The 57,449-nt window shown below is 69.6% G+C and carries 48 protein-coding genes and 1 pseudogene (2 of these 49 running past the window's edge); 27 read left to right on the forward strand and 22 right to left on the reverse strand.

Going from position 1 to position 57,449, the window contains the following annotated elements:
* Window positions 1-420: the start of a hypothetical protein gene (locus tag ACWDAG_RS06895; RefSeq protein WP_450694538.1), read on the reverse strand. 444 nt of this gene lie to the left of the window's left edge; only the first 420 of its 864 coding nucleotides appear in the window; the start codon lies at window positions 418-420; its stop codon lies off the left edge, out of view.
* A 216-nt stretch (window positions 421-636) separates the two neighbouring features.
* On the opposite strand from ACWDAG_RS06895, the gene ACWDAG_RS06900 reads away from it, so the two are divergent.
* Window positions 637-1,788 (forward strand): serine hydrolase domain-containing protein, encoded by a 1,152-nt coding sequence (locus tag ACWDAG_RS06900; protein WP_450694539.1) that lies wholly within the window; start codon window positions 637-639, stop codon window positions 1,786-1,788.
* 89 nt (window positions 1,789-1,877) lie between these two features.
* Here the strand turns inward: ACWDAG_RS06900 and ACWDAG_RS06905 are convergent, their stop codons facing one another.
* Together ACWDAG_RS06905 and ACWDAG_RS06910 are read right to left on the reverse strand one after the other, a co-directional pair.
* Window positions 1,878-2,297: an organic hydroperoxide resistance protein gene (locus ACWDAG_RS06905; protein WP_450694540.1), complete on the reverse strand. Its 420-nt coding sequence runs from the start codon at window positions 2,295-2,297 to the stop codon at window positions 1,878-1,880.
* Window positions 2,298-2,404: 107 nt separating this feature from the next.
* The gene (locus tag ACWDAG_RS06910) at window positions 2,405-3,403 is read right to left on the reverse strand and encodes an NADP-dependent oxidoreductase (protein WP_450694541.1); all 999 of its coding nucleotides are present in this window, start codon (window positions 3,401-3,403) and stop codon (window positions 2,405-2,407) included.
* Window positions 3,404-3,527: 124 nt separating this feature from the next.
* Between ACWDAG_RS06910 and ACWDAG_RS06915 the strand changes: the two genes are divergently transcribed.
* A complete protein-coding gene (locus ACWDAG_RS06915) occupies window positions 3,528-3,974 on the forward strand; it encodes a MarR family winged helix-turn-helix transcriptional regulator (RefSeq protein ID WP_450694542.1) in 447 nt (148 codons plus the stop codon).
* 104 nt (window positions 3,975-4,078) lie between these two features.
* Here the strand turns inward: ACWDAG_RS06915 and yjfF are convergent, their stop codons facing one another.
* From yjfF to ACWDAG_RS06945, 6 genes are all read right to left on the reverse strand, one after another.
* The gene (yjfF, locus tag ACWDAG_RS06920) at window positions 4,079-5,101 is read right to left on the reverse strand and encodes a galactofuranose ABC transporter, permease protein YjfF (protein WP_450694543.1); all 1,023 of its coding nucleotides are present in this window, start codon (window positions 5,099-5,101) and stop codon (window positions 4,079-4,081) included.
* The gene (locus tag ACWDAG_RS06925; RefSeq protein ID WP_450694544.1) at window positions 5,101-6,210 is read right to left on the reverse strand and encodes an ABC transporter permease; all 1,110 of its coding nucleotides are present in this window, start codon (window positions 6,208-6,210) and stop codon (window positions 5,101-5,103) included. Before ACWDAG_RS06925 ends, yjfF begins: the two co-directional genes overlap by 1 nt.
* A complete protein-coding gene (locus tag ACWDAG_RS06930; RefSeq protein WP_450694545.1) occupies window positions 6,207-7,745 on the reverse strand; it encodes a sugar ABC transporter ATP-binding protein in 1,539 nt (512 codons plus the stop codon). The genes ACWDAG_RS06925 and ACWDAG_RS06930 overlap by 4 nt, the downstream gene beginning before the upstream one ends.
* Before the next feature lie 97 nt (window positions 7,746-7,842).
* Entirely contained in the window at window positions 7,843-8,847 is a 1,005-nt protein-coding gene (locus tag ACWDAG_RS06935) for an ABC transporter substrate-binding protein (RefSeq protein WP_450694546.1), read from the reverse strand.
* Window positions 8,848-8,982: 135 nt separating this feature from the next.
* Entirely contained in the window at window positions 8,983-10,029 is a 1,047-nt protein-coding gene (locus ACWDAG_RS06940) for a LacI family DNA-binding transcriptional regulator (protein ID WP_450694547.1), read from the reverse strand.
* 701 nt (window positions 10,030-10,730) lie between these two features.
* Window positions 10,731-11,528, reverse strand: coding sequence for an SCO2400 family protein (locus ACWDAG_RS06945; RefSeq protein ID WP_450694548.1), 798 nt, complete (start codon window positions 11,526-11,528; stop codon window positions 10,731-10,733).
* 255 nt (window positions 11,529-11,783) lie between these two features.
* On the opposite strand from ACWDAG_RS06945, the gene ACWDAG_RS06950 reads away from it, so the two are divergent.
* The 8 genes and pseudogenes from ACWDAG_RS06950 to ACWDAG_RS06985 all read left to right on the forward strand — a co-directional run bounded on the left by ACWDAG_RS06950 (window position 11,784) and on the right by ACWDAG_RS06985 (window position 22,107).
* Window positions 11,784-12,947 (forward strand): mandelate racemase/muconate lactonizing enzyme family protein, encoded by a 1,164-nt coding sequence (locus ACWDAG_RS06950; protein WP_365843262.1) that lies wholly within the window; start codon window positions 11,784-11,786, stop codon window positions 12,945-12,947.
* Window positions 12,944-13,951: a zinc-dependent alcohol dehydrogenase gene (locus tag ACWDAG_RS06955; protein ID WP_450694549.1), complete on the forward strand. Its 1,008-nt coding sequence runs from the start codon at window positions 12,944-12,946 to the stop codon at window positions 13,949-13,951. Before ACWDAG_RS06950 ends, ACWDAG_RS06955 begins: the two co-directional genes overlap by 4 nt.
* A gap of 110 nt (window positions 13,952-14,061) precedes the next feature.
* Complete coding sequence (locus ACWDAG_RS06960; RefSeq protein ID WP_450694550.1) at window positions 14,062-15,030, forward strand: hypothetical protein; 969 nt, start codon at window positions 14,062-14,064, stop codon at window positions 15,028-15,030.
* A 137-nt stretch (window positions 15,031-15,167) separates the two neighbouring features.
* Window positions 15,168-16,277, forward strand: a complete 1,110-nt coding sequence (gene chvE / locus ACWDAG_RS06965) for a multiple monosaccharide ABC transporter substrate-binding protein (RefSeq protein ID WP_450694551.1) — start codon at window positions 15,168-15,170, stop codon at window positions 16,275-16,277.
* Between the two features lie 85 nt (window positions 16,278-16,362).
* The gene (mmsA, locus tag ACWDAG_RS06970; RefSeq protein ID WP_450694552.1) at window positions 16,363-17,913 is read left to right on the forward strand and encodes a multiple monosaccharide ABC transporter ATP-binding protein; all 1,551 of its coding nucleotides are present in this window, start codon (window positions 16,363-16,365) and stop codon (window positions 17,911-17,913) included.
* Complete coding sequence (mmsB, locus tag ACWDAG_RS06975; protein WP_450694553.1) at window positions 17,910-19,157, forward strand: multiple monosaccharide ABC transporter permease; 1,248 nt, start codon at window positions 17,910-17,912, stop codon at window positions 19,155-19,157. Before mmsA ends, mmsB begins: the two co-directional genes overlap by 4 nt.
* 53 nt (window positions 19,158-19,210) lie before the next feature.
* Window positions 19,211-20,272 (forward strand): annotated as a pseudogene (locus tag ACWDAG_RS06980) (aldose epimerase family protein); the annotation flags it as partial.
* 209 nt (window positions 20,273-20,481) lie between these two features.
* Complete coding sequence (locus ACWDAG_RS06985; protein ID WP_450694554.1) at window positions 20,482-22,107, forward strand: pyridoxal phosphate-dependent aminotransferase; 1,626 nt, start codon at window positions 20,482-20,484, stop codon at window positions 22,105-22,107.
* Between the two features lie 36 nt (window positions 22,108-22,143).
* Here ACWDAG_RS06985 and dnaK read toward each other — a convergent pair whose 3' ends face one another.
* Together dnaK and ACWDAG_RS06995 are read right to left on the reverse strand one after the other, a co-directional pair.
* Window positions 22,144-23,916, reverse strand: a complete 1,773-nt coding sequence (gene dnaK / locus ACWDAG_RS06990) for a molecular chaperone DnaK (RefSeq protein ID WP_450694555.1) — start codon at window positions 23,914-23,916, stop codon at window positions 22,144-22,146.
* Between the two features lie 100 nt (window positions 23,917-24,016).
* On the reverse strand, window positions 24,017-24,487 hold the full coding sequence (locus tag ACWDAG_RS06995; protein ID WP_450694556.1) for an ATP-binding protein: 471 nt from the start codon (window positions 24,485-24,487) through the stop codon (window positions 24,017-24,019).
* 107 nt (window positions 24,488-24,594) lie between these two features.
* Here ACWDAG_RS06995 and ACWDAG_RS07000 point away from each other — a divergent pair, with 107 nt between their 5' ends.
* Together ACWDAG_RS07000 and ACWDAG_RS07005 are read left to right on the forward strand one after the other, a co-directional pair.
* Window positions 24,595-25,431 carry a helix-turn-helix domain-containing protein gene (locus ACWDAG_RS07000; protein ID WP_450694798.1) on the forward strand — a complete coding sequence of 279 codons (837 nt, stop codon included), beginning with the start codon at window positions 24,595-24,597 and terminating at the stop codon, window positions 25,429-25,431.
* Window positions 25,428-25,712 (forward strand): DUF397 domain-containing protein, encoded by a 285-nt coding sequence (locus ACWDAG_RS07005; RefSeq protein ID WP_450694557.1) that lies wholly within the window; start codon window positions 25,428-25,430, stop codon window positions 25,710-25,712. Before ACWDAG_RS07000 ends, ACWDAG_RS07005 begins: the two co-directional genes overlap by 4 nt.
* Here ACWDAG_RS07005 and ACWDAG_RS07010 read toward each other — a convergent pair.
* The gene (locus ACWDAG_RS07010) at window positions 25,675-26,643 is read right to left on the reverse strand and encodes an ArsR/SmtB family transcription factor (RefSeq protein WP_450694558.1); all 969 of its coding nucleotides are present in this window, start codon (window positions 26,641-26,643) and stop codon (window positions 25,675-25,677) included. The two genes, ACWDAG_RS07005 and ACWDAG_RS07010, sit on opposite strands and share 38 nt — an antisense overlap.
* A gap of 166 nt (window positions 26,644-26,809) precedes the next feature.
* Here ACWDAG_RS07010 and ACWDAG_RS07015 point away from each other — a divergent pair, with 166 nt between their 5' ends.
* Window positions 26,810-27,436 carry a hypothetical protein gene (locus ACWDAG_RS07015; protein ID WP_450694559.1) on the forward strand — a complete coding sequence of 209 codons (627 nt, stop codon included), beginning with the start codon at window positions 26,810-26,812 and terminating at the stop codon, window positions 27,434-27,436.
* A gap of 160 nt (window positions 27,437-27,596) precedes the next feature.
* On the opposite strand, the gene ACWDAG_RS07020 is transcribed toward ACWDAG_RS07015, so the two are convergent.
* The gene (locus ACWDAG_RS07020) at window positions 27,597-29,417 is read right to left on the reverse strand and encodes a trypsin-like serine peptidase (RefSeq protein WP_450694560.1); all 1,821 of its coding nucleotides are present in this window, start codon (window positions 29,415-29,417) and stop codon (window positions 27,597-27,599) included.
* A 160-nt stretch (window positions 29,418-29,577) separates the two neighbouring features.
* Here ACWDAG_RS07020 and ACWDAG_RS07025 point away from each other — a divergent pair, with 160 nt between their 5' ends.
* A complete protein-coding gene (locus ACWDAG_RS07025; protein WP_450694561.1) occupies window positions 29,578-30,480 on the forward strand; it encodes a hypothetical protein in 903 nt (300 codons plus the stop codon).
* Window positions 30,481-30,541: 61 nt separating this feature from the next.
* On the opposite strand, the gene ACWDAG_RS07030 is transcribed toward ACWDAG_RS07025, so the two are convergent.
* From ACWDAG_RS07030 to ACWDAG_RS07040, 3 genes are all read right to left on the reverse strand, one after another.
* A complete protein-coding gene (locus tag ACWDAG_RS07030) occupies window positions 30,542-31,192 on the reverse strand; it encodes a DUF4360 domain-containing protein (protein ID WP_450694562.1) in 651 nt (216 codons plus the stop codon).
* Between the two features lie 187 nt (window positions 31,193-31,379).
* Window positions 31,380-31,937, reverse strand: coding sequence for a TlpA family protein disulfide reductase (locus ACWDAG_RS07035; protein ID WP_450694563.1), 558 nt, complete (start codon window positions 31,935-31,937; stop codon window positions 31,380-31,382).
* Window positions 31,934-32,407, reverse strand: coding sequence for a hypothetical protein (locus tag ACWDAG_RS07040; RefSeq protein WP_450694564.1), 474 nt, complete (start codon window positions 32,405-32,407; stop codon window positions 31,934-31,936). Before ACWDAG_RS07040 ends, ACWDAG_RS07035 begins: the two co-directional genes overlap by 4 nt.
* A gap of 117 nt (window positions 32,408-32,524) precedes the next feature.
* Here ACWDAG_RS07040 and ACWDAG_RS07045 point away from each other — a divergent pair, with 117 nt between their 5' ends.
* Complete coding sequence (locus ACWDAG_RS07045) at window positions 32,525-33,019, forward strand: DUF3515 family protein (protein WP_450694565.1); 495 nt, start codon at window positions 32,525-32,527, stop codon at window positions 33,017-33,019.
* Window positions 33,020-33,024: 5 nt separating this feature from the next.
* Here the strand turns inward: ACWDAG_RS07045 and ACWDAG_RS07050 are convergent, their stop codons facing one another.
* The gene (locus tag ACWDAG_RS07050) at window positions 33,025-33,483 is read right to left on the reverse strand and encodes an RrF2 family transcriptional regulator (RefSeq protein WP_450694566.1); all 459 of its coding nucleotides are present in this window, start codon (window positions 33,481-33,483) and stop codon (window positions 33,025-33,027) included.
* 91 nt (window positions 33,484-33,574) lie between these two features.
* Between ACWDAG_RS07050 and ACWDAG_RS07055 the strand changes: the two genes are divergently transcribed.
* Entirely contained in the window at window positions 33,575-36,556 is a 2,982-nt protein-coding gene (locus ACWDAG_RS07055) for a beta-galactosidase (protein ID WP_450694799.1), read from the forward strand.
* Between the two features lie 4 nt (window positions 36,557-36,560).
* On the opposite strand, the gene arfA is transcribed toward ACWDAG_RS07055, so the two are convergent.
* Window positions 36,561-38,072: an arabinosylfuranosidase ArfA gene (arfA, locus tag ACWDAG_RS07060; protein WP_450694567.1), complete on the reverse strand. Its 1,512-nt coding sequence runs from the start codon at window positions 38,070-38,072 to the stop codon at window positions 36,561-36,563.
* A gap of 342 nt (window positions 38,073-38,414) precedes the next feature.
* Between arfA and ACWDAG_RS07065 the strand changes: the two genes are divergently transcribed.
* Genes ACWDAG_RS07065 through ACWDAG_RS07075 form a run of 3 tightly spaced genes read left to right on the forward strand, consistent with a single transcriptional unit; the run spans window position 38,415 to window position 41,597 of the window.
* Window positions 38,415-38,975, forward strand: coding sequence for a toxin-antitoxin system, toxin component family protein (locus ACWDAG_RS07065; RefSeq protein ID WP_450694568.1), 561 nt, complete (start codon window positions 38,415-38,417; stop codon window positions 38,973-38,975).
* Window positions 38,972-40,201 (forward strand): MAB_1171c family putative transporter, encoded by a 1,230-nt coding sequence (locus ACWDAG_RS07070; protein WP_450694569.1) that lies wholly within the window; start codon window positions 38,972-38,974, stop codon window positions 40,199-40,201. Before ACWDAG_RS07065 ends, ACWDAG_RS07070 begins: the two co-directional genes overlap by 4 nt.
* A complete protein-coding gene (locus ACWDAG_RS07075; RefSeq protein ID WP_450694570.1) occupies window positions 40,194-41,597 on the forward strand; it encodes an FAD-dependent oxidoreductase in 1,404 nt (467 codons plus the stop codon). Before ACWDAG_RS07070 ends, ACWDAG_RS07075 begins: the two co-directional genes overlap by 8 nt.
* Here the strand turns inward: ACWDAG_RS07075 and ACWDAG_RS07080 are convergent.
* Both ACWDAG_RS07080 and ACWDAG_RS07085 read right to left on the reverse strand, forming a co-directional pair.
* Complete coding sequence (locus ACWDAG_RS07080; protein ID WP_450694571.1) at window positions 41,587-42,432, reverse strand: SMP-30/gluconolactonase/LRE family protein; 846 nt, start codon at window positions 42,430-42,432, stop codon at window positions 41,587-41,589. The genes ACWDAG_RS07075 and ACWDAG_RS07080 overlap by 11 nt on opposite strands.
* Complete coding sequence (locus ACWDAG_RS07085; protein ID WP_450694572.1) at window positions 42,429-43,202, reverse strand: IclR family transcriptional regulator; 774 nt, start codon at window positions 43,200-43,202, stop codon at window positions 42,429-42,431. Before ACWDAG_RS07085 ends, ACWDAG_RS07080 begins: the two co-directional genes overlap by 4 nt.
* Before the next feature lie 275 nt (window positions 43,203-43,477).
* Here ACWDAG_RS07085 and ACWDAG_RS07090 point away from each other — a divergent pair, with 275 nt between their 5' ends.
* Together ACWDAG_RS07090 and ACWDAG_RS07095 are read left to right on the forward strand one after the other, a co-directional pair.
* Window positions 43,478-45,514 carry a TerD family protein gene (locus ACWDAG_RS07090; protein ID WP_450694573.1) on the forward strand — a complete coding sequence of 679 codons (2,037 nt, stop codon included), beginning with the start codon at window positions 43,478-43,480 and terminating at the stop codon, window positions 45,512-45,514.
* A 37-nt stretch (window positions 45,515-45,551) separates the two neighbouring features.
* Entirely contained in the window at window positions 45,552-46,589 is a 1,038-nt protein-coding gene (locus ACWDAG_RS07095; protein ID WP_450694574.1) for an NAD-dependent epimerase/dehydratase family protein, read from the forward strand.
* Window positions 46,590-46,614: 25 nt separating this feature from the next.
* Here ACWDAG_RS07095 and ACWDAG_RS07100 read toward each other — a convergent pair whose 3' ends face one another.
* Together ACWDAG_RS07100 and ACWDAG_RS07105 are read right to left on the reverse strand one after the other, a co-directional pair.
* Window positions 46,615-47,856: a PucR family transcriptional regulator gene (locus ACWDAG_RS07100; protein ID WP_450694575.1), complete on the reverse strand. Its 1,242-nt coding sequence runs from the start codon at window positions 47,854-47,856 to the stop codon at window positions 46,615-46,617.
* Between the two features lie 3 nt (window positions 47,857-47,859).
* Window positions 47,860-48,012 carry a hypothetical protein gene (locus ACWDAG_RS07105; protein ID WP_390663468.1) on the reverse strand — a complete coding sequence of 51 codons (153 nt, stop codon included), beginning with the start codon at window positions 48,010-48,012 and terminating at the stop codon, window positions 47,860-47,862.
* A gap of 198 nt (window positions 48,013-48,210) precedes the next feature.
* Between ACWDAG_RS07105 and ACWDAG_RS07110 the strand changes: the two genes are divergently transcribed.
* From ACWDAG_RS07110 to ACWDAG_RS07135, 6 genes are all read left to right on the forward strand, one after another.
* A complete protein-coding gene (locus ACWDAG_RS07110) occupies window positions 48,211-49,185 on the forward strand; it encodes a DUF3068 domain-containing protein (protein ID WP_450694576.1) in 975 nt (324 codons plus the stop codon).
* 206 nt (window positions 49,186-49,391) lie between these two features.
* On the forward strand, window positions 49,392-50,573 hold the full coding sequence (locus tag ACWDAG_RS07115) for a glycosyltransferase family 4 protein (protein ID WP_450694577.1): 1,182 nt from the start codon (window positions 49,392-49,394) through the stop codon (window positions 50,571-50,573).
* On the forward strand, window positions 50,557-51,381 hold the full coding sequence (locus tag ACWDAG_RS07120) for a class I SAM-dependent methyltransferase (protein ID WP_450694578.1): 825 nt from the start codon (window positions 50,557-50,559) through the stop codon (window positions 51,379-51,381). The genes ACWDAG_RS07115 and ACWDAG_RS07120 overlap by 17 nt, the downstream gene beginning before the upstream one ends.
* The gene (locus ACWDAG_RS07125) at window positions 51,378-55,766 is read left to right on the forward strand and encodes an alpha-(1->3)-arabinofuranosyltransferase domain-containing protein (RefSeq protein ID WP_450694579.1); all 4,389 of its coding nucleotides are present in this window, start codon (window positions 51,378-51,380) and stop codon (window positions 55,764-55,766) included. Before ACWDAG_RS07120 ends, ACWDAG_RS07125 begins: the two co-directional genes overlap by 4 nt.
* Window positions 55,763-57,265 (forward strand): condensation protein, encoded by a 1,503-nt coding sequence (locus ACWDAG_RS07130; protein ID WP_450694580.1) that lies wholly within the window; start codon window positions 55,763-55,765, stop codon window positions 57,263-57,265. Before ACWDAG_RS07125 ends, ACWDAG_RS07130 begins: the two co-directional genes overlap by 4 nt.
* Window positions 57,262-57,449: the beginning of a methyltransferase domain-containing protein gene (locus tag ACWDAG_RS07135; protein ID WP_450694581.1), read on the forward strand. It continues 562 nt past the right edge of the window; only the first 188 of its 750 coding nucleotides appear in the window; the start codon lies at window positions 57,262-57,264; its stop codon lies beyond the right edge, outside the window. Before ACWDAG_RS07130 ends, ACWDAG_RS07135 begins: the two co-directional genes overlap by 4 nt.

The raw sequence follows: 57,449 nt of genomic DNA on the forward strand, positions 1-57,449 counted from the left end.
CGGGGACGTAGCCTCGACCAGGTCGCCGAGGGCGTCCGCGAACTCCTCCACGGCCGGCTCGACCGCGTCCAGCACCGGCAGGAGGCTGTCGCCGATCGCCGTCAGCAGGGCCTGCGCCGGTTCGCTCACCGGGTGCACGGCGAGCGGCGCCCCGCTCGTGCCCAGCCGGGTCAGGGTGTCGACGATCCGGTAGAACGCCTCCTGCGCCTGCGGGGACGCGCTCGCCTCGGCCAGTTCCGCGGTGGTCTCGCGCAGCACGCGCAGCACCTCCGCGCCCGAACCGTCCCGCGGGTCGAAGGTGTTCATCGCGATCCGGGTGATGTTCCCTGCGGTGTCCAGGAGCTGGCCGGTGATGTCGGTGGTGTTGCGTGCCATACGCAGCACGTCGTCCCTGCTGGGGAGCGAAGGGATCGTTGCCATGGGCTCTCCTCGAATGGAGCCTGGGTGCCGACGGTCGCCCCTCAGCATGCCCCCATCCGACGGACCGCGTCGCCCCCTCCGGCCCACCCGCGGTACGCCATACGGGGCATCCGCGACATGAACCACCTCTTGTTGGTGTTGAGTCGAACAGGTACATCTCGCCGTATCGATCTCAGGAAGCCCCCCTCGCCCAGCGGCCGAGCTTGAGGAGAACGGATGACGCAGCAGATCCACGGCACCGTCGCGGACGGCTTCGAGGCGGTGCGTGAGGAGTTCGCCGCGTTCGTGGCGGGGGAACCACCCGACTACGAGGGCCAGTTGTGCGCGTATGTGCACGGCCGGAAGGTCGTCGACCTGTGGGCCGGGGACGGCAACGACGCCGAGTCCCTGTACGGGGTGTTCTCGTCGACCAAGGGCGCCGCCCATCTGGTCGTCGCGCTCCTCGTGCAGGACGGCACGCTGGAGCTGGACCGCAAGGTGACGTACTACTGGCCGGAGTTCGGGACCGAGGGCAAGGCGGCGCTGACGCTGCGGGACCTGGTCACGCATCGTGCCGGGCTGGTCGGGCTCGACGCCGGGTTCAGCGAGGACGAACTGGCCGACGACCGCGCCATCGCCGAACGGCTCGCCGACCAGCGGCCCTTCTGGCGCCCGGGCACCGCGTTCGGCTACCACGCGCTCGTCATCGGCGCGCTCACCGGAGAGGTGGTGCGGCGGGCCACGGGCCACACCCTCCAGGAGATCTACGAGGAGCGGGTGCGGGCGCCGTACGGGCTGGACTTCTTCCTGGGGCTGCCCGAGGCGCTGGAGCCCCGCTTCCGGTCCGTGCAGCCGATGACCCCCACGGCGAAGGAGCAGGCCTTCCTGGACGCGGCGCCGAGAGGGCCGCACACGCTCGCCTCGATCGCCTTCAACACCCATGTGCCCGAGCCGGGTGACCTGGCCGGTTACGCCAACTCCCGTACCGTGCGGGCCAAGGGCCCGGCGTCGGCGGGCGGAGTGGCCGCCGCACGCGGGCTGGCCGGGATGTACGCGGCGGCGATCAGCGAGGTGGCGGGGCGGCCGCCGCTGCTGAAGCCGGACACCGTCGCCGAGGTCGGGCAGGTCCACTCGGTCGGGTACGACCTGGTGGCCCGCGCCCACCGCGCCTTCGGCCTCGGCTTCCAGGCGACGGCCGAGGCCTGGTACCTGTTCCTGGGCGCGGGGACCTTCGGGCACAGCGGAGCGGGCGGCTCCCAGGCGTTCGCCGACCCGCGCAGCGGGCTGGCGTACGGCTACACCCGGCGGCGCATGGCCTTCCCGGGCGGGGCGGCGCCGGAGAACGAGCGGTTGGTGAAGGCGGTACATACGGCGGCGCTGGCTTCCTGATTCCCCGTACAACCTGCTGTTCGCCGGGTACAACAGAGGCCGCATCCCACGTCCAGGGATGCGGCCTCCGACGTACGCAACGAGCGACGTCAGACCAGCGTCACGGTGATGTTGCCGCGAGTCGCCTTCGAATACGGGCAGACCTGGTGGGCCTTCTCCAGAAGGGCCTTGGCGGTCTCCGCGTCGACGGCCGGGATCTCGGCCGAGATCTCGACGATGATCCCGAAGCCGTCGTCGTTCTTTCCGATGCCGACCTTCGCGGTCACCGTCGAGCCGGAGATGTCGGCCTTCTCCTGGCGGGCCACGACGCCCAGCGCGCCCTGGAAGCAGGCGCTGTACCCGGCCGCGAACAGTTGCTCCGGGTTGGTTCCGGCGCCGCTGCCGCCCAACTCCTCGGGCGGGTTCACGACGACGTCGAGCTTGCCGTCGTCGGTGGCGACCCGGCCGTCGCGACCGTTCTCGGCGGTGGCGACGGCGGTGTAGAGGACGTCGGTCTGCTGGATGGACATGCGGTTGTCTTCCTCCTCGGTCCGCCGCGACTCGCGCCCACGATCGACGACGGTTTCGGAAAGAAGTTATCGCATTCCGGAAACAGCGGGGAAGGCCAGAGGTCGACCTACAGCTTGACGATCATCTTTCCGGTGTTGTCGCCGCGCAGGACCCCGAGGAAGGCCTCCAGGTTGTTCTCGATGCCCTCGACGACCGTCTCGCGGTACTTCAGCTGTCCCGAGGCGACCCAGGGGCCGACCTCCTGGACGAACTGCTGCTGCAGGTCGTAGTGGTCGCCGACCAGAACACCCTCGACGCGGAGCCGGTTCTGCAGGATCTTGACCATGTTGCGCGGGCCGGGGGTCGGCTCGGTCGAGTTGTACTGCGAGATCATGCCGCAGATCACGGCACGGCCCTTCAGGTTGAGCGCGCCGATCGCGGCTTCGAGGTGCTCGCCGCCGACGTTGTCGAAGTAGACGTCGATGCCGTCGGGGGCGGCTTCCTTGAGCTGCTCCCAGACAGGGCCGTTCTTGTAGTTGAAGGCGGCGTCGAAGCCGTACTCCTCGACCAGGAGCTTGACCTTCTCGTCGGAGCCGGCGGAGCCGATGACCCGCGAGGCGCCCTTGAGCTTGGCGATCTGGCCCACCTGGCTGCCGACGGCACCCGCGGCGCCGGACACGAAGACCGCGTCGCCCTCCTTGAAGGCGCCGACCCGCAGCAGGCCCGCGTACGCCGTCAGACCCGTCATGCCGAGCACACCGAGGTACGTGCTCAGCGGCGCGGCCTCCGGGTCGACCTTGACGGCGGTCTTCGCGTCCACGACCGCGTACTCGCGCCAGCCGAGGAAGTGCAGGAGGTGGTCGCCGACGGCGATGCCCTCGGCGTTGGACTCGACGACCTCGCCGACCGCGCCGCCCTGCATGACCTTGCCGAGCTCGAAGGGCGCGACGTACGACTTGGCGTCGCTCATGCGACCACGCATGTACGGGTCGACCGAGAGGTACTTGTTGCGGACCAGCACCTGACCCTCACCCGGTGCCGCGACCTCCGTCTCGACCAGGGCGAAGTCCTCGGGCTTCGGCCAGCCGACGGGGCGGCTGAGCAGGTGCCATTCGCGGTTGATCATGACGAGTGCCTTTCGAGTGTGCGGGAAGTGCTTCAGATGCTCCGGGTACCGAATACTTCAGCACCTGAAACAACCATGCTCCTGAATATTTCATGTTGTCAAGTAACGGGGGTACGCTGAACCCATGGCCACCGCACCGAACACCCGTCGTCCCGATGAACTGACCCTGGAGGTCGTCGAGCTCATCGGCGACATCGTGGCCCGCTATCACGAGGACTACGAGAATGCCGCCGCCGAGCATTCGCTGACCGGCGCCCAGGCCCGTCTGCTGAGTCTGCTCTCCCTGGAACCGCTGCCCATGCGCAAGCTGGCCCAGAAGCTGAAGTGCGAGCCGTCCAACGTGACCGGCATCGTCGACCGCCTGGAGTCCCGTGGCCTGGTGGAACGCCGCCCCGACCCGGCCGACCGGCGCGTGAAGCTGGCCGCGGCCACGCAGGAGGGCCGGCAGGTGGCCAAGAACCTGCGCGAGTCCCTGCGCTTCGCGCGCGAACCGCTGGCGGGGCTCGGCAGGGAGGAACGGCTGGCGCTGAGGGGCCTGCTGCGGCGGATGCTGGGGCAGACCGAGGGCTGAGGCCGGCAGGACCCGGCATACGAGAGGTCCGGCGCACGGGATGCGTACGCCGGACCTCTTCGAACCGGGAGCGGGCCGGGCGGCTCAGCTCCTGCCACGCGGTGTCATGTCTTCTTGCGGGTTGTCATGACGCGCTGGACCAGGATGAACGCGCACAGCAGCACGCCGGTGGCGATCTTCGTCCACCAGGAGCTGAGCGTGCCCTCGAACTGGATGATGCTCTTGATCAGGCCCAGCACCAGCACCCCGAACAGGGTGCCCACCACATAGCCGGAACCGCCCGTCAGCAGCGTGCCGCCGATGACGACCGCGGCGATCGCGTCGAGTTCCATGCCGGTCGCGTGCAGCGGGTCACCGGACTGGATGTAGAGGGTGAACAGCAGGCCGGCGAGGGCCGAGCAGAAGCCGCTCACGGTGTACACGGCGATCTTGGTGCCGCCCTGCGGGAGACCCATCAGCAGGGCCGACTGCTCGTTGCCGCCGATGGCGTACACGCGCCGCCCGAAGCGGGTGTAGTGCAGGACGTAGAACGCCACGGCGAGGACGACCAGCGAGACGACCGCGCCGATCGACAGGAACCCCACCCCCAGCGACACCTGCGTCTGGGCCATGTCACTGACCCCGGAGTCACTGATGGAGATCGACTCCTTGCTGATGACCAGGCACAGACCGCGGAAGAGGAAGAGGCCGGCGAGGGTCACGATGAAGGGCTGGATCTCGAAGTTGTGGATCACATAGCCCATCAGGAAGCCGCCGAAGGCCCCGACCGCCAGCGCGATGGGGATCACCACCAGGAGGGGCAGCCCCTCGCGCTCCACCAGCCAGGCCGTCAGCATGGTGGTGAAGCCGATCACCGAGCCGACGGACAGGTCGATGCCGCCGGACAGGATGACGAAGGTGACACCGACCGCGGCCACCAGCAGATAGCTGTTGTCGATGAACAGGTTCAGGAAGACCTGTGGTTCGGCGAAACCGTAGTACTGGTACCGGGCGAGGCCCCCTCCGTACATCACGAGGAAGAGCAGGGCCGTCGCCGCGACGGGCAGACGCCGGTCGCCCAGCAGACGCTGGGCCTTGGACGGGGTACGGCTGTCCACGGCCGTGGGGCTCTGGGTGGTCGCGCTCATCACGACACCTCCATCTTCGGAGTGGCGTCGGTCGACGCGGCGGTGTCCGCCCCGGTCGCGGCAGGCTTGGCGCCGCCCTTCCCGCCGAACCGGGCGCCGAACCTGGCACCGAAGACCTTGGCGCGGAACTTCGGGGACTGGAGCAGGCAGACGACGATGACGACGGCGGCCTTGAAGACCAGGTTGGTCTGGGTCGGCACACCGATGGTGTAGATCGTGGTCGTCAGGGTCTGGATGACGAGGGCGCCGACCACCGTGCCACCGATGGAGAACCGGCCGCCGAGCAGCGAGGTGCCGCCGATCACCACCGCGAGGATCGCGTCGAGCTCGATCCACAGACCGGCGTTGTTGCCGTCCGCCGCCGAGGTGTTGGAACTGATCATCAGGCCCGCGATGGCGGCGCACAGCGCGCAGAACACGTACACCATGATCTTGATGCGCCGGGACCTGATGCCCACGAGGCGGCTGGCCTCGGCGTTGCCGCCGACCGACTCGATCAGCAGCCCGAGCGCCGTGCGACGCGTCAGCACCACGGTGACGGCGACGACCGAGGCCACCACGAAGATGGAGAACGGCAGTGTCAGCCAGTAGCCGCCGCCGATGAGCTTGTACGGGTCGCTGTCGATGGTGATGATCTGGCCGTCGGTGATCAGCTGGGCGACACCGCGTCCGGCGACCATGATGATCAGCGTGGCGATGATCGGCTGGATGCCCATCCTGGCGACCAGGAAGCCGTTCCACAGGCCGCAGACGACCGCGGCCAGCAGACCCAGGCCCATGGCGAGCAGCACCCCGGACAGGGCGTTCTGGTCGGCCTGGTGGCTGATGTACGAGCAGGCGAGTGCCCCGGTGATGGCGACCACGGCGCCGACGGAGAGGTCGATGCCGCCGGTGGCGATGACCACGGTCATGCCGACCGCCACCAGGATGAGGGGCGATCCGAACAGCACGATCGAGACGAGGCTGCCGTAGAGGTGGCCGCCCGTCATCTTGACCGAGAAGAAGTCAGGGGTGAAGGGCACGTTGACGAGCAGCAGGAAGACAAGGACCGCGACCGGCCAGAACAGGTGGTGGTGTGTCAGTGCTCGCCATCGGGAGTTGGTGCTCACTGGTGTTCTCCGCTCGCGATGGTCTCCATGATGCGGCTGCTGGTGATCTCCGGCCCGTTGGCGAGCTGCGCCACCAGCCGGCGGTCGCGCAGCACTCCGATGGTGTGACTGAGCCGGAGCACCTCCTCCAGCTCGGCCGCGATGTACAGCACGGACATGCCCTCCTCGGAGAGCGAGACCACGAGTTTCTGGATCTCCGCCTTGGCGCCGACGTCGATGCCGCGCGTCGGCTCGTCCAGGATCAGCAGCTTGGGCTGGGTGATCAGCCAGCGGGCCAGCAGCACCTTCTGCTGGTTGCCGCCGCTGAGCTGGCCGACCCTGGCCTCGGGGTTGGCGGGCCGGATGTCCAGCGCCTTGATGTACTTGGCGACGAGTTCGTCGCGCTGGGCGACCGGGATGGGCCGCGTCCAGCCGCGCGAGGCCTGCAGGGCCAGGATGATGTTCTCCCGAACCGTCAGATCGGGCACCAGGCCCTCGGTCTTGCGGTTCTCGGAGCAGAAGGCGACACCGGCTCCGATCGCGGCGTTCGGCGCGCTCATCGAGACCTGCTTGCCGCCGATGGTCACCTTGCCGCTGTCCGGCTGGTCGGCGCCGAAGAGCAGCCGGGCGAGTTCGGTCCGGCCCGATCCGAGCAGGCCGGCGAGGCCGAGCACCTCGCCCTTCTTGATCTCCAGGTCGAAGGGGGCGATGCCGCCGGTCCTGCCGAGGCCCTCCGCCTTCAGCAGTGTCTCGCCGACGTCGGAGTGCAGCTGCTGGTCGTGCAGCTCCTCCAGCTGGTCCAGGGCCTTGCCGATCATCAGCTGGATCAGCCCGACCTGGTCGAGGTCGGCGACCATGTGCTCGCCGACGAGCGTGCCGTTGCGCAGGACCGTCATCCGGTCGCAGATCTCGTAGATCTGGTCGAGGAAGTGCGAGACGAACAGGATAGCCACGCCCTCGTCCTTGAGCCGCCGCATCAGGCGGAACAGCTCCTGGACCTCGTCACGGTCGAGGCTGGACGTCGGCTCGTCCAGGACCAGCACCTTGGTGCCCGATCCCTGGCCGTCGCTGTCGCCGGTGCCCACCGACCGTACGATCGCGACCAGTTGCTGCACGGCCAGCGGGTACGAGGACAGGGGCGCGGTCACGTCGATGTCGAGGCCGAGCCGGTCCACCAGCTCCGCCGCCTCCTTGCGCATCCGCTTCCACTGGATACGGCCCATGCGGGTCGGCTCGCGTCCGATGAAGATGTTCTCCGCCACCGACAGGTTGGGGCAGAGGTTCACCTCCTGGTACACCGTGCTGATGCCGGCCTGCTGCGCCTGCAGCGGGCTGCCGAACCGCACGGACCTGCCGTCCAGGGTGACGGTGCCGCCGTCCAGGGAGTAGACCCCCGTCAGCACCTTGATCAGGGTGGACTTGCCCGCGCCGTTCTCGCCCATCAGGGCGTGGATCTCGCCGGGGAAGAGCCGGAAGTCGACGTCCGACAGAGCCCGTACCCCCGGGAACTCTTTGACTATGCCCGTCATTTCCAGCACGGGCCGCGGCTCTGCCATGGCAGCGCTCCTTGTGGGATTGGTTCACTCCCGCAGGGAGCCCCCTCGGACCGATGGCTCGGTCGGCCGGAGGCTCCCTGCCGGTGGGTGCGGTGGGTCAGTACTTCCGGGTCGGGAGCGCGGCCTTGGCCTGGTCCTGCGTGTAGTCGCCCTCCTTGGTCTTGATCCAGCGCTCGACCTTCTGGCCTTCGTGGACCTTCTTCACGACCTCCATCAGCTGGGGGCCGAGCAGCGGGTTGCACTCGACGATGCCGTTGATCTTGCCCTGGGACATGGCGACGAAGCCGTCGTGGACGCCGTCGACCGAGACGATCAGGATGTCCTTGCCGGGCTTCTTGCCGGCCGCCTCGATCGACTGGATGGCGCCGATGGCCATGTCGTCGTTGTGCGCGAAGAGCACGTTGATGTCCTTGTGGGACTGCAGGAAGGCCGCCATGACCTGCTTGCCGCCGGCGCGGGTGAAGTCACCGCTCTGGCTGACGACGATCTTCCAGTCCTTATGCTCGGCGTCCATGACCTCCTTGAAGCCCTTGCCGCGCTCGATCGCGGGGGCCGCGCCGGTGGTGCCCTCCAGCTGGGCGATCTTCACCGGGCCCTTGAGGCCGGCCTTGGCGATGACCTTCTCCAGCATGCGGGCCGCGCGCCGGCCCTCGTCGGTGAAGTCGGAGCCGACCAGCGTGACGTACAGGGAGTCGTCGGAGGTCTCCACCGAGCGGTCGGTGAGGACCACCGGGATCTTCGCGGCCTTGGCCTCCTTGAGCACCGCGTCCCAGCCGGTGACGACCACCGGCGAGAAGGCGATGACGTCCACCTTCTGCGCGATGTAGCTGCGGATCGCGGAGATCTGGTTCTCCTGCTTCTGCTGGGCGTCGGAGAACTTGAGGTTGATGCCCGCCTCCTTGGCCGCGGACTTCACCGAGGTGGTGTTGGCGGCGCGCCAGCCGCTCTCCGCGCCGACCTGGGAGAAGCCGAGCGAGATCGCCTTGCCGCCACCTCCGGAGCCGGAACCGGAGCCGGAGTCGTCCTTCTTGGCGCAGGCGGCCAGTCCACCCGCGGCTGCCACGCCGACCGCCGCGGTGAGGAAGTTCCTTCTGTTGAGCATGTTCTTCTCCTTTGAAGAGCCGGCCCGGGGACGGACCCGCTGGTACTCGAGGGGACCGGCCGCACTACGTCCAGCCTGTCGATCATTGTTCGGTATTTCGGCCACACGGACCCGCGTGTGTGGTGGGTCGGTACGTCAGAGAGGTACGCCCTCCGGTTGGACGGCGTGCGGGAAAGTACTGGCCCTGACGACCAGTTGGGGTTCGATGGCGATCCTGCGCGCGGTGGCGGGTGGCCGCCCCTCGATCAGCTCCAGGAGCGTCGCGATGCCGCGCTTTCCCACCGTCGAGAAGTCCTGCCGGACGGTGGTGAGGGGAGGTGCGAAGTACTCCGACTCCGGGATGTCGTCGAAGCCCACGACCGCCACGTCCTGGGGGGTCCGGACCCCGGCCTCGCGCAGCGCCCGCAACACCCCCAGCGCCATCTGGTCGTTGGCGACGAAGACGGCGGTCAGCCCCCGGCCCACCCAGCCGGCCAGTTCCTGGCCGGCGCGGTAACCCGACAGCGGACTCCAGTCCCCGCGCAGCAGCATGGGCGGCTCCGCCCCCGCCGCTTCGAGGGTCGCCCGCCAGCCGGCCGCCCGGTCGGCCGCCTCCTGCCAGTCCTCGGGCCCGGCGAGGTGCCAGACGTTACGGTGACCGGCGGCCAGCAGGTGGCCGGTGGCCAGCTCGGCTCCGAGGTGCTGGTCCACGCCGACGCCGGGAATCTCCACGCCCGAACCGCCACCCACGACCACCACCGGGAAGGGACAGCGCAGTTCGGCCAGTGCGACCACCGCGGACCGCTGCGGGGCGATCGCGACCACGCCTTCCACCCCGCCCTCACTGAGGTGGTCCAGGGCCTCGGACAGCGTCTCCACGGTCAGCTTGCGCAATGTGACCGTCGAGACGAGGTATCCCTCGGCCCGCGCCGCCTCCTCCAGCGCGAACAGGGTGCTGGCCGGTCCGTAGAGGGTGGTGTCGGAGGCCACCACCCCCAGCGTCCGGGTGCGCCGGGTCACCAGGGCCCGTGCGGAGGAGTTGCGGCGGTAGCCCGTCTCCTCGATCACACGCAGCACCCTGGCTCGTGTCTCGTCCCGCACGTTGGGGTGGTTTCCCAGCACGCGGGACACGGTCTGATGGGACACGCCTGCCAGGCGTGCCACGTCGGCCATGGTGGGCGGCCGAAGCTGCGCGTTGGTCACGGCCGCACCTCCTTGGCGCTCGTCTGCCGGTAAAGCACGCGTTGTGGGCGGACGGTCCCGCCCGCCGGCTTCACACAAGTCTCCGGAAAGGCCCAACAGCACTGGCGGGATCGACTGGTCGGGACACTGCGGGCACGACGCTCATATCTCCCACGCTGACGTTGGACGTTGACCGGTGAATGCGGAGGTCATTGTGAGCGCTAACAAATCACGCCGGTCAAGAGGGCTGCAGGCAGAAGGCTGTCACGGTTGAATAACGCGGCCGTAAAAGGTAGTGCCACAACCGCCACCACATCACGCGAAGTTGACGCCGACCAGCAGCGCTGTCCACACCACCGCAGGAGGCCGCGCCCGCCCCCCGACAGCGACGGAGACGGGCCCGAGACGGACCGAGGACCCAGCCCGAGTCAGGCGGACACACGAGCCGCACGAGGCCCGGAAAGACCCGGCCAGGCAGCCGCTCAGGCCATGCCACAACCGCCACCACACCAGACCCAGTTGACCCCGACCAGCAGCCCCGCCCACGCCACCACACGAACCCGCACACACCCGCGACAGCGACCGAGACGGATCGGAGGTCGTCGAGGCCGAGACGGGCGAGGGCGTCGAGCCGGTGGAGCCGGGAAGGCCCGGTCGAGCGGTCGCTCCGGCAGTGCCTCAACCGCGATCGCATCAGGCGGAGTCGACACCGACCGGCGGTGTTACGTACACCACCACAGGAAGCGTTTGCACGTCTCCGACGGCGACGGCCGCGGGGAAGGGTTGGCGGTCGTCGGATCCGAGGTCGGGGTCGAGCCCGAGGCGGGCGGGGGTGTCGAGCCGGAGGAACCGGGGACGGCTGCCGACCGGGTCGGCTTGCCGGGGGTCGGGGACGCGTCGCCCTTGCCGTCGCCGGACTTGGACGCCGACGGCGAGGCGGAGGTGTCCGGGGAGGCCGAGGGCTTGCCGTCGGAGGCACCCCTCCCGCCGGCGCGGGGCCCTGCGGACTCGCTCGGCTTCGCCGTCGAGTTGTCGACCTCGGACGCCTCGTCCCCGGCCGCGGACGGGTCGGGGGACGAGGAGAACACCGGTGCGTCCATGCCGAGTTCGGCCAGACTCAGACCACCCGCCGCCAGGACGAAACCCGCGGCGACGAGCAGCGTGCGCTTGCGGCGCCGACGGTGGAGCGCGGCCTTGCGGTCGCGACGGCTCGCGTCCGTGGCACCGTCGGCAGTGGCAGGACCCCGACGGCCACCGCGGCCCCGCTCGCGGCGGCGCGCGGCGCGCCCGTGGGGCTCGTCGCTCTCGCCTTCGTCACCGCCGTGGTCCTCGGCGTCCAGGTGGGCGGCTTGGTCGTCGGGAGCCACCGGTGCATCATGATCGACGGGAGCGACGGCGTGATCGTAGGGCTCCGGCTCGTAGGCATCCCGGTACGCGCGCATCTGCTCGACGCGTGTCCCGCACCCCGGACAGGCGAGGGCGCCGTTGAGGTGCCGTTGGCACGGGTAGCAGTAGTCCATGACGCGGGAAGAGTAAGTTCCCGGAGGGTCACGTTCCTAGGCACAGCAGTGAAGGTTGTGTGGGAACCGGCCAAATCGGCGCGACCTCCGGAGTGAACTGGCACACACCGGGGAGGGGCCACCTGGGCAAGAGGCGCCGAAACTGGCGAAACCGTAAGCCGTCCTACCCATTGACACCCCGCTCACACCGTCCTTACTGTCTGCCCAGCATTTCGAACATGAGCCGAAATCTCGAACAGCCGAAGGGTAGCTTCCGTGCGCATCACCGGAATCAGCACGCACGTGGTCGGGACACCGTGGCGCAACCTGACCTACGTCCTGGTGCACACCGACGAAGGCATCACGGGTGTGGGCGAGACCCGCATGCTGGGTCACACCGACGCGCTGATCGGATACCTGAGAGAGGCCGAACAGAACCATATTCTCGGCTCGGACCCGTTCGCCGTCGAGGACCTGACCCGCCGTATGAAGTACGGCGACTACGGCCGCGCCGGCGAGATCGTGATGTCCGGCATCGCGGTCGTCGAGATGGCCTGCTGGGACATCAAGGGCAAGGCCCTCGGCGTGCCGGTGTGGCAGCTGCTCGGCGGCAAGGTCACCGACAAGGTCAAGGCCTACGCCAACGGGTGGTACACCACCGAGCGGACGCCCGAGGCGTACCACAAGGCCGCCCAGGGCGTCATGGAGCGCGGTTACCGGGCGCTGAAGATCGACCCCTTCGGCACCGGGCACTTCGAGCTCGACCACGAGCAGACCATGTACGCGGTCTCGCTGATCGAGGCCGTCCGGGACGCCATCGGCCCCGAGTCCGAGCTGATGCTGGAGATGCACGGCCGCTTCTCCCCCGCCACCGCCGTCCGGCTGGCCAAGGAGCTCGCGCCCTTCAAGCCCGCCTGGCTGGAGGAGCCGGTGCCGCCGGAGAACCTGAAGGCGCTGGAGAAGGTCGCCGCGAAGGTGGACATGCCGGTGGCCACGGGTGAGCGCATCCACGACCGGATCGAGTTCCGGGAGCTCTTCGAGAGCCAGGCCGTCGACATCATCCAGCCGGACGTGGGCCACATCGGCGGCATCTGGGAGACGCGCAAGCTGGCCGCGACCGCCGAGACCCACTACATGCTGGTCGCCCCGCACAACGTGGGCGGGCCGGTGCTCACCTCCGCCTCGCTCCAGGTCGGCTTCACCTCCCCGAACTTCAAGATCCTCGAGCACTTCAACGACTTCGCGGACGCCGAGATCAAGAAGGTGGTCAAGGGCGCGCCGCAGGTGAACCCGGAGGACGGCTGCTTCCACCTCTCCGACGCGCCCGGCCTGGGCGTGGAGCTGGACGTGGACGCCGCCGCTGAGTTCCCCCAGCAGCGGGCGCACTTCGACCTGTGGGCCGAGGGCTGGGAGAAGCGGAACCCGAAGGGCGACCAGTGAGTTCCGCCGCCGTCGTCGTCGACGCCCCGGGCACGTTCCACCTGGCCGAGCACACGCCCCGCGACCCCGGTCCGGGCGAGGCGCTGGTGCGGGTGCACGCGAGCGGGATCTGCGGCAGCGACCGGGAGGTGTTCCAGGGCAACCGGCCCGAGGGGTACGTGCGCTACCCGCTCACGCCCGGCCACGAGTGGTCCGGAACGGTCGAGCGGGTCGGCGCCGGGATCACCGGGACGCTGGTCGGCCGCAAGGTCGTCGGCGAGGGCTTCCGGAACTGCCAGGTGTGCGACCGCTGCCACGCGGGTGAGACCACGCTGTGCAGCGCCGGGTACGAGGAGACCGGGTTCACCCAGCCGGGCGCGATGGCGCCCACGCTGACCCTCCCGGCGAGACTGCTGCACGTGCTGCCCGACGACGCGGACCTGACGGCGGCGGCCCTGCTGGAGCCGGCCGCCTGCATCGCGGCCGCCGCTCTCAAGGCGAACGCGCAGCCGGGCGAGAAGGTCGCCGTGGTCGGCACCGGCACCCTCGGGATGTTCGCGGTGCAGTTCCTCAAGGCCGTCTCGCCGGTGGAGCTGCTGGTCGTCGGCACCCGCCGGGACCGCGAGGCGCTGTCGCGGCAGTACGGCGCGACCGACTTCCGTACGAAGGACGAGGCGCTCCCGGACGACTTCGACGTCGTCATCGAGACCGCCGGGTCCGCCGACGCCGCGCGGACCTCCGCCGCCCTGCTGCGGCGTGGCGGGCGCCTGGTCCTCACCGGGATCCCGGCGCCGGGTGCGAACGGGCTCGACCCGACGGATCTCGTCGTACGGCAGCTGGAGGTGCACTCCGTCTTCGGGGCGCCGCCGGACGCGTGGGCGCACACCGTGCGGGTGTTCGGGGCCGGGTTGCTCGACCCGCTGCCGCTGGTCACGCACGAGCTGCCGCTCGCCGAGTTCCCGCAGGCCATCGAGCTCGTCGGGTCCGGTGATCCGAAGGTCGGCAAGGTCCTCCTTCGCCCCTAGCAGTACGCCGGTGCGGGTGACCTGACGGCCTCGCACCGGCGTACACCCAAGCCCCGCACGGTTTGAGCCGCGAACTTCGTCCGAAATACCGAACACTCTAAGGACACCTTGTGACCGACGCTTCCGCCCCGGCAGCCCGTCGACCCGGCGAGCAGGCGCTCGCCGCCCTCGGTCTGGGCGCGCCCGACCTCTCCCCTGCCGACGCCTCGCCCCACGCCTTCCCGGGTGGTGGCCGCTGGCGCACCGAGATCCCCTCGTGCGAGGGTCCCGAAGCGCTGGCCGTCGTCCTCAAGGAGTCCTCGCGCCTCGATGTGCCGATCCACCGGATCAGCCAGGGCAGCGGCGTGTGGATGCTGACCGACGCCGAGATCACCGAAATGGTCGAGGCGACCGGCGAACGCGACATCGAGCTCTGCCTGTTCACCGGCCCGCGCGGCACCTGGGACATCGGCGGTTCCACGCGCACCGACTCACGGGGGGCCGGTCTGCGCGCCCGCGGGCACGACGCCGTCGCAGGGTGCGTCGAAGATGCCGTCCGCGCCACCGAGTTGGGCGTCAAGTGCCTCCTCGTCGCCGACGAGGGCGTGCTGTGGACGCTGCACCGCGCACGCGTCGCCGGCATCATCCCGGCCGACACCACCCTGAAGGTCTCGGCGCTGATCGGTCCGGTCAACCCGGCCGCGTACGCGGTGTACGAGCAGCTGGGCGGCGACTCCATCAACGTGCCCAGCGACCTGACACTGGATCACCTCACCGAGATCCGGCGGGTCTCCGCCGCCCCCATGGACATGTACATCGAGGCCCCCGACGACCTGGGGGGATATGTCCGGATGTACGAGGTCGCCGAGCTGATCCGGCGAGGGGCGCCGCTGTACCTGAAGTTCGGGCTGTCCAAGGCGCCCGGCATCTACCCGTACGGCAACCACATGCGGGACCTGACACTCGCCACCGCCAAGGAACGCGTCCGGCGCGGCCGACTGGCCCTCGACCTGCTCGAACGGCACGGAGCCGACGGCGACATGGCACCCCTCGGGTCACGCCTGCCCGGCACGCTCAAGCGGTTCAGCACGTCCGTATAACGTTCAAACAACGCCCCTTCACAGAAGAAGACGGGCTCAAACAGAATCCCACATACCACTCGGTCTCCGCACCCGCCGTCCAAGCGTCCTTGCACAGCCAGACCGAGCCTGCCCCACAGACATCAAGGATGATGATCATGCGCACTCGCAGAGCCGCACTCGCCGCCGTCGCCGGAGCCGCTTCCCTCGCCCTGACCCTGTCCGCCTGCGGCCAGAGCGGCGAGGGCGGCAGCAAGGAGGACAAGGGCAGCGCCAAGGGCGGCACCATCGGTATCGCGATGCCCACCAAGTCCTCCGAGCGCTGGATCGCCGACGGCAAGAACGTCGTCAAGGACCTTGAGGCCAAGGGCTACAAGACCAAGCTGGTCTACGGCGAGGACGACCCCGACCAGCAGGTCTCGCAGATCGAGAACCTGATCACGCAGGGCGTCAAGGGCCTGATCATCGCGGCCATCGACAACAAGTCGCTGAACAACGTGCTGCAGCAGGCCGCCGACGCCAAGATCCCGGTGATCTCCTACGACCGCCTGATCCTCGGCACGAAGAACGTCGACTACTACGCCTCGTTCGACAACGAGAAGGTCGGCAAGCTCCAGGGCTCGTACATCGTGCAGAAGCTCGGCCTGGACAGCGGCAAGAAGGGCCCGTTCAACATCGAGCTGTTCGCCGGCTCCAACGACGACAACAACACCAAGTACTTCTTCAACGGCGCGATGAGCGTGCTCCAGCCGTACATCGACAAGAAGCAGCTCGTCGTCAAGTCCAAGCAGACCGCGCTCACCCAGGTCACCACGCTGCGCTGGGACGGTGCCACCGCGCAGAAGCGCATGGAGGACATCCTCACCTCAACGTACGGCAGCGCCAAGGTCGACGCGGTCCTGTCGCCGTACGACGGCATCTCCATCGGCATCCTCGCCGCCCTGAAGTCGGACGGTTACGGCTCGGCCAGCAAGCCGCTGCCGGTCATCACCGGCCAGGACGCCGAGCTCGCCTCGGTGAAGTCGATCATCGCGGGCCAGCAGACGCAGACCGTCTACAAGGACATCCGCAAGCTCGCCAAGGTCGCCTCGAACATGATCGACGACGTTCTCAACGGCAAGAAGCCCGAGATCAACGACACCAAGTCGTACGGCAACGGTGTCAAGACCGTCCCCGCCTACCTGCTGCAGCCGGTGAGCGTCGACAAGACCAACTACACGAAGGAACTGGTCGACACCGGCTACTACACGGCGGACCAGCTGAAGTAGTCCCCCTGTCGGTGGTGTCGGCCACGCGGCGGAGCCGCATATCGACACTCACACCGACCGTTCCTACGGATTGAAAGGGCACACCATGGCGGGACCCGTCCTGGAAATGCGCTCGATCGTCAAGACCTTTCCCGGGGTCAAAGCGCTGTCGGACGTCACGCTGACTGTTCGTCAGGGCGAGGTCCATGCCATCTGCGGTGAGAACGGCGCCGGGAAGTCCACCTTGATGAAGGTGCTCTCCGGCGTCCATCCGCACGGCACGTACGAGGGCGACATCCTCTTCGAGGGTGAGACCGTCGAGTTCAAGGACATCCGGGCGAGCGAGCAGCACGGCATCGTGATCATCCATCAGGAACTGGCGCTGGTGCCGTTCCTGTCGATCGCGGAGAACATCTTCCTCGGCAACGAACACGCCTCGGGCGGGTTCATCAACTGGAACGAGACGCTCAAGCACGCCACCGAGCTGCTGCGCCGGGTGGGTCTGACCGACCACCCGGAGACCCGGATCGCCGACATCGGCGTGGGCAAGCAGCAGCTGGTGGAGATCGCCAAGGCGCTGTCCAAGAAGGTGAAGCTGCTGATCCTCGACGAGCCGACCGCGGCTCTCAACGACGAGGACAGCGGCAAACTCCTGGATCTCATCCTGGAGTTGAAGAAGCAGGGCATCACCTCGATCATCATCTCCCACAAGCTGAACGAGATCCGGCGGGTCGCCGACTCGGTGACGATCATCCGCGACGGCAGGTCCATCGAGACCCTGGACGTGAAGTCGGCGGAGACCACCGAGGACCGCATCATCTCCGGCATGGTCGGGCGTGACCTCGACCACCGCTTCCCCGAACGCACGGCGTACGAGGGCGAGGAGGACGCGGCGCCCGCGCTGGAGATCCGCAACTGGACGGTGCACCACCCGATCGACCAGCAGCGCAAGGTGGTCGACGACGTGTCGATCAACGTGCGGCGCGGGGAGATCGTGGGCATCGCGGGTCTGATGGGCGCGGGCCGCACGGAGCTGGCCATGAGCGTCTTCGGGCGCAGCTACGGCCGGCACGCGGGCGGCACGGTCCTCAAGGACGGCAAGGAGATCCGTACGAAGACCGTCGCGGAGGCGGTCGGACACGGCATCGCGTACGTCACCGAGGACCGCAAGCACTACGGCCTCAACCTCATCGACAACATCAACCGGAACATCTCGCTGACCGCCCTGGGAAAGGTCGCGAAGCGGGGTGTGGTCGACGAGCACGAGGAGCGGAAGGTCTCCGAGCGCTTCCGCAAGTCCATGAACATCAAGGCGCCGACCGTCTTCGAGACGGTGGGCCGGCTCTCCGGCGGCAACCAGCAGAAGGTCGTCCTCAGCAAGTGGATCTTCGCGGGTCCCGAGGTGCTGATCCTGGACGAGCCGACGCGCGGTATCGACGTGGGCGCCAAGTACGAGATCTACACGGTCATCGACCAGCTGGCCGCGGAGGGCAAGGCGGTCGTCTTCATCTCCTCCGAGCTGCCGGAGCTGCTCGGAATGTGCGACCGCATCTACACCATGGCCGCCGGGCGGCTCACGGGTGAGGTCCCGCGGGCCGAGGCCACGCAGGAAGTGCTGATGCGCCAGATGACGAAGGACAAAGAGGTAACCCGATGAGCACGGATGTGACGGACAAGGTCCCGGCCTCGGCGCCGCCCGGGAAGAGCGGGGGGTCGGCCGCCGACGGCAACCTGCTGCAGCTGATCGTCGGCGGTCTGCGCCGCAATATGCGGCAGCACGGCATGCTGATCGCGCTGGGCCTGATCGTCGTCCTCTTCCAGATCTGGACCGACGGCAAACTGCTGCTGCCGCGCAACGTCTCCAACCTGGTGCTGCAGAACAGCTACATCCTGGTCCTCGCCATCGGCATGATGCTGGTGATCATCGCCGGGCACATCGACCTGTCGGTCGGCTCGCTGACCGCGTTCGTCGGCGCGTTCTCGGCTGTGCTGATGGTCAACCACCATGTGGCATGGCCGGTCGCGTTGGTGCTGTGCCTGCTGATAGGCGCCGTGGCCGGCTCGGCGCAGGGCTTCCTGATCGCGTATCTCGGCATACCGTCCTTCATCGTGACCCTGGCCGGCATGCTGCTCTTCCGCGGTCTGACGGAAATCCTGCTCCAAGGCCAGACCCTCGGCCCGTTCCCGAACGGCCTGCAGAAGCTCGGCAACGGCTTCCTGCCGGAGGTCGGCCCGAACACCAACTACCACAACCTCACGCTGCTGCTCGGCTTCGTCCTGCTGGCCTCCGTGGTCTTCCAGGAGGTCCGCGCCCGCAAGCGCGAGCAGGAGTTCTCCCTGGCCGTGCTCCCGCGCAACGCCTTCCTGCTCAAGCTGGTCGCCATCGCCGCGGCGATCCTCGCGGTCACGATGCTGCTCGCCAGCTACCAGGGCGCGCCGATCATCCTGATCGTCCTCGGTGTGCTGGTGGTCGGCTACGGCTACGTCATGCGCAACGCGGTCTTCGGCCGTCACATCTACGCGATCGGCGGCAACCTGCCGGCGGCGAAGCTGTCCGGCGTCAAGGACAAGAAGGTCACCTTCCTTGTCTTCCTGAACATGGGCGTGCTCGCGGCCCTGGCGGGTCTGGTGGTCGCCGCCCGTCTGAACGCGGCATCTCCGAAGGCGGGCCTGAACTTCGAGCTCGAAGCCATCGCCTCGTCGTTCATCGGTGGCGCGTCCATGAGCGGCGGTGTCGGTACCGTCCTCGGCGCGATCATCGGTGGTCTCGTCCTCGGCGTGCTGAACAACGGCATGAACCTCCTCAGCGTCGGCACCGACTGGCAGCAGGTCATCAAGGGCCTCGCCCTGCTGGCCGCGGTCGGGTTCGACGTGTGGAACAAGCGCAAGTCCGGCTCGTAGACCGGAGTGACCGGATCGAGCCCCGCCGGAAGGCGGGGCCCTTCCCATGGGAGGGAGACACAGGACCAGTGAAATCGCTCTTCGGCAAGCTCGCCGACGGCACGGAGATCCACAGTTGGTCGCTGGAGAACGGCGGGACCCGGCTGAAGGTCCTCTCCTACGGAGGGATCGTGCAGTCCCTGGAGATCCCGGACCGGCACGGCCACTACACCAACGTCTCCCTGGGCTTCGACAACATCGACGACTACGTCGCCAAGACCCCCTACTTCGGCGCCCTGATCGGCCGCTACGGCAACCGCATGGCCAAGGGCCGGTTCACCCTGGACGGCAAGAGCCACCAGCTGTCCGTGAACGACGACGTCAACAGCCTGCACGGCGGCGAGCAGGGCTTCGACAAGCACCTCTGGGACGTCGAGCCGTTCGCCAAGGGCTCCGACGTCGGTCTGGTACTGCATCACACCAGCATCGACGGCGAGATGGGCTACCCCGGCACCCTCAAGGCGAAGGTGACGTACACCCTCACCGAGCACGGCGACTGGATCATCGACTACGAGGCCACCACCGACAAGGCCACGGTCGTCAACCTCACCAGCCATGTCTACTGGAACCTGGCGGGCGAGGGCAGCGGCACGATCGAGGACCACGAGCTGTCGATCGCCGCCGGCCACTACACGCCCACCGACACGGGCCTGATCCCCACGGGCGAACTGGCCACGGTCTCCGGCACCCCGTTCGACTTCCGCAAGACCAAGCCGATCGGCCGCGACATCCGCGACGGCCACGTCCAGCAGATGCAGGCCAAGGGCTACGACCACAACTGGGTCCTGGACAAGGGCGTCACGCCCGAGCCCGAGCACGTCGCCACCCTGCGTGACCCGCACTCCGGCCGCACCCTGAAGATCGCCACCGACCAGCCGGGCCTGCAGTTCTACTCCGGCAACTTCCTCGACGGCACGCTCACCGGCACCGGCGGCAGGACCTACCGCCAGGGTGACGGGCTGTGCCTGGAGACGCAGCACTTCCCGGACTCGCCGAACCACGCGAACTTCCCGTCGACCGTGCTGCGGCCGGGGCAGACGTATCGGACGCGGACGGTGCACACCTTCAGCGCGTGACGGTGCACTCGTCCGGTGTGTGACGTCGAGCACCGGAACAGAGACGATGAGCAACGCCTTCCGGTTCCCGAACTCACACTAGTTTCACATTGATTGAACAGCGTCACGGTTGTCTCCGTATGAAAGGGCGGCCCGTGCTCCCCCGCGCGGGCCACCCAAACGCGACGGGCCCGGTCGTCCCTGCCGGGCCCGCCTCATACGGAGGTTCCATGCCCGACAACGTCACCTCGCTGTTCGGCAGCAACGCGGCACACAGCCCGTCGATGGCGGCGTTGACGCGGGAGGGCGGCGACGGGACCGGCCCCGTGGACTTCTGCATTCCCTGTAATCCGTACTTCCCGACCCCGGCGATGTTCGACGAGATGTCGGCCCGCCTGCGCGACATCGTCACGTACTACCCGAGCAGCGCCGACACGATCACCGCCGAGCTGTGCAACCTGCTGCAGCTCCCGCCGCAGTGCGTGGCGATGGGCAACGGCTCGACCGAGCTGATCACCTGGATCGACCATCTGATGGTCCGCGAGTCCCTCGCCATCCCCGTCCCCACCTTCGGCCGCTGGACCGACCAGCCGATGGAGACCGGCAAGCGGGTCGACATGTTCCCGCTGCAGGAGTCCAGCGGCTTCGCCCTGGACCTCACCAAGTACGCCGAGTTCATCCGGGCCCGCGGCACCCGGGTCGCCGTCATCTGCAACCCGAACAACCCGGACGGCGGCTTCCTGCACAAGCAGGCGCTCGTGCAGTTCATGGACGCGATGGCCGATCTGGACCTGATCGTCATCGACGAGTCGTTCCTGGAATTCGCCGACGCCGAGGCCGAACCGTCGGTCGTCCAGGAGGCGATGATCCGCCCGAACGTCGTCGTGCTGCGCAGCCTCGGCAAGAACTTCGGCCTGCACGGCATACGTTTCGGCTACCTGGTCGCCAACCCGGCCCTGGCCGGCCGCGTCCGCTCCATGCTCCCGAAGTGGAACCTCAACGCCTTCGCCGAGTACGTGGTGTTCATGCTCAAGGAGCACGGCGCCGAGTACGCGCAGAGCCTCCACCAGGTGCGTCGTGACCGTCTGGACATGGCCAGCCAGCTCTCGGCCCTCCCCGGCCTCACGGTCTACCCCTCCCAGGGCAACTTCCTCTTCGTACGCCTCCCCGTGGGTGCCGAAGGCACCGTGGTCCGGGACCGGATGCTCACCGAGCACCGGATCCTGGTCCGCGAGTGCGGCAACAAGATCGGTTCGTCCAGCCGCTTCCTGCGACTCGTGGTGCGCCCCCAGGTGGATGTGCGTCGCCTGGTGTCCGGCCTGGAACAGGTGCTCTACGGGACCAGGAGGGGAGCCGCCGTACCCGAGCTGAGCGCCGGGACCAGCTACAGCTCGGGTACGGCGGCCGTGGACCGACTGGTCAGCGCCACCAACGGGGCGGGCATGCCCCTTGCCGCGATGGCTTCCGGCGGTTCGGGGGCGGGGGGCGGGCAGCCGATGCCCATGCCGATGCCGGCGGCGGCCCAGGCTCCGATGCCGGCGGTGGCCCAGGTGGCGCCCCAACCGGTCGGCTTCCCGGCCCAGGCCCCGATGCAGCCCGTTCCCGCCCCGATGCAGCCCGTTCCCGCTCCGATGCAGCAGCCGGCTCCGGTACCGGCCCCGGCGCCGATGCCCACCCCGGTACCCGCTCCGGCCCCCGGCCCGACCCCGCCGGGTGTCCCTGCCCGGGGTGGCCTGACGGCGGCTCAGGTACGAGGCACCACGGGCCCCGCCCCAGGCCTCACCCCCGCCCCGGCCACCGGCTGGCCGAATGCCCAGAGCTGGCCGAACGCGGCGGGGATGGGTCAAGCCGGCTGATCGTCGTAGGGGTGCGGTGCGTGGCCGGGCGGGGGCTCATTGTGGCTGATCGCGCAGTTCCCCGTGCCCCTGAAGGGGCGCAGCCTCAGTGGTGCCTCGACGGTGGAGATTCTGCGCCGTGGTGGCGGCCTTCTCGGTGGCCTCCCTGACGGCCGCGCTGTCCCCGATCTTCAGGGCCAGCTTGAGCTCGCGGACCGCGGCCTCTACCTCGGCCCTGGTGTCGCTCGCCACGGTGTCCTCGTGGTCATGGATGAACTTCTCGGTGGCGTAGACGAATTGATCGGCCCGGTCGCGGATCTCGGCGGCCTCCCAGCGCTCCCGCTCCCACTCCGCGTAGCGCTCGGCCTCACGCACCATGCGCTCCAGGTCGGCCTTTGGCAGGGCGGAGCCGCCGGAAACCCGCACGCGCTGCTCCTTGCCGGTGCCGAGGTCCTTCGCGGAGACGCTCAGGATGCCGTTGGCGTCGATCTCGAAGGCGACGTCGATCTGCGGTTCGCCCGCCTTCGCCGGAGGCAGACCGGTCAGTTCGAGGGTGCCGAGCTTGTTGTTGTACGTCGCGAGCTCGCGCTCGCCCTGGTAGACCTGGATCTCCAGCGCCGACTGGTTGTCCCGTGCCGTGGTGAAGATCTCGGAGCGCTTGGTCGGGATCGTGGTGTTGCGCTCGATCAACTTGGTCATGATGCCGCCCTTGGACTCGACGCCGAGGGACAGCGGAGCGACGTCGAGCAGCAGGAGACCCCCCACCTCGTGCTTGATGATGCCGGCCTGCAAGGCGGCACCGACGGCGACCGGGTCGTCCGAACGGACGCGTTTGCGCTCCTTGCCTTCGGTCAGTTCGTCGACGAGTTGGATGAGGGCGGGCATGCGTGTCGAGCCGCCGACGAGGACGACGTGGTCGATATCCGAGAGCCTGATGCCGGCGTCTTTGATGACGTTGTGGAATGGTGTCCTGCAGCGCTCCAGCAGATCGGCGGTGAGCTGCTCGAACTCGTCCCGGGTGAGCCTCTCGTCCAGATGCAGCGGACCCTCGGTGGACGTCGTGATGTAAGGCAGGCCGATCGTGGTCTCCGTGGTCGAGGAGAGCTCGACCTTCGCCCTCTCCACGGCCTCGCGCAGGCGCCGCAGCGCCAGCCCGTCCCTGGACAGATCGACGCCGTGGCCCTTGGCGAACCGCTTGACCAGGTGGTCGACGATGCGCTGGTCCCAGTCGTCACCGCCGAGCCGGCTGTCGCCGTTGGTGGCCTTCACCTCGACCACGTCGTTGCCGATGTCCACCAGTGACACGTCGAAGGTGCCGCCGCCGAAGTGGATGACCAGGGCTGTCTCGTCGTCCCTGTCCACGCCGTAGGCGAGAGCGGCGGCGGTCGGCTCGCTGATGATGCGCAGGACGTTCAGCCCCGCGATCTCGCCGGCCTCCTTGGTGGCCTGCCGCTCGGAGTCGTTGAAATAGGCCGGAACAGTGATCACCGCATCGGTGACCCGCTCGCCCAGGTACGCCTCGGCGTCCCGCTTCAGCTTCTGCAGGATGAACGCGCTGATCTGCTGCGGCGTGAAGTCCCTGCCGTCGATGTCGATCTTCCAGCCGGTGCCCATGTGGCGCTTGACCGAGGAAATGGTGCGGTCCGTATTGGTCACCGACTGCCGCTTGGCCGCCTCGCCGACCAGCACGTCATGGTCCTTCGTGAAGGCGACGACGGACGGCGTGGACCTGGCGCCCTCCGCGTTGGTGATGACGGTCGGTTCTCCGCCTTCGAGAACACTGACCACGGAATGCGTCGTACCAAGGTCGATCCCGACAGCACGAGCCACAGTGAGCTCCCCCCCAGCCGCCGCGGCGACAGCCGCGCGTGAACTTCCCCACCATCAGGTTTCCCTGACGGATGGTCCATACACGGCTGCGCAACAGGCCTCAGGCTCTGCATCTGGCAAGGGACAGCCAGCCCGGCAGGTCGACCTCCGCGCGAACGGTCTTGCCGGGCGGCGGCTCGCGGTCCAGGACCTCCCACCGGTCGGCGAGCGCATCCACGAGGAGCAGTCCGCGGCCGGTCTCGTCGAGGAGGTGTGCGGGCGGCGGCACGACCTGCGGGTGCCGTTCGGCGCGGGTGTCGGTGACCTCGATACGGACGCTGCCCGTGACGAGCGAGAGCCGCAACTCGAAGTCCCGCCCGGGGACACGGCCGTGCGTGACGGCGTTGGCGGCCAGCTCGGCGACGATCAGGGCGACGTCGTCGGAGGCGTCACTGCCGTGCGGGATGCCCCAGGCGTGCAGCTGGTTCACGGCGAGATGCCGGGCGAGGCGGGCGGCCCGCGGGGTGGCGGTCAGACGCTGAGCGAACACACGTACGGTGACCGTGGGTTGGGGGGTGGGGAGGCCTGTCATGGGGCCAATTTGGCGGGTGGGGTGGGCAGTTCACCAGGTGGGAGGCGCGTACGCTGCGGGAGCGTACGTGGTGACCGGGTGGACAGTACCTGTGACCGGCCGTGACCATGTCCAGCATGGGTACGGGAAGCGGCGGTGAGCCGGAGTCATCGGTCAGTCTGCGCCAGTTCGGAGCGGTCCTCCAAGCCCTCCGGGAGTACCACGGGCTCAGCAGGGAGGAGCTCGGGGACCTGGTGGGGTACTCCAAACATACGATCGCTTCCATCGAGTTGGGCAGGCGCATGCCGGACCTCGGGTTCGTGGAGGCAGCGGAGGCCGCGCTGGGGAACACCGGGGCACTGAGGAAGGCGGCGGAGTACCTGGAGCGGGAGGCGGGGCTGGCTTCCTGGTTCCGGCGGTGGGCTGCCATGGAGAAGCTCGCGATCACCCTCTACACGTACGAGTCGAGGATGGTGCCGGGGCTGCTGCAGGCGGAGCGGTACGCACGGGTTCTGTTCACCCAGCAGCTGCCGCCACTGGATGACAACCAGATCGAGGACAACTGGGCCGCCCGAGCCAAGCGCCAGCAGTTACTGCGGGACCTCCCGAACACAGCGTTCGGCTTCATCGTGGAGGAGCACGTCTTCCGGCGGCGCACGGGCGGAGCCGAGATCACGCGGGAAGCCATCGACCACGTACTGGAGATCGGCGAACTGCGGAACGTCGAGGTCCAGGTCATGCCAACGGTTCGGGAGTCCCATGGCGGGCTGGCCGGGCCCATGCAGCTTCTGGAGACCCCGAAGAACAAGTGGTTCGCCTACTGCGAGGGACAGCGAGGCGGACTGCTCGTATCCGACGCGAAAGAGATCAGCATCCTTCACCAGCGGTATGCCAGGATGCGGTCACAGGCTCTCACCGCGGAAGACTCTCGGAGCCTGTTGCAACGGATGCGAGGGGAGCTATGAAGACCTCTGAACTGACCTGGTTCAAGAGCAGCTACAGCAGCGGCGGCGACGGCGACTGCGACTGCGTCGAAGTCGCTCTGAACTGGCACAAGTCGAGCTACTCCAGCAGCGGCGACGGCGACTGCGTAGAGGTAGCCACCTGCCCCACCACCATCCACATCCGCGACTCCAAGAACAAGCAGGGCCCCCACCTCACCCTCCCTGCCCCCGCCTGGGAAGGCTTTCTCACCTACGTCTCCGCCCTCACCGCCCGTCCAGAAGGGCAAGCCCCAGTGGCGTGACCGTATGAAGCACGGCCCTGCCCGCCCGGCACGTGCTGAGCAGGCCCGCCTCGCGCAGGATGCCGACGTGGTGGCTGGCGGTGGCCATGGCGACGCCCGTGTCGTGGGCGAGTTCGGTCGTCGTCACGCCGCGACCGGCCACCGATTCGAGGATCTCGGCACGGGTGCGGCCGAGGAGCGCGTCCAGGGAACGTAGGCCCGGAGCGGTGCTCAGCGCACCCTCGTGCGCCATGGGATAGACCACGACGCACGGCAGCGTCGGATCCTTGAGCAGCGTGGGCCTGCGCCAGCAGAAGTACGAGGGCAGCAACAGGAGTCCGCGGCCGTCGAGGTGGATGTCGCGGTCGATGCCCAGGCCGGTGAGTTCCAGGACCGGTCGGTGCCAGGCGAGTCCGGCGTGCAGGGAGTTGAGCAGTCCTCCGAGGCCGTGGTCGGCCAAGTAGCGGGTGTGTGCGGCGCGTTCGGCGTCGAAGCGGGTACGGATGCGGTTCCACCAGGGGGCCAGCGCGGTCGCGAAGTAGTGCCGGTGCAGGCGTCCGAGGTGGGTGACGGTGTCCTTGTCGCCGTCGGCGAGCAGCCGCGCCCAGGAGGGCAACCGGCGTCCGGCGCCGGCGAGTTCGGCCAGATCCCGCCCGAGACGCTGCCGTGGCGTGGACAGCAGGGCGCCGACACCTGCGTCCAGGCCACCGGTGCCGGCGGCCGGGGTGAGGAAGTCCGCAGAGTAGCCGACCGGTGGCGCGAGCCGCAGCAACTCACCTACGGGGGCGGGCAGTTGGCGGCGTACCGTCTGCCGCCAACTGCCGAAGACCAACGACCCGGTGTCCGTCTGCAGCATGTGCATGCTCAGCAGCGCTTCCCACATCGGGTCCGGAGCCTGCGCCAGCCGGATCTGAGAGAGGTCGTCGTCGGTGAAGTGAATGCGTACCGCCATGTTCCTCATCCTGCGCGGCCCCGCGCCGCTTGCCATCCTGAGAAATCATGGGGTGGCACGTACACAGCCGCCTCAGCCAGGGGCTCCACTCTTTCTTCACCCTGCACCAGGTCAACTCAAAGAAAAATCAGGGAAGCCGTGAAGCGCTTTCCGTAACCTCCTTTCCATGCTCAAGAAGATCATTCTTCCTTTCGTTGCGGCGATAGCGCTGGTCGCCGGTCTGGCCGCCCCTGCGCAGGCCGCCGACTTCAAGTGGCACAGCCACCCCTACGAGGTCTATTTCTCCGCGACATCACCTCTCGGAGTCTGCCTCCTGGTCGACGCACACGGGTCCATCCGGTTCTACAGCAGGACAGTGACCGGCGGCTACGACGAGATCCAGGTCCACGAGGTTCAGCTCGACAAACCGACGATGTACGTCCAAAGCCGCAACAACTGCGGCCGGAACGGCCACGCCGTCAAGCTCAGCAAGATCACCCAGAGCCAGGTCTGGTACAACTACAGCTGCTCCAACAACTGGCAGCTCTCGGCGGGCACCGGATGGTTCGGCGGGGTCGGGTACACACGCACCTGCGGCAACAAGCAGCGAGCGGGGCGGACCACAACCGATGAGAACACTTCTCTCTCCATTCAGCACAACACCGGGTACCACGCCACCCTGTCCCACCACTTCCTGATCGATGAGCAAACGGGCAAGATCTGCGAAAGACTGGATCTGTCCACAACGATCCACCTGCACGGCGACAACGACTACTTCATCCAGACGTTGCGCCCCTGCGTGCTGGGCCACTGACGCCCACCCGGGCCATGGCCGGTTCCGATCCTCGGAATCGGCCATGGCTACAGGGGTGACCCGAACCGGTCGTCGTCGGTGAAGTGAATGCGTACCGCCATGTCCCTCATCCTGCGCGGCCCCGCGCCGCTTGCCACTCCCCCGAAACGGGGTCGGCGGGTCAGGAGGTCGGGGTGACGAGCATATGCTCGGTTCCCAGCTGTGCGGCGCCGGTGTCGGTGTACATGGTGGTCTCCCCGTCGGACCAGCGGATGACGAGGTCGTCGGTACGGCCGTTTCCGGTGTAGTCGCCGGTCGTCATGGCTGTGTCGTGGGTCCAGGTCTTGTTGGGGTCGAGGATGCGCTGCTCCTTGCCCAGGCCCGAGGTGGTGGTACCTACGTAGTTGTCGAGTTCACCGTCGACCCAGCGCACCATGAGGTCCCACTTGGTGTTGCCGGAGAACTCGCCGCTGGTGAGGAGCGTGGCGTTCTTCCAGGTGCCGTTCGGGTCCTTGAGCTTGTGCTCCTGACCGAACGTACCGGCACTGACGTTGGTGTAGAGGGTCAGTTCCCCGTCGGTCCAGCGCACGATGAGGTCGGTGACGAACTGGGCCGCGGCGAAGCGGCCCGCGGAGATCTGGACCGCGTTCTTCCAGGTGTCGTTGGGTTTGATCATCTGGATGCCGGACCAGTTCAGGCCCTTGCTGCCGACGTCGCCGTACAGCGTCACCTCGCCGTCCGACCAGCGGACCAGCAGGTCGAACTGCCTGGACCCGGTGAAGTCGCCCGCGGTGATGGTCTTGGCGTTCTTCCAGGTGCCGTTGGCGGCCAGCAGCTGCCGTTCGGTGTCGTAGCCGCCGTGTCCGTTGCCGGGGTAGAGCGTGACCTCGCCGTCGGTCCAGACCACGATCATGTCGCTGTGCCCGGTCTGCCGGAAGTCACCCGAGGCCAGCAGGCCGGCGTGCTGCCAGGTGGCCGCCGAGCCGGGCAGCCACGGGTCCCCGGATCCCTCGTAGGGCGGCTTCTGGGGCAGCTCCTTGTGGTCGGCGGCGTGGTTGAACAGGTCCTGGGCGTCCTTGCCGTAGACCGGTGCGTACGTCACCCAGTCGTCGTTGGCGTCGTTGCCGCCGCCGTTGTATCCGCCCGTGTTGCCGATGACCTTGCCGGTACCGGTGGTGCTGTTGTAGTCCTCGATCCAGGGACCGCCGGAGACACCGTTGTAGAAGCCCTTGCAGGTCATGCGCATCTGGCGGAAGCCCGGCAGCTGGGAGGTGCTGACGGGGCAGCGGACCGGCACGTGCCCGGGGTTGTCGCCGGCCGAGCCGGGATAGCCGATGACGGTGACCTTGTGACGGTAGCTGCTGGTGGGCGTGAAGGTCAGAGCCCCCGTGACGTCCTCCACCTTGCCGCGGCTGTTGGCGTCGACCTGGGCGAAGGCCAGGTCGAGGTCGGACGCGGCCGCCTTGGTGTTCCTCGAGTAGCGCTGGTCCCGGTACACCTTGGCGACCGGGAAGACGCCGTCCGGCTGCTCGGCGGCGGACTTACCGATGCGGTAACGGGGCACGAAAATGGCGTGCTTCGCCGTGTCCAGGCCGATTCCGCAGTGCCCGGCGGTCAGGACGATGTCCTTGGCGGCCGTGTGCACGACGCTGCCCGTGCAGTAGGTCATCGGGCCACCCAGAGGCCTGCCGTCGTAGAAGAAGGTGCCCACCATCGGGTGGCCGAGGAAGTGCTCGGGGTCAGGTGTGCCGGACGGCGGCGGCCGGTGGGCGGCGGCGCGCTGTGCGCTGATTCCGTGCCTGGCGGCGGCCGGGGCCGGTGCGGCGTCGACCGGGACCGCGTTGTCCATGCGGTCCGCCGTCCAGTACTTCTCCTCCTCGCTGAGGCTCGGTCCGCCCGAGGGAGCAGGGGAGCCGGTCGCGGCGGACGCATGCCCGGGGCCGAGTATGCCCGCGCACAGTCCGAGCACGAGGGCAGGAATCCAGCTGTATCTGGAACGCAACGAGGTGTCTTTCCGTCTTGGAGTGAGCCGAACGGCGAGTGGGTGACGTCGAGCTTCACGCAACGCAATCGCACACCAGTTCGACAATGAAGAGCGGCCAGCATACCGACCCCCGGAATGCTGCCGGGTACGGCGTCAGAAGACAGGACAGGCAAGAGCGATGGACAGATTCCGCACTGCCGCGTGGGCGGCGCTTCCGCTCCTGCTGCCCCTCCTGGCGGCCGGGCCGGCCTCGGCTTCGTCCTCACAGCCGACGCCATCGCTCACCTACGGAAGCGTCAGGTCGGTGCGGCCCGGCGACCAGCTGACGATCGACGCCCAGCAGAAACGGGGCGAGGCCTCAAACGGCGACATCATGCGCTCATCCGCGTTCATCACGGCAGGCAAGATGCGCATGATGGATCCGCTGGTGACGACCACCGTCACCATCTCCTGCGAGGCCAAGCCCGGCACCTATCCGGTCCTACGGCGCGACCCAGGAGACGTGCGCCCGGAAGAGCACCCGTTCCAGTGGGCCCGGGTGCGCGTGGAACCGGCCGACGAGGCCGCCCGCCGGGCCTGCCGCGACAAAGTGAAGAAGCTGCCCCGGCCCGAGCTGGAGGAACGCTGGGGTCCGGACGCCCCCTGGCCACAGACGGAGTGGGACGTGCGGACCTTCCGGGCCGGCAGCCGCATCGAGATCACCACCGACGGCGTCTTTGCCTCGGAGGGCGATAGCCTCACCTCGCGCGCCTTCACCGACCGCCCCGTCCTGCAAGACGGCAAAGCCACCCTGACCGCCACCGCCACCCTCAGGTGCGACGCCACGCCCGGCCTCTACGTCATCTACCGGCACGCCGTGGACCAGAACGGCCCCGCCAAACCCATCGCCCGGCTGCGCGTCGCCCCCGCCGCCGACCCAGAGGCCTGCCAGGCCCGGCAGGCGGCGGCGCACCGCACCACGGCGATCGCGTGGGCCGCGGGCGGCGCGCTCCTCGTGGCCGCGGCGGGCGCGGCGTTCCTCCTGCGCGCCCGGTCCCGCCGCGCGCGTGCCGCCGCGACGGGACCGGTCGACGAGTCGTAAAAGTGCCGCACATTTCCGAGAAGTCCCCTGCCGACAGGCGGCTTCGGGGTCGGCACGGCACCTAGGCTGCCGGGCACTCCTTCCACGCCATGTGGTACGTGGTGCTGATGTTCCCGTCGGTCGAGTCCATGGTCATGAAGCTGACCTTGCCCGGGTTCGCGGTCCCCGCGTTCACTCTCAGCTCGGTGTTGATGTTGAAGTTGCGGAGGACTCCACAGGGCGCCCAGACCAGTTGGGCGACCTCCGTGCTGTCGGTTGCCTGCCAGTCGTCGTTGTACGAGCCGTTGAACGGGTGGGTCTTGGGCACCGTGTTCGAGGAGCCCTGGAAGTAGTACGAGGCCTTCTGCGTGGCACTCGCCCCCGGCTGGAGCGAGAGGAAGCCGCGGTAGTCGGCGCTGGCGATGGCGTAGGTGAAACCCTGCGGGACGTGCACGATCAGGTTGAGCTGGCAGTTCCTGCGGAAGGCCGTCGGATCGGAGTTGCCGCCGGCCTGGGCGAGGTACTGGCTGTAGGTGACCGTGAAGGCCGTGTTGTCCGGGGAGACGGCGACGGCCGCGGTGCCCTGCGGGCAGCCGGAGCCGTTCACCGTCGCCACATCGATGACGATCTTGTCCGGGGGCGGGTTGTCGACGACGGGGGACGAGGCCGGTCCGGGCAGTGCGGTGGTGAGCAGAGCGGCTACGGCGCCGCTCAGCAGGAATCCGCCAGTCATGGCTTCTCCGGTTCTGTGAGTGGGGGGTGGCGCACCCCGGCCCGCCCGAAGCCCTTGAAGAAACCGTGGGGATCCTGTGAAGGCGCGGGGCGATCGCATCGTAGGGAGGCGCACCCGAACCAGTCAGGGCGAACTCAAGCCATTCACAGGCGGGGATTTCACACGGCAGAACGTCGCCCGGCTGTGATCACAGCAACGGTTCGATGATCTTCACGAGCCGTGCTTCCGTCACCGCTCCCATCCGCACCGCCGCCACCTTCCCGGACGAGTCGACGACGATCGTGAACGGCAGCCCCTGCGTGGTCACCACACCCCGCGGCAGCCTCAGGAGCTGCTTACCCGAGGGGTCGTGCAGGGAGGGGTAATCCAGCCGGTACTGCTTCTGGAAGGCGAGACCGGCACCCCGGCCGACGTCGCTGTCGAGCCCCAGGATGCGCAGTCCTCGGGCGCCGTACTTCTTCTGGATCTTCTTGAGCTCGGGCGCCTCCGCCCGGCAGGGAGGGCAGTAGGAGGCCCACGCGTTGATCAGGACGACCTTGCCGCGGTAGTCGGAGAGGCTGACCGTGCCGCCCTCCAGGGAGGGTCCGGAGAGGTCCGGAACAGCGGGTCGCTCGCCCTCCTTCCAGGTCCTGATCAGCGGATCCCCGGGACTGGCGTCGCTGATGGGCGCTGGGGAGGAGCAGCCGGCGAGGACCGCCGCACAGGCCGCCGCGACAACCGCGTACATGTGTCGAGTCTTCGTCATCGGTCGGCCATTCCCCCGTGCAGTTCGTCCGTCCCCGTCCGCGTCCCGCTGAGGACGACCTCCAGGCTTCCCGACCGCCAGACGCACAGCATCCACGCGGCGGGCAGCTGGAGCGTGTACAGCGCGACGATCGCCATGACGAACGCCCAGTCCGCCGGTGCGACGTCGCCCTCCGCCCACGCCGCCACCCCCGAGCAGACCAGCAGCGCCGCCAGGTAGACGGACCCGTCGACCAGCGTCACGCGCCAGCGCGGCAGCGGCGCCAGCAGGCGCCGGGCCAGCACCAGGGAGACGGTCGCGGCGCCCACGAAGACCGCGTGCCAAGGGTTCTTCCACCAGAAATCGGCCCAGCCCCCGACACTCCCGCCGGGAGCGGCCTGCCAGGCCAGGTCCACACCGGCTCCGACCAGCCAGGACAGGACAACGACGGTGAGCGCGTACGAAACGGCGCCCCGCCAAGTGACAGTCACGTCACTCCCCCTTTCACCGGCGGGCCCCAACTGCCGCCCGCCACCTGATCATTGTGCTCCCCGGCGCTCCGGGGGCCGGGTCCGGGGTCTGCGGCGGACTGTCCTAACGTTCCGTCCATGCCGTCGATACGTCTGCGCCCGACCCGACTCACCCTGGCCGTGGGCGCATGCGTCCTCGCCGTGGGCGGTGCCCTCGCCGCCCACGGCATCGCCTACACCGATGCCGACGCCGGCGTACGCCCCGCCAGGTTCTCCGGCGCACCGCACTGCCACCGCATCGCCGACGGCGCCCCGGCGTCCCTCGGCGGCCTGTCCCGCCGGGACGGCAGCCTTCCCGGGATCGCCGTCTGGGGGGACCGGGACATCGTTCTGCGCTGCGGTGTCACGCCTCCGGGAGTCACCGGTGACCCGTGTTTCGCGGTCGACGGCGTGGACTGGGTCATGGACCTGGCGCAGTCCACCGGCACCAGAAAGGTGATCGTCACCTACGGCCGCGACCCGGCGACCCAGGTCGTCTTCGACGGCTCCAGCCAGACCGACGCGGCTCTGATCGACCTTTCCCGGGTCGTCTCCTCCGTCAAGCAGACGTCCCACTGCATCACGCGCAGCTGAGCCGGTTACGGGTTCTCCCAGGCCGCCGGCTCCGCCGCGAGTTCCCGTACCGGCGCCGGCAGGGCGTCCGCTGCGATGTCCGCGATGGTGACGCCCTCCAGGATGCGGCGGACATTGGCCCGCAGCGCGATCCACAGCGGCAGCAGCGGCTGTGCGGAGCCCGTGTACTCCAGGCCCGTGGGCCGCTCCCCGCGCACGGACACGATCGGGCCGTCGACCGCCCGGATCACATCCGCGACCGTGATCCGCGCGGCCTCGCGGGCCAGCCGGTAGCCGCCGCCGCCCCCGCGCCGGCTGTCGACGATGCCGCCGCGCCGCAGATCGCCGAGGATCCCCTCCAGGAACTTGTGCGGGATCTCCTGCGTGGCGGCGATGGCCTCCGCCTTCACGGGCCCGTCGTCCTGCCGGACCGCAAGTTCAAGAACCGCCCGTACCGCGTAATCCGCCCGTGCCGAGATCCTCATACGACCATTGTGCTGGGTGCGGCCGTACACAATGACCTCGCACGACGACCTCACACGCGCCGCCGACCGGCCGGCCCGACGGGAGGCTCCCTTGGGGCTCAGCAGACGTACCTTCAACGCCCTCGCCGGCACCACGGCCCTCGGCCTGGCACTGGGCGGCAGCGGCGCCATGACCTGCGCGTACGCCGCCCAGACCGCCCCCACGGGCCCGCCGCCCGGCACACCGGGCGCGGACGGGCGGCGGCACACGATCGGCTTCGACCGCTACTCGCTCCTCGTCGACGGCAGACGGCTGGTCGTCTGGTCGGGCGAGATGCACCCCTTCCGGCTGCCGAGCCCGTCGCTGTGGCGCGACGTCCTGCAGAAGATGCGCGCCCACGGCTACAACACGGTCAGCATCTACGTGTCGTGGAACTACCACTCCCCCACCCCGGGGCAGTACGACTTCACCGGCATCCGCGACCTGGACCTGTTCCTGCGGACGGCGAGCGAGACCGGCCTGTACGTCATCCTCCGCCCCGGCCCGTACATCAACGCCGAGATCGACGGCGGCGGCTTCCCCGGCTGGCTGACGGCCACCGAGGGCCGGGCACGGACCACCGACCCGACCTATCTGTCGTACGTCGACGAGTGGCTGACCCGGGTGAACGCCATCGTCGCCCGGCACCTGTACACCCAGGGCGGCGGGACGGTCCTGCTCTACCAGATCGAGAACGAGTACGACGCGTACGTCACCGAGCCGACCGGCCGTGACTACATGGCCCACCTGTACCGGAAGGTCCGGTCCGACGGCATCGACGTACCGCTCTTCCACAACGACAAGAGCCGGAACGGCTACTGGATCCCCGGCTCCTTCGACACGGGCGGCGAGCAGGGACGCTGGCTGTACGGCTTCGACGGCTATCCCTCGCCCACCCTGACCCCGCCCGACTGGGGACACTTCGGGACCGGCGGGGCCAAGGGCGGCGCGACCGCCAGCCCCCGAACCCCGGGTTTCGTACCGGAGTTCGGGGGCGGCTGGTTCGATCCGTGGGGTGGCGTCTGGTTCGGCAAGAAGGGGTACGCGGAGTCGAGGCGGCTGCGGGACGCGGCGTACGAGCGGCGCTTCTACCTCACCAACCTCGCCAACGGCATCACCCTGCACAGCGTCTACATGACCTTCGGCGGCACCTCCTGGGGCTGGCTGCCCGCGCCGGTCGTCTACACCTCGTACGACTACGGGGCGGCCATCGACGAGGGCCGGCAGCAGACCGCCAAGCTGATCCCCATGCACCAGCTCGGGCATCTGCTGCGGCACATCCCGGACTTCGCCAAACTGGACCGTGCGGCGGACGTCGAGACGGACGCCGCGGCGGACGGGCTGAAGGTGTACCACCTGACCAACCCCGACACCGGCGCCCATGTGTACGTCCTGCGCAACGACGGCGAGGTGCCGGTCGCCTCCGAACTCCCGCTGCACGGTGCCGAACTCCCGGTCCCGGTGGCGGTCCCGGCGCAGGACGCGCGGCTGCTGGCCGCCGGGATCAGGCTGGGGCGGCGGAAGCTGCGGTACTCCAACGCCCAGCCCATGCTGGCCCTCAGCGCCGGGCGGCAGCAGATCGCCGTGCTCACCGGGCGGTCGGGAGAGGACACGGTGACCGCACTGGAGTGCGCGAGCGAGCCGACGGTCACCGTGCTGGAAGGGGAGGCCGAGCATGCGTACGCGGACGGGCTGTTGCAGGTCGAGGCCGAACTGGACGGTCTGACGCGGGTGTTGGTGACCGGCGGCGGAACCTCCACCCCCCTCCTCCTGCTCCTCGCCGACGACGAGACCTCCGTACGACTGTGGCCGCACGACACCCCCTCCGGCCCGGTCCTCGTGTACGGGCCCGCCCTGCTGCGGACCGCGGCCGTCGACGGGACGGCGGTCCGGCTGACCGGGGACACCGTCGAAGCGGCGGATCTGGAGGTGTGGGGACCACGTGGAATCCACGAACTCACCTGGAACGACAGGGAGTTGAAGACTCATGCGACCTCCTCCGGCAGCCTGCGCGGTGCGCAGCCGCTGGCCGGTGTCGGGGCGGTCGCACTGCCCGAACTGAGCAACGGCTGGCTGCGGAAGACGGAGAACCCGGAGTCCGCGCCCGGCTTCGACGACTCCTCCTGGACGCCCGCCGACAAGACCACCACCCACAGCACCACACCGGTCCCCGCCGGACAGCCGGTCCTCTTCGCCGACGACTACTCCTTCCACTACGGGGACGTCTGGTACCGCGGGCGCTTCACCGACGCGACCGGCGCCGAGTCCGTGTCGCTGGCCTACAGCACGGGCACGCAGGGGCTGCTGATGGCATGGCTGGACGGGCGGCCGCTGGGCACGCACCGGATGCCCGTGCCGGGCAACAAGACGGTGCGGCAGGGGAGTTGGTCCGCGACGGCCGTCTTCCCGGTACCGGAGGCGCTGCGCACGGACACGCCGCACGTGCTGTCGGTCCTCGTCCGCCGTATGCAGCACGACCAGGACGGCAAGGCCCTGGACACGCACAAGGTGGCGCGCGGGCTGACGGCGGTCACCTTCGCGGGGGCCGCCCCGCAGCTGAGCTGGCGACTGCAGGGCGAGACAGCGCCCGACCCCGTGCGCGGACCGCAGAACAACGGCGGGCTGTACGGGGAGCGCAACGGCTGGCATCTGCCGGGACACGGCGACGGCGGCTGGGAGCCGGTGCGGCTGCCGCGGACGGACCGGCGGCAGGGGGTGACCTGGTACCGAACGTCCTTCCGGCTCGCGGTCGACGCCGGCACCGACGCCTCCATCGGGCTGGTCCTCGACGACGACCCGGCCCGCGCCTACCGCGTCCAGATCTTCCTGAACGGCTGGAACATGGGCCAGTACATCAACGACGTGGGCCCGCAGCACACCTTCGTACTCCCGAACGGGATCCTGCGCACACGTGGCACCAACACACTCGCCCTGGCCGTCCTGTCCGACGGAACCACACCGTCGGGACCGTCGGACGTACGGCTGACGCTGCTGGGCGCGGCGGCCGGAGGAGTACCGGTCGCACCGGTGGCCTCCCCCGGCCGGTCGACGTGAGGTGCTAGGCCAGCCTGATCACGTTCCAGGACAGCGGTTCGAGTGCGGCGGTGAGGGTGCCGTCCCGCAGGGCGGTGCCCTCGACCGTGTGCGGGGCGACCCGCTCGGGGTCGTCGAGGGTGTTGCGGGCGTCCGGGTCGGCGTCGGCGAGGGCGCTGTGCTCGACGACCGACGTCAGGTCCAGGCCGTTCAGGGCGACTTCGAGCGGCAGCGCGTCCGTCAGGCTCCGGTTGACGGCGAAGACGGTGACGGTGCCGTCCTCGGCGCGCACGGCGGTCGCGTGCAGGAGGTCGGCCTGGCCGTACTTCTTCGTCTCGTACGTCGGTGAGTCGACCCGGACGTCGAGGACCTGGCCACGGCCGTACCGCGAGGCCTGCGCGAAGGGGAAGAAGGTCGTCTGGCGCCAGGCCGGGCCGCCGGGCTCGGTCATGATCGGGGCGATGACGTTGACGAGCTGGGCGAGACAGGCCACGGTGACGCGGTCCGCGTGCCGCAGCAGGGCGATGAGGAGGGAACCGAAGACCACGGCGTCCATGACGCTGTAGTTGTCCTCCAGGAGACGGGGGGCCTCCGCCCAGTCCCGCGCGCCGGAGTTCTCGATCTCGTGCCACTCCGAGATGTACCAGACGTTCCACTCGTCGAAGGAGAGGTTGATCTTCTTCTTGGACTTCAGCTTCGCACCGATGTGGTCGGCGGTGGCGACCACGTTCTCGATGAAGGACTCCATGTCGACGGCGGAGGCCAGGAAGGAGTCGACGTCGCCGTCCTCGGGCTGGTAGTAGGCGTGCAGGGAGATGTGGTCGACGAGCTCGTACGTCTCCTCCAGGACCGTCGCCTCCCACGCGGCGAAGGTCGGCATGGACTGGCTGGAGGAGCCGCAGGCGACGAGTTCGACGCCCGGGTCGATCTGGCGCATCGCGCGGGCGGTCTCGGCGGCGATCCGGCCGTACTCCTGGGCGGTCTTGTGGCCGGTCTGCCAGGGGCCGTCCATCTCGTTGCCCAGGCACCAGAGGTTGATGCCGAAGGGGTCCTTGTCACCGTGCGCGGCACGGAGGTCGGACAGGGCCGTGCCGGCGGGGTGGTTGGCGTACTCCTGGAGTTCGAGGGCCTCGGCGACGCCCCGGGTGCCGAGGTTGAGGGCCATCATGGGTTCGGCCTGGGGGCCGACCTTCCTCAGGAAGGCGATGTACTCGGAGAGGCCGAAGCGGTTGGTCTCGGTGGAACGCCAGGCGAGGTCGAGGCGGCGGGGGCGGTCCTCGACGGGGCCGACGGAGTCCTCCCACTTGTAGCCGGAGACGAAGTTGCCGCCGGGGTAGCGGATGGCGGTGACGCCGAGTTCACGGACGAGGTCCAGGACGTCCTGGCGCAGGCCCGCCTCGTCCGCGGTGGGGTGGCCGGGTTCGAAGATGCCGGTGTAGACGCAGCGGCCGAGGTGTTCGACGAAGGAACCGAAGACACGGGGGTTGACCTCGCCGATGGTGAAGGCGGGGTCGAGGGCGAAGCGGGCGGTACGCATGGGCGCCTTTCGGGGTGGGTGGTTGTTGGTTCGTTGGCGGCTGCGGGTTCGTGGGGGTTGCGGGTTCGTGGGGGTTGCTCGCGCCCGCGCGGCGGTAGCCGCATATCGACACAGCCCCGCGCCCCAAAAGTCGCTGGCCGGCCGTCGGGTGTCCAGTTCAGGCAGTACAGTCCTGATGCGTTCGGTATTTCGAAATGCGCTCGTAACTTCGAACGGGACCGTAGATAGGAAGCGCTTGCCAGTCAATGGGTCGGGCAGGACTTTCCAGCCAGGGCTGCGGTTCGAGATTGAACGACGGCGTAGGCTCGGACGGCCTGTCGTGCGGCGTCAGAAGGGGGAGCGATGGACATCGCGGCCGGGCTGCGGCGCTCGCGTAGGGGCTCCCGCATGCGGAAGCTGACGGACGGCCTCAGGGCGGCGATACGGGCCAGACCCAGCCCGCCGGCCGACGCGCGGGAGCTGTGCCGGGCGCTGTGCGAGGAGATGAGCGTGCTGCGCGGCGGGCGGCCGGTGGAACTGCGCTTCGAGCGGTTCCCCGACGAGATCGAAGTCACCGGGCTGTGGGTGGAGTTCTCCGACTTCGACCTGGTGATCGTCGAGGAACGGGCCGAGGCGGTGCAGCAACTGGTCATCCTCGGCCATGAGTTGTGGCATCTGCACGCCGGGCACAGCCATCACCATGTGGCGGGGGCGGCGCTGGCCGACCGGCGCAGATGGACCGACGTGGCGTTGTCGGTGGCCGCGCGCGACGGTTCCCGCGTGGCCGACGAGGCGGAGGCCGACGACTTCGGGCACCGGCTCGCGGCCGCGTTCCGACCACTCCTGTCGGGGCACGGCCCGGACACGCAGCCCGGCCCCGTGCAGCGTTCGCTGGGCTACCGCAGAGGCAGGAGGACGGGATGAGCACTCTGCTGGCGCTCGACCCCTCCGGCCTCCTCGGCCAGCTGTACATCTCGTTCTGGATCCCCACCGTCGTCCTGACCGCCGCACTGGCGATCAAGCTGCCCACCATCATCCGGCTCTGGCGGGATCCGCTGCTGCGCTCGGTCGGCGGGCTGCTGCTGCTCGCCTGCGCCGTGTTCGTCTTCGCGGCTCCGGCGACGATCGCACGGGTCAACCGCATCACGGGCGTACCGAACTTCGCGGCGCCCCTGGTGTACTCCCTGCTCACCGCGTTCTGCGGCTCCTGTCTGCTGCTGATCATCGCCTGGCGCAACGGCCTGTCCGACCGCTCCGCCGGGACTCGCCGCGCCATGCGCCTCGTCATCTGGGTCTACTCGGGCGTGATCGTCGCGCTGTGGGTGCTGTTCGTCCTCGCCCACGCGCCGGTGGAGCGGGTGCGTGACCTGGACACGTACTACGCCAACACTCCGTTCATGCGCGAGGAGACCCTGCTCTATCTCCTCGCGCACTGCACGGCCGTCCTCATCACGTCCCGGCTGATCTGGAACTGGGTGCGCACCGACGGACTCGACGCCTGGCTGCGCTGGGGGCTGGTGTGCCTGGGCGTCGGCTACGCCCTCAACCTCATCTTCGACGCCGCCAAGCTGACCGCCGTCGGCGCCCGCTGGACGGGCCACGACCTGGACTGGCTGAGCACCGATCTCGCGCCGCCGGTCGCCTGCCTGTCCGCCATCCTGATCGCCGTGGGCTTCATCCTCCCGCACGTCGGCCAGTTTCTGCACGACCGCTGGCGGGTGCGCCTGGTCCACCGCGAACTGCGGCCCCTGTACCTGCTGATGAAGTCCGTCAACGGCTCCGGCGTGCCGTTCGTGCTGCGCGCCTCCCCGGATCTGCGGCTGATCCGTCGCGAGACCTTCATCCGCGACATACTGCTGCCGCTGGCCCAGCACATCGACGAGGACCTGCGCAGGCGCTCGTACGACGCCGCGCTCGCCCTCGGCTTCACGCCCGGACGGGCGAAGGCGCTGGCCGCCGCCGTGACCATCCAGGACGCCGTCGGCCGTCGGAGCCGGGCCGCGGACGGGAGCGACACCGGCGGCTCCGACACGACCGTTCTCCTGCAGGAGATCGGAGCCGTCTCCCGAGCCCTCCGCAACCCCGACGACCTCGACGCGGTCCGTGCCCGCACGGCCGCCCCGGCACAGAACGAGCCCGTACATGACTGAACGCCCCACCACCGCCGTCGTCCTGGGCGGCTCCCTCGCCGGTATGCTCGCCGCCCGCGCGCTGGCCTGCGTCGCCGACCACGTCACCATCGTGGAACGCGACATGCTGCCGGCCGGTCCCGAGCCCCGCAGGGGGCTCCCCCAGGCCCGGCACGTCCACCAGCTGTGGTCGGGCGGGGCGCACGCGCTGGAAGAGCTGCTGCCGGGCCTCGTCGGACGGCTGCTCGACGCCGGAGCACACCGGCTGCCGGTGACCGAGGACATGGTGGCCCTGTCGCCGTACGGCTGGTACCGGCGGTGGGCCGAGTCGCACCACATGCTGCTGTGCAGCCGGGACCTGCTGGATGCGACGGTGCGGGCGGCCGTCCTTGCCGACGAGCGCATCACACTCGTCGAGGGCACCGAGGTGCTCGGGCCCGTCGGCAGCGCCGCGGCGGTGACCGGCGTACGGATCCGGCCACACCGCTCCGGGGCCGCCGAACGGACTCTGCCGGCCGACCTCGTCGTCGACGCCACCGGGCGCGGCTCACGCGCGGCGCACTGGCTGAGGGGGCTCGGGCTGCCGCAGGTCGAGCGGCGCGAGGTCGACTCCGGGATGGCGTACGCGAGTCGGGTGTTCCTGGCCCCTGCCGGGGCGCGGGAGGGCTTCCCGGTCGTCAGCGTCCAGCCGGACCCGCGCACCGGAGAACCCGGGCGCGGGGGCGTGCTGCTGCCCGTGGAGGACGGACGGTGGATCGTCACGCTCTTCGGTTCCCGAGGCGCCGAACCACCCACCGGAGCCGAGGACTTCCTGCGGTACGCGCGTGAGGACCTGCGCCACCCCGTGATCGCCGAACTGCTCACGCACGCCGAGCCGTTGACGGACGTGGCCTACACGCGGACGACCGCCAACCGCCGCCACCACCATGAGCGGATGCCGGCCTGGCCGGAGAACTTCGCCGTGGTCGGGGACGCCCTGTGCGCGCTCAACCCGGTCTACGGGCATGGGATGTCGGTCGCCGCCCAGAGCGCGGTCGCACTGCGCGACACGGTACGGCGGCACGGCTGGGGTTCGGCGGGCCTGGCCCGGCGGATCCAGAAGGCCGTGGCGCGGCCGGCGTCGGCGGCCTGGGACCTGGCTCTGGGGATGGACGTGTTCTATCCCGGGGCGACCGAGAACGGCCCCACTTTGCGCGACCGGCTGGTGGCGGCGTACGTCGGCCGACTGCTGTACACCGCCACCGGGAACGGGCGGATCGCCGCGCGGGTCACGGATGTGACGTCGTTGGAGCGGGGAGCGGAGGTGCTGCTGACACCGTCCGTGCTGCTGGCCGCACTCGTCGGCCCGCTCAGACCGGCGTTGAGCGGGCCGCCGTTGACGGCCGGGGAGCGCAAGGCGGCAGGGCTCAGCCCCTGAAGGGCGGTTGCTCCAGCCCTTTTCCGACGCCGGGCACGACCAGCAGGGAACCCGCCACCGGGTGAGGTGCCGTGAGGCCCACTCGGGCCGTGGTGATGTACAGGTCCGTGAGGTCCGGGCCGCCGAAGGTGCAGGCGGTCACGCGGGGCGTGGGGAGTTCGATCACACGGTCCAGTTCGCCGTCGGGTGTGTAGCGGCGTACCGCCGCGCCGTCCCAGAGCGCCACCCACACGCAGCCGTCGGCGTCCACCGTCAGCCCGTCGGGGAAGCCGGCGCCGTCCTCGATCTGCGCGAACCGGCGGCGGTCCGCCACCCTGCCGTCCTCGTGGTGGAAGACGTCGACCTGCCGCGTCGGCGAGTCGACGTAGTACATCAGGCGGCCGTCGGGGCTCCAGCCGGTGCCGTTGCTCACGGCCACGTCGTCGAGGACGAGCTCGACCGAGCCGTCCCCGGTGATCCGGGACAGCGTGCCGCCGCCCGCCGTCTCGTCGTAGCGCATGGTGCCGGCCCAGAGGGAGCCGTCGGGGGCGACGGCGGCATCGTTGGCACGGCGGCCGGGGACGACCTCACGGTGCAGCCAGCGGAAGGTGTCGTCGGGGTCGACGAGCCCGACCCCGTCGCGGAGGTTGAGCACCAGCCCGCCGCCGGCCCTCGGCTTGGCCGCGCCCACGTGCTGGTCGGTGACGCGGGTCGTGCGACGGCCGGTCACCGGGTCGTACGTGTACACACGCGCGCCCAGGATGTCGATCCAGATCAGCCGTCCGGCGTCCGCGTCCCAGGTCGGCCCCTCGCCCAGGGTGGCCTCGGCACGCACCGCCACCTCGTACGCGGTCATGCCACGGTCCGGTGGCCGAGGCGCTCCGACAACTCGACGGCGCCCTTGGCGGCGAGCTGCTCCAGCTCGGCGCGGCGCTCGTCGCTCCAGCGGATCATGGGCACGGAGATCGAGAGGGCGGCCACGACCTGCCCGGCACGGTCGCGGACCGGCGCCGCCACACAGCTCACATCCGGGTTGGACTCACGGCTCTCGACCGCGATCCCGCGCTGACGGATCTGGGCCAGGGCCTCGCGCAGGGCGGACGGCTCGGTGATGCTGTTGGGAGTCATCGCGACGAGCTCGGCGTCGTCCGGGATCCGAGCGGTGAGTTCCTGCTCCGGAAGGGAGGCCAGCAGCATCTTTCCGACGGACGTGCAGTGCGCGGGCAGCCTGCGTCCGGCCGCCGACACCATCCGCACCGCATGGGTGGAGTCCACCTTGGCGATGTAGATGACGTCGGTACCCTCCAGGATCGCCACGTGCACCGTCTCGTCGCAGGTCTCGGCGACGGACCGGGCCACCTGCTGCCCCTCGGCCGCGAGGTCCAGCTGCTCGGCGTACCGGCTCCCGAGCTGGTACGGCCGTACACCGAGCCGGTAGCGTCCCGGCTGCCCGGGCACCTGGACGATGTACGAGCGGGCGGCGAGCGTGGTGACCAGCTCGTGCACGGTGGTGCGCGGCAGCTGCAGCTTGCGCACTATGTCCGGGGCGGAGAGCGTCCCGTCCCCGTCGAGGAAGAGCTCAAGAATGTCGAGAGCCCGAGTCACGGCAGGTACCAGGCGTCCCACGACCGGCCCCCTCCCTTGTTGTCCGAGGTTGTTGTCTGAGGTTGTTGTCTGACGGTGTCGAGCTTAGGCGCCTGTTCGAAATTTCAACAGACGATCGGCATGACGAACACAGGCTACGCATAGTGCGTTTGCCCGGGCAATGGTTCTGCACAGACCACCTGACGACCCCTGTGGTACTACTGTCCCCCATGTGCGACACGTCACATCATGTCGCGCACGGGACAGCCGCGGCGGGCGGGGTCGGCGGCGCCCCGGTGGTGTGATTGGGGGGGTCCATGCGGGAAATGGTCAAGGGCTCGAACGTGTCTCTGGCGGCCCTGAGCGAGAACGTCGGTTCAGTGATCGTCGGTCTGAGCTGGGTGAGCCCGAGCGGCGAGGGCGACGCGGACGTGTCCGTCTTACTGCTGGACCCGCACGGCAAGGTGCGCAGCGACACCGACTTCTACTTCTACAACAACCCGGTGGCCGCCGACGGGAGCGTGCAACTGCTGGGGAAGACACCGACAGCGGACGGCAACGAGGACCGCATCGGCTTCGACCTGACCGCGGTGCCGGCCGACGTGGACCGGATCGTCGTAGCCGCGAGCCGCTACGAGAGTGCCCGGTTCGGGGAACTGGAAGACCTGAGGCTCACGCTGGCCGACGGCGCCGGCGAGCACCTGCTGCGCTTCACGATCGACGACGCCGACTCGGTGAGCGCGATCATCTTCGGCGAGCTGTACCGGCGTGCGGACGAGTGGAAGTTCCGGGCCGTGGGGCAGGGCTACGAAGCAGGGCTGGCCGGCCTGGCGGCGGACTTCGGCGTGGACATCGACGACGACTCGGCCGAGGCGGAAGCACCGGAAAGCAGAGAGCCCCTGGATACGGCGGTCCCCGCCGCGCCCGCCGAGGCTCTTGCGCGGACCGCTGCCCTCGAGGCCATCCCGGCTCCCCGGCGGCCCAGCGGCGAGCCCGAGACCGGGCCGGGGAAGTCGCCCGCACGGCCTCGCACGGCGAAGAAGAAGGTCACGCTGCCCAAGGAGACCCGGAAGTCCCTGGCGGAGAACGAGACCTGGAAGGAAGCACGGCTCTTCCCGGTTTCAGTGCTCAAGAGCGACCGGGACCGGGAGACGCGTGCCACCTCGGTGCTGCTGTCGGTGATGGCGCAGGTGCCGGAATTCGGCCGCAGGCTGACGGCCGCGTTCGGAGCACCGGCGGGCCGTATGGAAACGTTCACCGAGGTCTCCCTGCCGCACGGCGACACACCCCGGCGCCCCGACGGGGTGATCCGCGTCGAACGGGCGGGGAAGCTGTGGACGGCGCTCATCGAGACCAAGACCAACGGCAACTCCCTCAAGGCCGAACAGGTGCAGGCGTACATGGACATCGCCGCCCGTCGTGGCTACGAGGCCGTGATCACGCTCTCGAACGACGTCGCTCTGGAAGGCAGCCCGCTCGTCGACGTCAAGATCGACGGGCGACGCAAGCACAAGGTGGCGCTGCGGCATCTGTCCTGGGCCGAAGTCACCCACCAGGCACAAATGCTGATCCGGCACGAGGGTGTGGGCAACGCCGCGCACGCCTGGCTGCTGCAGGAGCTGCTGCAGTATCTGCAGCACGAGAACTCCGGCTGCCACGGCTTCCAGAACATGGGCTCGGCCTGGGTGCCCGTGCGCAACGGAATCGACGACGAGACCCTGTGCCAGGGTGACGCGCGGGCCCTGGAGGTGGTCGAGAGCTGGGAGCGGCTCATCCGCCAGGTGTGTCTCGGGCTCGGTGGCGAACTCGGTCAGAAGGTCCTGCCGGTCCAGCGGGCCAAGCGCGGGGCCGATCCCGGGGCCCGCCGCTCTCGGCTGGCGGACCAGCTCTGCGCCGACGGGCGGCTCCAGGCGGAGCTGCGCGTCGAGGGTGCACCCGGTCTGCTGACCGTCACCGCCGACCTGCGGACCGGCAGGCTGCGCACGTCCGTCGAGATCCCGGCACCGGACCAGGGCTACCCACTGACCTGGGCCAAGCGGCTGATCCGTCGGCTGGAGGAGGCGCCGGCGGACCTCCACGTCGAAACGCTCGTCGAAGGCGAAGCGGGCGGGCCCCGGGGAACTCTGGAGCGCCTGCGCCCCGAGCCGGCCGACATGCTGCCGAAGAACGCAGCCACCCGGATCACCGGTTTCCGTCTGTCCCTGCTCAAGGGCATGGGCAGCGGCCGTGGCAGCGCGGAGACCGGCTTCATCCGCAGCGTGGACGACGCGGTGCAGCGCTTCTACATGACGGTGGTGGTCCACCTGGACGCCGCGACGCCGCGGCGGGCTTCGTCGAAGGAGCGTACGGGGTAAGGGAGTTACGACCGGCAGGACGTAGATCGGAGTGCCCGTGGACGTGCTGGTGACCGGAGGCAGTGGGTTCGTCGGTTGTCATCTGGTGAAGCGGTTGCTGGAGCGTGGGTATCACGTGCGCACCACCGTGCGCAGTGTCGCGAACAGAGCGAAGGTCGCGCCCCTGACCGCGCTGCAGGACCGCTTTCCCGGACGGCTGGAGCTGTTCGAGGCCGATCTGCTCGTCGACGGGGCCTTCGACGAGGCGATGAAGGGGTGCGAGGTCGTCTTTCATGTCGCCTCGCCCTTCTTCATGCCGGAGAAGATCAAGGACGGGCAGCGGGACATGGTCCAGCCCGCCCTTGTCGGTACGCGCCATGTGATCGGGAGCATCGAGCGGACAGCCGGCGTCCGCAGACTCGTCCTCACCTCCACCGTCGGGGCGATATTCGGCGACTACGCGGACGTGCGGGACATGGAGGGGCAGGTCCTGACCGAGGCGTACTTCAACACCACCAGCACCGTCGAGAACAATCCGTACCACTACGCCAAGACCGTCGCGGAGCAGGCCGCCTGGGAGGCCGAACGCTCCCAGGACCGCTGGCGCATGGTCGCCGTCAATCCGGGGCTGGTGCTCGGGCCCTCCCTGACCCCCGCCTCCGAGTCCGGCAGTCTCTTCCTCCTCGATGAGCTCTTCAAGGGGTATTTCTTCTACGGCGCCCCCGACTTCAGCTTCACCACGGTGGACGTGCGGGATGTCGCGGACGCGCATATCGCCGCGGCAGAGAAACCGGACGCCCACGGGCGTTACATCCTCGCGGCGGAGCGGATGACGTCCTTCCACGAGATGGCGCGGATCCTTCGGGGGCGGTATCCGAGAGATCTACGGCTGCCGCGAAATCGCCTTCCGCACTGGCCCGTTCGCATCCTCGGCCCCGCCTTCGGGCTCACCCAGGACTACATCCGAGGTCATCTCGGCATCCGGTTCCAGGTCGACAACAGCCGTAGTGTCGAGGAGCTGGGCATCAGCTACCGGCCCGTCGAGGAGACCCTCCTGGACCATTACGAGGCGTGGCGCGCGCAACGTCGAAAGTGACGCGGACCTCCCCGGGCAGTGGGCTTCACCGCCGCCCCGCCTCCCCCAGCACCCCCCTCAACCTCTGTGCCCTGAGCACCAGTTCCAGCTCGAAGCGGCGGTCCGGGTCGTCGATCTCGTCGCCCCACAGCTCGCGGATCTGGCGGAGGCGGTAGCGGACGGTCTGGGGGTGGACGCCCAGCCGGGCGGCCACCTCCGGGGCCCCACCTCGTGTCTCCAGCCACGCCAGTAACGTTTCAGCAAGCCGGCGGCCGTGCGCCGGGCCGCAGTGGGTGAGCGGGGCCAGACAGCGCAGGGCGAGGTCGTCGATGAGTTCCTCGGGCTGGAGCAGGACCAGGGCCTCCGTGTGTTCCGTGCAGTACAGGACGTCCCCGGCGGGCAGCAGCCTCCGTTCCATCAGGTGTACGGCCGCCTCGGCCCAGCGCAGCGACTTCGCCGCGTCGGACAGGGGTACGGGCGGCCCGATCGCCCCGGACCAGCCGGTCAGCGCCCGGTGCAGCAGCTCGGGACGGCCGGCCGCGTCCGGCTCGGGGACGACCATGCGGGGCTGCTCGTACTCCATGTCGAGCAGCACGTCCTGCCCCACGGCGGGGGCGACCGCCTCGCGGGCCGGCCGGAGCAGGACGCCGACCGCGACCTTGCGCGGCAGTGTCCAGCCGACCCGGGCGGCGCGTTCGGTCAGCGCCTCGGCCGGGTCGCCCCGGTGGTGTTCGGCGAGGAGCAGTTCCAGCAGCCGCCGCTGGAGCCTCAGCCGCTCCCCGGCCTGCCGCGCCGCCGCCTCCGCATAGCCGCGCACCGACTGGTCGACGAGGCCGTCCAGGTACTCGTAGCCCGCGTCGACGAGTTCGTACATCGCGGGCGGCGGGATCTCGACCCGCTGGCCGATCTCGGCGAAACGGCGCCAGGCAAGGCGTACGCCCATGCGGTAGATCGCCTGCAGGGAGTCGAGTGAGCGGCCGTGCAGGCCTTCGCCGCGGCCGAACTCCTGGAAGACGCCCGGCGGGACCGTCGGTCGGCCCTCCGACTGCTCCAGGTGCTGGACGAAGACCTCGATGGCCCGTCGGATGCCCACCAGAGCCATCGGCTCGCCCGACTCGTCGAGGACCACGGGCAGGTGCGGGTACTCGCGGCGGATCTCGCGCAGGATCTCCTCGGCGAGGGCAGGCGCCTCGGCCATGGCGAGGGCGGCGAAGCGGCGGACCTGGAGACGGGGCACGTCGTGCCAGGCCGAGCGGGTGGTGACGGCCGGCGAGCGGGCGGGCGTCACAGGTCAACTCCCTTGCCCGGCTTGCTCGTACGTGATCAAGGGGGTGTTGGGCTGGGCGGGCGTCGCGTCGAGCAGCGCGACGATGCCGAGCGCGGCACCCACGGCGAGCGCGGCGGCGGCCACGACGGTGAGCGCGGCTGCGAGCAGTCTGGACATCGCAGGGTCAGCCTCTCTGTCCGGAGGTCGTCCCACCCCGGTGCCCCACCCCTGCCTGTCGGCCCCAGTCTCGACAAGCATTGACACCCCGTCAAGAGCAGCCTACGGTTCCCGGCCCAAGGCCCCGTCTTCCCGCCAGTCCGGCGTCGCGGGCCGGAGCGGCCCGAACTCCGTCATCCCTCCCCCTGGAGTGCCCGGATGCGCCGTACAGCCTCCCCCCTTTCGCTGATTCTGCTGGGACTCGGCACGTTTCTGCTGGTCCTGGCGCCGATGCTGGCCTGGTACGTCGAACCGCGGGCCGCCGTGAACCCGATCGACATCGACACCACCGCCGTCTACAGAGGCACCGGAAGCTACTTCGACACCGATGAGATCAAGACAGTCCACGACAAGCCCATCACGGTCACCCAGCAGGTGCGCGGCAACGTCGCGGACAGCGAGAAGAGCGGGCGGGCGGTGTGGGACGTGACGACGACGGTCGACACGGACAAGTCGCTGCCGGCCGCCGATCCGCACGACGCGCTGGAGTTCTTCCTCAACCGCTGGGTGACCAACCGCCACACCAACCAGCCGGTGCACTGCTGCAAGGAGAACCCCTACTTCGAGGGCGACGCCTATCTGAAGTTCCCCTTCGACGTGCGCCGGAAGTCGTACCGGTGGTGGGACAACTCACTCGGTTCGACCGTCACTTTGCATTACTCGGGCACCAAGAAGATCCAGGGGTACCGGGGTTACCGCTTCACCGGCACCGTCCCGCCGTCGAAGATCGGGACGCGGCTGGTCCCCGGCACGATCGTCGGCCAGAAGAACAAACCGCAGGTCCTGGCCGAGGAGTGGTACTCCAACCACGGCATCGAGCTGGTCGTCGACCAGCGCACCGGGCGGGTGCTCTACGCCCAGGTCGGCCCGCGGCGCACCCTGCGGGCGCCGGGCGCCGAGAAGGACGCGGTGGTGCTGCTGGACAGCCAGAGGCTGGCGTTCACCACCGCCACACAGAAGGACCAGGTGAAGCTGGCCAAAAAGGAGAGCGGCCGACTGCGCATGGTGGGGCAGACGTTGCCGATTACCGCCGCTGTGGCCGGATTCGTACTGGCGGTGGTGGGTGGGGTTTTGGTGGTACGAGGAAGGAAGCATCCTGATTCACCCGAGATGCCCCGGACTTCGCGGGCTTAGCTCACGATGTGACATGACGTCAGTTCTAATAAGGCGGAAATTTGTCACCCCGGTGAGTAGCCGTGGCGAACGGCTGGGCGAAAACTGTCCAACCCCACCCAAGCACAACGTGTCCACACCCCCCGCCCATGAAGAGCTCAGTCCCCCCACAGCAAGTCCGGAAAGCCACTGCTGAGTTCCGCACCCTGAGACGAGTTGGAGCACCCATGCCCCAGCACGTGCCATCCCCGCTGCGCGCCACGCACCCCTGGGCTCCGCAGCACCCCTCGGCGCTCCCCCCACAACCGCGCCGAATCGTTTTCCTCGCCCACCGGGATCTCGACAATCCGGCGGCCGGCGGCTCGGAGCTGCTGGTCGACCGGCTCGCCGAAGGGCTGACCGACCTCGGCCACCAGGTGACCCTGATCTGCGGGGGTCCCGCGGCCTTCCGGGACTACCGGGTCGTGTCGGCCGGCGGCGAGTTCGCCCACTACCTGCGTGCCCGTTCCGCCTTCGCCCGTCAGGTCGGCGAGACCGATCTGCTGGTCGAGGTCTGCAACGGGATGCCGTACCTCGCGCCCTACTGGCACCACGGGCCCACGGTCTGCCTGGTCAACCACGTTCACACCGATCTGTGGAAGATGCGGTTCGGCGGGCCCCTGGCGCCGGCCGCGCGGATCGGCCGAAGACTCGAGCAGTGGGCGCTGACCGGTGCGCAGCATCGCAGCCTGCTGGTCGCGGTCTCTCCCTCGACCGCGCATGCCCTGCGGGGGATCGGCGTCTCGCGGGACCGGATCCGTGTGGTGCACAACGGTGTTGAGGAGCCCGGGCCGCGGGACGAGCGGTCGGCCGAGCCGCTGTTCGTGGCGGTGGGCAGACTCGTCGAGTACAAGCGGATCGATCTGCTGCTGAGACTCTGGGAGCGGGTGCGGCCCGTGACCGGGGGCCGGCTCGTGATCGTCGGCGACGGGCCCGAGCGGGGGCGGCTGGAGCAACTTGCCGGGCCCGGCGTGGAGTTCGTGGGTCACGTCTCCGAGGCGGAGAAGCACCGGCTGTTGTGTGCGGCCTGGTTGTTGCTGCATCCCTCTGCCGTGGAGGGGTGGGGGCTGGTCGTCACCGAGGCTGCGGCTCGGGAGACGCCGACCATTGCCTTTGATGTGCCGGGATTGCGGGATTCCGTCGTGGACGGGGAGACCGGGGTGCTGGCGCACGGGGAGTCCTCGTTTGCGGCTGCGTGGTGTGCGCTTGCGCTGTCCGGGCATCGGCGGGAGGAGATGGGCAAGGCTGCCCGTGACCGGGCGGCGCGGTATCGCTGGCACCGTACGGTGAGACAGTTTCGGGCGGTGGCTGCGGAGGCGGTGCGGCACGCCTCCGGCGGGGGTGAGCCGGACTATGCGCCGCGTCGGTGAGGTCACCTCTCGGCTGGCCGTCGTTTGTGGCTGGTCGCGCAGTTCCCCGCGCCCCTTTAGGGACGCGACAGCACCCCAAAGTACGAAGGATCCGTCTTTTCGGCGGTCCCTTGCCCTCTTCCGGGCCTTCCGTCATGAACAGGACGACCCCGAAGCCTGCTACTCCCTGCTCGCCCGTGACGCCGCCGATCAGGTCGAGGCCTACGACGGGGCCGTCATCGGCCGGACCGTCGTGGACGTCGGCGGCGGAGGCGGGTACTTCACGGAGGAGTTCCGCCGTCGGGGCGCCAGCGCCTACCTCTTCGAGCCCGACGTGCAGGAACTCGGCGACAAACCGCCCGACGGGGCCGTGATCGCCGACGGGTATCTGTTGCCCTTGCGGGACGGTGCCGCGGATGTGACCTTCTCCTCCAATGTGCTGGAGCATGTCGCCGATCCGCAGACATTCCTCAGCGAACTCGCCCGGGTGACGCGGCCCGGTGGGCTGATCTATGTGTCGTTCACCAACTGGCTGTCCCCGTGGGGCGGGCACGAGTGGGCGCCGTGGCACTACCTCGGTGCCGAGCGGGCCCGCGCCCGCTACCGGCGGCGTACCGGGAAGCCCGCCAAGCACACCCTCGGCGAGAACCTCTTCGCCGTGCACATCGGCGCCACCCTGCGGCAGGTGCGCGCCCGCGACGACGTCACGGTCGTCTCGGCGCGCTCCCGCTACTGGCCCTTCCTCGCGGAGACCGTCGTGAAAGCGCCGGGGATACGTGAGGTGGCCACCTGGAACCTACTCCTCATCCTCCGGCGGTGTCCCCCATGACGACCACGGTCCAGGCCCCTCCTCCGGCAGCCGTCCACACCACCGCGGCCACCTCGGGTCCGCCGGAGGGCCCGCGGTCGCGGCGCTGGCTGGTGGGGTTCTGGGCCGTGGCGTTGCTGCTGTTCCTGGTGGTGCACCCGGGTCGGCAGACCTTCGACACCAAGCTGGGTGTGACGGTCGACCCGGGTGCCTTCTTCTCCGACCTGGGGCAGCTGTGGCACGACCAGGGCAGCTTCGGCGGTATCCAGGACCAGTACGCCGGCTATCTGTGGCCGATGCTGCCGTTCTACTGGCTGGCCCACGCCGTGCATCTGCCCGTGTGGCTGGCGGAGCGGCTGTGGCTGTCGCTGATCGTGTCCGTCGCCTTCTGGGGCGCGTTGCGGCTGGCCGAGCGGTTGCGGGTGGGGAGCAGTGGGTCGCGGCTGCTCGCGGGGGTCGCGTATGCGCTGTGGCCCGTCTTCACCATCGTCGTCGGGTCGACGTCCGCGGCCGCGCTGCCCGGTGCCTTTCTGCCCTGGGTGCTGCTGCCGCTGACGAACGAGCGGTACAGCGCCCGGGTCGCCGCCCTGCGCTCGGCGCTGATGGTCCCCTTCATGGGTGGCGTCAACGGCGCCTCCACCCTCGCCTCGCTGCTGCCGGTCGGGCTGTACCTGCTGTCCCGCCCGCCAGGGCCACGACAGCGCAAGCTGATCGCCTGGTGGGCGCCGGGGGTCGTCGTGGCGACGGCATGGTGGTGGATACCGCTGGTCATGCTCGGTGTCTACGGCGAGAACTTCCTTCCGTACGTGGAGACTTCGCAGACCACGACGGCCACCATGTCGGCGACGGAGGCACTGCGCGGGGCCGGTGACTGGGTCGCCTATCTGCACTTCGGGGAGGCCTGGCTGCCGGCCGGGTGGACGGTCGTCGCGTCGGTGATCGTCGTCGTGTGTTCGGCGCTCGCCGCCGCGCTCGGTCTTGCCGGCCTCGCGAGACGGGACATGCCGGAGCGGCGGTGGCTGGTGCTGACCGTGGTCTCCACGGTTGTGGTGCTGCTCGCCGGGTACGGCGGCGCGTTCGGTGCTCCCTTCCACGGGGTCGTGCAGGACTGGCTGAACGGCGGGCTCGTTCCCTTCCGGAACATCTACAAGTTCCAGACGGGGCTGGCGCTGGCGTCGGTGCTGGGGCTTGCGCATGTGGTGGGGGTGGCCACCGAGTCGCATGGCGCCCGGCCGGTGCGTGGGCGACGGTTCGCCCCGCTGGTCGCCGCGGTGCTCATCGTCCCGGGGCTGATGTGGCCGTATCTCAACGGCTCGATCCTCAACCCGGGGTCCTTCCAGGAGCTTCCCAAGTACTGGAAGACCACGGCGAGTTGGCTGGAGAAGTACTCCCCGGACTCCCGTGCCCTCGTCGTCCCGGCCACCTCGCACGGCATCTACACCTGGGGCTCGCCCATCGACCAGCCCCTCGACGTCCTCGCCAAGTCCCGCTGGGCGCAGCGGGACTACGTGCCCTTCGGCACCCCCGGCAACCGGCGCGCGATGGACGCGGTGGAGGACGCGCTGGCCTCCGGGAGCGACGTCCCGGGGCTCGCCGACTACTTGAGCCGGGCGGGGATCTACTACGTCGTCGTACGCAACGACCTCGATCCCGACCAGATCGGTTCCGTGCCGACCACGACGGTGAAGCGGACCCTGGAGCAGTCGGGGTACGTCAGGGTGACGGGCTTCGGGCCGGTCATGACCGGCGGGAAGATCGCGCACGACGCGCCGCTCCAGGTGGAGGGGCTCTATCCGCGGCAGCGGGCGGTCGAGATCTACGAGCCCCCGGGCGAGGGAGTTCCGCGACCGGGCCAGGCCCATCTGCTGCCCGTCTCCGACACCGCCGTCGTCTCCGGCGGGCCCGAGGCCCTGCTGCCGCTCGCCTCCGAGCTGCGCGGCCGTGCGACCGTGCTGACCGGCGACAACCACCCCGGGCTCGGCTCCCCGCCGCTCCAGGTGGTCGGCGACGGGTTGCGCCGCGCGGACACCCGGTTCGGGTTGGTCAGCGGCAACACCTCGTACACGTACACCGGTTCCGAGCGGAACGCGCCGGACGCCGTGCAGGACGCGGGGAAGCAACCGCACCAGATCCTGCCGGTCAAGGGGCTCGACCACCAGACGGTGGCCCAGTTGCGCGGCGCCCGCTCGGTGACGGCGTCCTCCAGCGGCAACTGGCTCTTCCACCTCCCGCAGTACGACCCGGTGAACGCCTTCGACGGCAACCCGGACACGGCCTGGGCGGAGGGCGCACCCGGCTCGGCGGACGGGCAGTGGCTGCGCATCGGCTTCACCGACTCGTACGACATGCCGTCCTCGTTCGAGGTGACACCGCTGCCGCAGGAGAGCGTGCGGTCGGCGGCGACGAAGGTGCGGGTGGAGACGGAGAAGGGAAGCAGGACCAGCTTCCTGCGGCCGAACGGTCAGACGCAGAGCATCAAGGCACCGGCGGGCGCGACGAGTTGGATGAAGCTGACGATCGTCGACTCGGTGGAGCGTCGCTCGGGTCTGACGGGGGCGGGCTTCTCCGAGATCGCCCTCCCGCACGTCCAGGTGACCCGTCTGCTGCGGCTGCCCACGGACGCGGACGACTCCGACGCCGCCGCCACCCTCGTCTCCCTGCACCGCACCCCCGACCCCACCGGCCTCTCCTCGACCGGCACCGAGGCGGGCCTGCACCGGCGCTTCACCACGGCCACGGCGGGGACGTACGAGGTGAAGGCGGGCGCGGTGCCGGTCAGCGGCGAGGCACTGGACAAGCTGCTGTACGAGGTCGCCCCCGACCAGCAGAGCCGCATCGTCGCCACCGCCGACTCCACGGCGGCCCTCGGCGCGGACCTGTCGGCGCGCAACCTCACCGACGGCGATCTGACGACGGCGTGGATCGCGGGCGACCGGCCGACGATCCATCTGAGCTGGAGCGGCAAACAGCCGGTGGGGGAGATCGTGCTGGCGCCCGCGGGCGGCCTGTCGACCCGTCCCACGCAGGTGGACATCAGCTCCCCCGACGGCGCGACCATCGCCGGCGTCGACGAGAACGGCGTGACCCGCTTCGACCCGATCACCACCGACCGCCTGGACATCACGATCACCCGGACAGCGCCTCTGACCCTGCACAACCCCGTCGCCGACGAGGACCTGCAGCTCCCGGTGGGCCTGACCGAGGCGTACATCCCGGCACTCGACCAGTACCGTACCCCGCAGCCCAGCAGCTCCCGCGCCTTCTCACTGCCGTGCGGACAGGGGCCGGACGTGGCGGTGGACGGCAAGCTGTACCAGACCAGCGCCAAGGGGACGGTACTGGACCTGACGGAGCGCCGGGCGGTCGATGTGACGCTCTGCCGGCAGAGCCGTGACGACGGAGAGCTGGAGCTGACCGCCGGGCCGCACCGTGTCGAGGCCGGGGACGCCGGGCCGCTCACCCTCACCGACATGACCCTGACCCGCGGCACGGTCACCGAACCCACCGCCATGGAACGCCGGTTGACGATACGGGACTGGCTGGGCGACCGCCGCGAGGTGACCGTCGGCTCCGGTGCGGCCACGTACCTGACGACGTACGAGAACTACAACGACGGCTGGAAAGCCACCCTGGACGGCAGGGAACTGACCCCGGTCCGCCTCGACGGCTGGCAGCAGGGCTGGCGGATCCCGGCCGGGGCGGGCGGCACCGTCAAGCTGTCGTACGAGCCCGCGACGACCTACGAGGGCGGGCTGATCGGCGGCGGGGTGGGCCTGGCGGTCCTGGTCGGACTGGTCGTCTGGCGCCGCCGCTCGCCGAACCCCGACCCGCCGCAGCCGGTACCGCCGCTGCCCGGGCTGTGGCTCGGCACGGTGGCCCTGACCGTGGTGGGCGTGCTGATCGCCGGTTGGTTCGCGCTGCTGGTGCCCGCGCTGGCACTGCTGGCGTACCGGCGGCACGCCCTGCTCGTGCCGGTCGCGTTCGTCGCCCTCGCGGGGGCGGGCATCGCGGCGGCCACGGGGGCCGGGGAGCCCGTGGGCGCGGGCGAGGGCGCCTTCGGCCACACGGCCCAACTGCTCGCGCTGATCGGGCTGTTCGCGGGCCTGGTGAGCGTACGGGAGCCCGACGAGGGGCCGGGGTCTACGGCGGTGCTGCCGCCGGTACCCGGCTCCGAGGCCCCGACCCGACCACTCCCGCAGCGGCGCCGGGGCACGAACGGACCGGCACCCGAGGGCGAGGCCCCGCCACCCCCGCCGCCCGACGCCGGGCCGACCGTCTCGGCGCGCGGCCCCGGCGGGCCCGATCCCGACCCGCCGACCGCGCGGATCCAGTTCCGCAAACCGAAGTTCCGGCCGACTCCGCCCGAGCAGCCGGAAGCCCCCAGGGGGAGGGACGAACCCACGTGACCGCACTCGAACACCCCGCCCGCGCCGACGGCCCGGCAGCCCGACCACCGGCCCGCATCCCCTTCCCCGTCGTCGACGAGGTCGCCCGGCACTGCCTCCAGGAGGAGGAACCGGAGACGGTCCACATCGAGGTCCACCTGCCGGGCCCCCTGGACCGCGACCGCCTGCGCGCGGCCTTCACAGAGGCCCTGCGCCGCCACCCCCGCATCCTGATGCGCGAGGCCACCGGCCACTGGTACCGCCGCCGCTACGAGTGGGAGCTGACCCCGGATCCGGACACGGAGGTGGTGACCTTCCCCCCGACGGGCCCCTCCGCACTACGGGACGCCCGAACCCGAGCCCTGACGACGGCACCACCGCTGACCTTGTCACCGCCGATACGGCTGGAGGTGGTGGAGAACGCGGGTCCGGCTGAGGGCAGCGAGGCGTCGGACGCGGTGGGCGAATCCCACGTAGCTGCGGCCGCCGTACCTGCCGTAGCTGCGGGCAATCGTGCCGCTAGGGCAGCTTCCGACCCGAAGAGGGCGGTACCCGGCGAGCGCCGGCAAGCGACCCCACCCCCCGCCAGCCACAACACCGGCGCCGCACAAAACACCGGCACCGTCCTCTTCCTCACCATCAACCACACGGCACTGGACGGCCCCGCCTGCCTCCGAGTCCTGGCCACCGCCGCAGAGATCTACAGCGGCAGGGACAACTCCCCCACCGCACCCCCCATCCGCACACCCGACACCACCCCCCAGCCCCCCATCGACACCCCGTCCAATTGGTCCCCACCCGCCAGGGTGGCCCAAGGCACCCCCGAACCCTCCCCCGGCAACGGCATGCTCGTCACCGAACTCCCCCTCCCCCACCGCCCCAAGGGCTCCCCCTACACGGTGAACGACCAGCTCATGGTCACCACAGCCCTCACCATCGCCCACTGGAACAGAGAACACGGCGCAAACCCCCGCCCCCTCCGCATCACCATGCCCGTGGACGACCGCCCCCGAGACGCCACCATGCCGATGGGCAATGGCACCCGCCTGGTCGAAGTCCCCTTCTCCCCCGAGGAGTTGGCCGCCCACGACCCCACCGTCATGCCCGCCCTGCTGCGCCGCACGGCAACCCGCACACGAGCCCTCAAATCCCTCCCCCGCCCCCAACTCGGCCACGGCGCAGCCCTCCTCACCGCCCCCGTCACCCCCGTGGCCTGGCGCGCCGCCCTCACCCGGGGCCTGCGCAGAGCCGCCGCGCCCTGGACGTCGACCACACTGCTCAGCAACATCGGCCGCATCCCGTACCCCCTGGACTTCGGCGAGGAGGCGGGCCGCGCGCACGCGGTCTGGTTCTCCGCGCCGGCCCGTATGCCCCGCGGCCTGACCGTCACCACCGCCTCCACCGCGGGCCGCCTCCACCTCGCCCTGCGCTGGTCCCGCGCCCTGCTCAGCCACGGCGACGGTGCCCACCTCCGCGATCTGTTCGAGCACTATCTGCACTCCACGGAGGTGACCCCGTGAACGCGACCACCGCCCCCGTGCACCGCCCCGACCTGCGTGACTTCTACGAGGACCCCGCCGTCCCGGTCGCCTCCGGCACCCCCCGCAGCCTCCGCCAGGCCCGCATGCTGGCCGCCGCCCTCGGCCCGGCGGCCACGGGCACGCCCCGCACCATCCTCGACATCGGCTGCGGCGACGGCACCGC

This window comes from Streptomyces sp. NPDC001157 (assembly GCF_053598255.1).

Coding starts and splice junctions, on each gene's coding strand:
- ACWDAG_RS07025 (WP_450694561.1), top strand. CDS start 29,578: ATGGACAGATTCCGCACTGCCGCGTGGGCGGCGCTTCCGCTCCTGCTG.
- ACWDAG_RS07005 (WP_450694557.1), top strand. CDS start 25,428: ATGAAGACCTCTGAACTGACCTGGTTCAAGAGCAGCTACAGCAGCGGC.
- ACWDAG_RS06905 (WP_450694540.1), bottom strand. CDS start 2,297: ATGTCCATCCAGCAGACCGACGTCCTCTACACCGCCGTCGCCACCGCC.
- yjfF (WP_450694543.1), bottom strand. CDS start 5,101: ATGAGCGCGACCACCCAGAGCCCCACGGCCGTGGACAGCCGTACCCCG.
- ACWDAG_RS07120 (WP_450694578.1), top strand. CDS start 50,557: ATGCGCCGCGTCGGTGAGGTCACCTCTCGGCTGGCCGTCGTTTGTGGC.
- ACWDAG_RS07015 (WP_450694559.1), top strand. CDS start 26,810: ATGCTCAAGAAGATCATTCTTCCTTTCGTTGCGGCGATAGCGCTGGTC.
- ACWDAG_RS06945 (WP_450694548.1), bottom strand. CDS start 11,528: ATGGACTACTGCTACCCGTGCCAACGGCACCTCAACGGCGCCCTCGCC.
- ACWDAG_RS06985 (WP_450694554.1), top strand. CDS start 20,482: ATGCCCGACAACGTCACCTCGCTGTTCGGCAGCAACGCGGCACACAGC.
- ACWDAG_RS06900 (WP_450694539.1), top strand. CDS start 637: ATGACGCAGCAGATCCACGGCACCGTCGCGGACGGCTTCGAGGCGGTG.
- ACWDAG_RS07075 (WP_450694570.1), top strand. CDS start 40,194: ATGACTGAACGCCCCACCACCGCCGTCGTCCTGGGCGGCTCCCTCGCC.
- ACWDAG_RS07115 (WP_450694577.1), top strand. CDS start 49,392: ATGCCCCAGCACGTGCCATCCCCGCTGCGCGCCACGCACCCCTGGGCT.
- ACWDAG_RS06910 (WP_450694541.1), bottom strand. CDS start 3,403: ATGATCAACCGCGAATGGCACCTGCTCAGCCGCCCCGTCGGCTGGCCG.
- ACWDAG_RS07010 (WP_450694558.1), bottom strand. CDS start 26,643: ATGGCGGTACGCATTCACTTCACCGACGACGACCTCTCTCAGATCCGG.
- ACWDAG_RS07065 (WP_450694568.1), top strand. CDS start 38,415: ATGGACATCGCGGCCGGGCTGCGGCGCTCGCGTAGGGGCTCCCGCATG.
- ACWDAG_RS06935 (WP_450694546.1), bottom strand. CDS start 8,847: ATGCTCAACAGAAGGAACTTCCTCACCGCGGCGGTCGGCGTGGCAGCC.
- mmsA (WP_450694552.1), top strand. CDS start 16,363: ATGGCGGGACCCGTCCTGGAAATGCGCTCGATCGTCAAGACCTTTCCC.
- ACWDAG_RS07030 (WP_450694562.1), bottom strand. CDS start 31,192: ATGACTGGCGGATTCCTGCTGAGCGGCGCCGTAGCCGCTCTGCTCACC.
- ACWDAG_RS07000 (WP_450694798.1), top strand. CDS start 24,595: ATGTCCAGCATGGGTACGGGAAGCGGCGGTGAGCCGGAGTCATCGGTC.
- arfA (WP_450694567.1), bottom strand. CDS start 38,072: ATGCGTACCGCCCGCTTCGCCCTCGACCCCGCCTTCACCATCGGCGAG.
- ACWDAG_RS06930 (WP_450694545.1), bottom strand. CDS start 7,745: ATGGCAGAGCCGCGGCCCGTGCTGGAAATGACGGGCATAGTCAAAGAG.
- ACWDAG_RS07045 (WP_450694565.1), top strand. CDS start 32,525: ATGCCGTCGATACGTCTGCGCCCGACCCGACTCACCCTGGCCGTGGGC.
- mmsB (WP_450694553.1), top strand. CDS start 17,910: ATGAGCACGGATGTGACGGACAAGGTCCCGGCCTCGGCGCCGCCCGGG.
- ACWDAG_RS06915 (WP_450694542.1), top strand. CDS start 3,528: ATGGCCACCGCACCGAACACCCGTCGTCCCGATGAACTGACCCTGGAG.
- ACWDAG_RS07110 (WP_450694576.1), top strand. CDS start 48,211: ATGCGCCGTACAGCCTCCCCCCTTTCGCTGATTCTGCTGGGACTCGGC.
- ACWDAG_RS06995 (WP_450694556.1), bottom strand. CDS start 24,487: ATGACAGGCCTCCCCACCCCCCAACCCACGGTCACCGTACGTGTGTTC.
- ACWDAG_RS07125 (WP_450694579.1), top strand. CDS start 51,378: ATGACGACCACGGTCCAGGCCCCTCCTCCGGCAGCCGTCCACACCACC.
- ACWDAG_RS07080 (WP_450694571.1), bottom strand. CDS start 42,432: ATGACCGCGTACGAGGTGGCGGTGCGTGCCGAGGCCACCCTGGGCGAG.
- ACWDAG_RS07090 (WP_450694573.1), top strand. CDS start 43,478: ATGCGGGAAATGGTCAAGGGCTCGAACGTGTCTCTGGCGGCCCTGAGC.
- ACWDAG_RS07105 (WP_390663468.1), bottom strand. CDS start 48,012: ATGTCCAGACTGCTCGCAGCCGCGCTCACCGTCGTGGCCGCCGCCGCG.
- chvE (WP_450694551.1), top strand. CDS start 15,168: ATGCGCACTCGCAGAGCCGCACTCGCCGCCGTCGCCGGAGCCGCTTCC.
- ACWDAG_RS07050 (WP_450694566.1), bottom strand. CDS start 33,483: ATGAGGATCTCGGCACGGGCGGATTACGCGGTACGGGCGGTTCTTGAA.
- ACWDAG_RS07070 (WP_450694569.1), top strand. CDS start 38,972: ATGAGCACTCTGCTGGCGCTCGACCCCTCCGGCCTCCTCGGCCAGCTG.
- ACWDAG_RS07035 (WP_450694563.1), bottom strand. CDS start 31,937: ATGACGAAGACTCGACACATGTACGCGGTTGTCGCGGCGGCCTGTGCG.